Consider the following 57,671-nt stretch of genomic DNA (forward strand, 5'->3'; position numbering starts at 1 on the left):
CCAATAAAAAACAATCCTAAACTCATTCTGATCAAAATCATCATCAAAAGTGCACCACGATATTTGCGTTCTTCCCAAAGTAATTCTACTTCTTCATCGGCCACGCGTCTTAACGAAAGTGCCCATAAAAATGGAGCAATAACAACCAATGTTATCAATGCTGCCAATGTATTTCCAAATCTGGTGTCAGCAACCAAAGGCGCTACAAATTTGGATGATAACAAAATAACAGCTGCAATAATAGCCGTGTGCAGAACGATTTGTATAATGTAAGCATTTAGTACTTTTTGCCAAATACTAACTGACTTTATAGCTTGTGCATTGACACTATAACGGTTAATGTTTTTTACCCATTTTCGTGGTAATTTGCGTTCCAGAAAATTGGAGAAAGGAACCGCGTATTTTACCATAAACGGTGTAGTAAATGTTGTTATGGCCGAAACGGCAACTACGACCGGATATAAAAATGAACTTGTAACATTCAATGTCATTCCTAAAGTGGCAATGATAAAGGAGAACTCCCCAATTTGAGATAAACTCATCCCGGTTTGTACGGATTGTTTCAGCGGCTGTCCGGCAAGTAAAGCTCCAATTGTAGAACTTACAGATTGTCCCACAATAGTTACAAGCGTTAAAATAGCAACAGGAAGCGCATGGGTGTACAACATTTTAGGGTCGATTAACATTCCCACAGATACAAAGAAAATCGCTCCGAATAGATCTTTTACAGGTTTTATTAAATGTTCAATATGTTCTGCTTGTGTGGTTTCGGCAATAATTGATCCCATTATAAAAGCGCCTAACGCTGGTGAAAAACCAACATTCGAAGCAAAGCTAACCATCATTAAACATAAAGCTAACGAAATAATCAGCAGCATCTCATCTGTTAGTAAATGCTTTGTTTTTTTAAGCAGTGTAGGGATGAAAAATATACCTCCTAAGAACCAGACAGTCAAAAAGAAAATCAGTTTTAGAACCGACATCATCAATTCACTTCCTGAAAATTGCTGACTTACTGCAATGGTCGAAAGTAAAACCATCATCAAAATGGCTACAATATCCTGAACAATAAGTGAACCGATAACAATTCCGGCAAATTTTTGAGCTTTAACCCCTAATTCATCAAAGGTTTTTAGAATGATTGTAGTGGAGGAGATTGATAAAATTACGCCCAGAAAAATACTATCCATAGAAGCCCACCCCATCCATTGCCCGACCAGATAGCCAATAATAACCATGGTAATGATTTGGGTAATAGCGGTAATAGAAGCCGTGCCGCCAACTTTCATTAATTTCTTAAAACTAAATTCGAGTCCTAAACTAAACAATAAAATGATCACACCGATTTCGGCCCAAACTTCGACACTTTTCATTTCAGTAATCGATGGGAAAAAGTCAAAATGATTTCCTGCTAAAAACCCCGCAATCAAATAGCCCAAAACCAAAGGCTGTTTCATTTTTTTAAAAAGTAATACAGCAATTCCGGCAGTGATCAGGATCAATCCCAAATCACTAATTAAAGGTCTCAAATGGTGTGTAGTTTCTGCAGCAGCGTATAAGGCAATCATAAAGTGGTATTTTTGTTCAGGAGCTAATCCAGCTTTCCATTTCAAGCTTTTACTCAAAATGCCTATTTTTTAAGCAGTTCCAGGAGCTTCCGTTGGTCGCTCTGTACCTGCAAAAAAATATGGCTTTTTTCGCAAAAGGCTTTTCATTTCAATCTGGGCTAAAAACTTCCCGAGGTAAATAAAAAAAGCTATCTCGATAAAGATAGCTTTTTTTGGTAAAATATTTTGGGATTTCTTTAGATTCCTGTGAAATTGGCAGGTGTTATTTGCATTAATTCTGCTTTAATAGCATCAGAAACCTCTAAAGTCGCAATAAAATTATGAATGGCATTTTTATCAATTGCTTCATTAGTTCTTGTCAAACCTTTCAAGGCTTCGTATGGATTTGGATACGCTTCACGACGTAAAATCGTTTGAATCGCTTCAGCAACAACTGCCCAGTTTTTCTCTAAATCTTCAGCAAATTTAGCCTCGTTCAATAACAATTTGTTTAAACCTTTTAATGTCGCTTCAAAAGCTATAATTGTGTGACCAATTGGCACGCCAATATTACGTAAAACAGTACTGTCAGTTAAATCACGTTGTAATCTTGAAACTGGTAATTTAGCTGCTAAATGCTCAAAAATAGCATTGGCAATTCCTAAATTTCCTTCAGAATTTTCAAAATCAATTGGGTTAACTTTATGTGGCATTGCTGATGATCCGATTTCACCCGCTTTGATTTTTTGTTTGAAATATTCCATCGAAACGTACGTCCAGATGTCACGATCTAAATCGATAATGATATTGTTGATTCTTTTTAAAGCATCAAAAAATGCTGCAAAATGATCATAATGCTCAATTTGAGTTGTTGGAAAAGAGTGGTGTAAACCAAGACCTGTTTCAACAAATTTATTTCCGAATTGTTTCCAGTCGATTTGTGGATATGCAACGTGGTGTGCATTATAGTTTCCTGTTGCACCACCAAATTTAGCTGCAAAAGGAATATTGAATAATAGACGCATTTGCTCTTCTAAGCGCTCAACAAAAACCAAAATTTCTTTTCCCAAACGAGTAGGAGAAGCCGGTTGTCCGTGTGTGCGAGCCAACATTGGAATATCTTTCCATTCTACGCTTAATTCTTTTAATTTAGAAATTAAAGAAATTAATGATGGCATATAAACCTGCTCAAAAGCTTCTTTTGTAGAAAGCGGAATTGCAGTATTGTTAATATCCTGAGATGTTAATCCGAAGTGAATGAACTCTTTGTATTGAGATAAACCTAATTTTTCAAAAGCATCTTTAATAAAGTATTCAACCGCTTTTACGTCGTGGTTGGTTACTTTTTCTGTTTCTTTAATCCAAAGTGCGTCTTCAGTAGAAAAGTTTTTGTAGATGTCACGCAAACTGTCAAATAAATTTGAATTTACGTTTGCAAGTTGTGGCAAAGGCACTTCGCACAAAGCAATGAAATATTCAATTTCAACTAATACGCGATATTTTATTAAAGCTTCTTCAGAGAAAAAAGGTGCTAAATTTTGAGTTTTACTTCTATATCTTCCGTCAATTGGAGATATAGCATTCAATTCGTTTAAAGTAGTCATTGTTATGTTGTTTGTTCGAAAGGTGCAAATATAAACAGAATTTGGCGATTAGAGGGCATCAAAACTATCTAATTATGTCTTTAAATTGATTTTAAACGGTCTCTTAATTCGGCTACACCTTCAGAAGCGATTTTAGCGATAACTTCCACTTTATTTTGAATGTTCGGAATTGCAATTGGTTTTGGATCAATATAAAAGACTGGTGTAATGCTATACGTATACGAAATCAGTCCGGCCGCTGGATATACTTGTAATGAAGTTCCAATTACCGCAAAATAATCTGCAGTTTCTGTAATTTCAATTGCTTCTTCCAATGCCGGAACATCTTCGCCAAACCAAACAATATGTGGTCGTAATTGGTGTCCGTTTTCATCAAAATCTCCAGTATATAAATCTTCGGTCCAATCGAGAATAAGATTTCTATTTTGAACACTTCTTACTTTTAATAATTCTCCATGCAAATGTAAAACCTTTGTACTACCGGCGCGTTCGTGTAAATCATCGACATTTTGTGTAATAATATGAACATCAAAATCCTGTTCTAATTCGGCTAAAATTTTGTGACCTAAATTCGGTTCTACTTCCTTAAGCTGCTGACGTCTTTTGTTGTAAAAATCTAAAACCAATTCCTGATTTTTACGCCAACCTTCCGGAGTTGCAACTTCCATAACATCATGACCTTCCCATAAACCATCGCTGTCACGAAAAGTTTTGATACCGCTTTCTGCACTGATTCCGGCTCCGGTTAAAACGACTAATTTCTTTTTCATTTTTATTTTAAAGTTAATTTCATCAGTAAATCAGTTTGTTCGTCATCTCCTAAAACAAAAAGATGTTTGTCAAATTCGACAAAGCCATTCTTTTTATAGAAATTCAGCGCTTTGTGATTTTCTTCCCAAACACCTAACCAAATATAATGTAAGTCCGAATCTTTCGCTATTTGAAATGCCTTATTATATAAAAGCTGTCCGACTTTAAATCCGTGAAATTCTTTCAAAACATAAATACGTTCTATTTCTAAAGCATTTTTGTCTTTAAGTTCTGTTTGTGATTCTGCAAAATTTACTTTTAAATAACCAATAATTTTGTCATCAATATGAGCGAAATAAAATTCAGAATTAGAGTTTGATAATTCAGCTGTCAATTTTTCGATCGCAAATTTTTCATCTAAATAAGCGTTCATATTTTTTTCAGAATTCACATCGGCAAAAGTTTCAGAAAATGTTTGTCTTCCTATTTTTTGTAATTCTTGTATTTCTGAAAGACCAATTTTTTTAATTGCGGGCGTTTGCATGCGGGCGATATTTTTTTACGAATTTAATCAAAGTTTTCGTGATACTAAAGAATACCGTAGTTTGAAGAAATTAAAAAGAAAGATAAAAAATGTATTTTTGTGGCAAATTGAAATATAATGATTGATTTAGATTACCTCGCTTTCCTCGAAAATATATTAACAGATAATCGCAAAGAAAGATTTTTAAATGTTTTAGGAAATCGTACAAAACATTTTACAATTGCGGTCGAAGATGTTTTTCAAATGCACAATACAAGTGCCGTGATGCGTAGTTGTGAGGTATTTGGAATTCAGGAATTGAATGTTATCGAGCAGCGTTACGGAAAAAAAATCGATAAGGAAATTGCAATGGGCGCTCAAAAATGGGTTGATATCCATCAGTTTGATTCCATTACAACTTGTGTTTCCACTTTAAAAAATCAAGGTTATCAAATTATTGCAACAACGCCGCACGAAAATGATTGTTTGCTGGAAGATTTCGATATTACAAAACCTAGTGCCTTATTCTTCGGAACAGAAAGAGACGGGTTATCAGAAGAAATTCTGCAAAAAGCCGATGGATTCCTGAAAATCCCTATGGTTGGTTTTACCGAAAGTTTGAATATTTCGGTTTCGGCGGCAATTATCATTCAAAACTTAACCAATAGATTAAGAAATTCAGATATCAAGTGGCAATTATCAGAAGAAGAAATTTTAGAGAAACGTTTGGCTTGGGCCAGAAACTCCATCAAAGATATTAAGCGAATTGAAGCACGTTATTTTGAAGAAAATCCCAGATAATATTGTTTATGGGTTTCCTGCAAGGTTTTCAAAACCTTGTAGGTATTTTTGAAAGCCTATAATTTAAACCTACAAGGTTTTGGAAACCTTGCAGGTTATAAAAGTGATTTTTTCTATTTCTTCAAAAACAAAATAAACCCCAAAACACTAACAATCAAAATGGTCAAAGCTGCCAAAACCATTGTTAAATCGCGAATATTTTTTCCTGCCCAATCCATAAATAAAAATTTGTGGAGAATGGCAAACGAATAACCTTCAACCATATCAGCGCTTTTAATTTTAGCTGCCAATCTGGAAGTCGCAGTTTCTATAAAATAAGTTGTTTTCTCCGGAGTATCATAAGCTAATTTTACAACTGGCAATCTTTTGTTTACAAAGCCATATTCTCTGCTTTCAAAATCGGTTAAAACCTTAGATTCTAACAGTTTTGCATTTTCTAATGAAGCTTCTGGTTCGTCTGAACTTTCTACCATTTCGCAACAAGCGGCTTTTGGAGCTCCATCTGTAAAATAGTACGCCAAAAATTCGGCATATTTGAGATCAATATTTGGGACAACTTTATTCGTTGTCGCATTGATATAAAGTACTTCCGATTTTTTATCTTCTTTTTTGCTCCATTTAGTACGTGAATCAACTTTTGGTTTTTTGAATTTTTCTTTTTCCAATAACTGACAACGGAAATAGGTGGTATCATTTAAAGTAATGATACTCGCATTTTGAAAACGACTCCAGTCTAAATTCAAATTATTACTGGCTAAAGGAATTTCTTTGGTTTCAAAAGTCGGTTCGTAAACCATTTGTGATAAGGTATACGGAGTCCATTTTGTTGTAGCGTGATACGCACCGCTAAAAGCAAATGTTAAAGTGAAAAGTGAAACCCAAATCCCAATTTGGCGATGGTATTTTCGAAGTCCTTTTTTGGGTTGTAAACTATCTGTTTTTTTGAATTGTTTCCATAATAAACCATAAATTAAGATTCCGCTTAAGGCAGAAAACCCAATGATGGATAATAAGAAAATCATGGTAATAATTCGAATACTATTGTTTGTAATAGCATCTACAAAAGACCAATTATGAAAAGTATCGAAAAACCAAATAAACCATTGTCTTGAAGTTGGATTATAAGTTGCCAGTTTACTGGATGAGGTTTCTACATACACTTCCATGGTGTCAGGCCGATCAAAACTCAGTTTATAAACCGGTAGATAACGGTTAACATATTTGTATTGTGAGGTGAATTCAGTCACAACTTCACTCTTTTTCACAGCACTTTTTTGATCGTCTAAAAAATAACGTGAAAGCCATTCAGCATATTTTTGATCTCCATTTTCTAGTTTCTCGGCTGTTGAAGTATCATAATACCATAATTCGCCAATTATAGTTTTAAGCTGATAATAAGTTTTATTATTGAAGCTAACTATTCTGAAATTTTTGAATTGCGTTAGTCCGTTTTTCTGTAGAACTTCCTGTATCGAAAATTTTAATTCATTTTTATTAATAATTTGCTGCTCCAGTTTATCATGAGCAATTTCAGGTTTGAAAAAATGCGCCATAAACGGATGCATCAATCCTGATAGTGTCCAGAAAATTACTGGTATAATCGTAATCAAACCAATAGTACGATGCCATTTGTACATATGTTGTTTGATTTTCTTGACAATCTTAGAATCTTTCTTTTTAGATTTTTTCTCTTTTATTTCTTTACTCATATTTGTGTTCTTATGATTTGTCTACTTGATATTTTTGCCACAGATTAAAGGATTAAAATGATTTTAATCTGTGGCCAAATATTATTTTTTTAATGAAAAATTATACTGAATTCCGAAAACAAAAGTTCTTGGCGCCGCTGCCGTATAAGTTGGCTGAGCATTTGTTGTATTAGCTCTCGAAACATTATAAGCATATAGTTTATCCGTTAAATTGAGGACATTTCCATATACTTCAATTGCTTTCCATTGATAACCAATTCTCGCATTAAAAATATTGTAACCATCGTATTTCACCGTATTGATTTGATCCTGGTAATAACTTCCCACAAGCTGCCACTCAACAGAAGTTCTTAAATTTGGAAGCCAGTTTGGATAATAACTCAATTCTGAATTTCCAGACCATTTTGGTGCCGATGGCATTTCTTTTCCATTCAGATTCTGAACCGGATCAGACGGTTTGTCTGAAAGTTTAAAATCGATATAAGTATGTTGTGCGTAAGTTGCGCCAAGTCGAAAATTAATTTGTTTTGAAGGACGATAAGTAGCTCCAAATTCAATTCCTTTATGACGCGTTTCACCAGCCGAACGATAATCAGTTGAATTATCAGCAAGTTTGATGTTTAAAAGCTCATTTTTTCCTTCCATATAATAGAACGCATAATCAAAATTTAATTTATTTTGAAGGAAAGAAAGCCATCCGCCAATTTCATAATTGTTGAAAGTAGCAGGTTCTAAATTATAATAGAAATCAGCAGGAACGCCAGTTGTTCCGCCAGTTCCAGGTTTTGTTCTGAAAATAGAAGTAATTCCGGGAGGGGCAAAACCTTGTGAATAATTGCCGTAAAAACCCGCAAATTCAAACGGATTATAATTTGCACCGGCTTTAAAAGTTATTTTGTCATAAACTTTGCTTCCTGTAGAATTGTCTAATGCATTGTCGTAATTAACTTTCATGTTGTCATAACGACCGCCAATAGTAACAACTAATTTTTCTATCGGATTAAAACTTACCTGTGCATAACCTGCGGTGTTGAAAATATCAGCGGTATAATCTGCTAATTTAGAATCTGGATGTTCTGCGATAATTTCATAAGAATCTACAGTTTGTTTCCCAGCTTCGCCTGGATTTAAATTTGCTTTCAAATCAATAACATAAGACCAATACGTCACAGGCGAATAATCATATAGCGCGCCGGCAACAATTTTAGTATTTAAGAAATTAAATTTTTGAGTATGTTGCCCGATAGCACCATAACTTTTAAAATTATTTGAATTTATTTCGCCTTTTGCAGTTGTTGGATTTACAGTCGGGCTCCATTTGATTCCGTATGAAGGATTTTGTCCTAATTTGTTGTCACGCAAATAAGCCGTAATATAACTACTTGCATTACCGTTCCAATCGTGTTCTAATGTTAAACGGGTTCTTAAAGCATCAGATTTTCTATAAGTAAAATCAGAAGTGCTTTTATAAGTTCTATTGTTAAAAGCATCTTCATTTACAGTTCCACTCATGTCAGAATAATATTTTCCATACATGGTGTTACTAATCAATCGGGTAGAAGGTGAGATATTATAATCGATTCTTGCGTTTAAATTATCTTTGTTATAATCAGAATAGGTCATCCAGCCGTTTTCCTGTAAACTTGAAATTCCGGCAATATGAAAACCAACTTTTCCAATCGTTGCACCTCCGGCAGCCTGAAATCTTCTGTAACCGTAATTATCGGCCTGAACGCCAAATTTAAATTCAGGATCAACGGGCGGTTTTAGGGAAATTAAATTAATAGTTCCACCAACAGCTTCCGGTCCGTATAAAGAAGAAACCGGACCTTTTACCACTTCAATACTTTGTAAATTATATTGATTGATTTCCAGTAAAGCATTGTGATTAAAGATTCCCATTGGGCGAATTGGTAAGCCATCTTCTAAATACAAATAATAGGCATTGGTTGTCATTGGCTGACGAATCGACATCATGTGTTGTTCGTTTCCTAAATTGACCATTAAAACTCCAGGCGTTTTATTGATGATCTCGTAGACAGCAGTTGCCTTGGTTTCGTTAATAGTTTTTGCGGTTATTTTACTAATAGCAACAGGGGTTTCCTTACGTAAAGTTGCAGTACGATTGGCAGTTATAAAAACGTTTTCTAATTCCTGAGATTTTGTTGTGTCTTGCTTCACTTCATTTTGAGCAAAGACACATTGCCCTATGATGAGTAGGGTAAAGTATATTTTTTTCATTTTAAATTATATAAATTTTAAAAAGTAACAGGTGTTTTTTCCAGACTTAATACCAAGAAAAAATCTTTTCAATTTTGAAATTGAAAAGTGCAGCTAAAATTTATATAAAATAGGATGGAGGGTGGAAAGTACTGTTTGAAACCGAAATTGGTTTTTCATCAGATAAAGCAAAAAGTTTTGCTGTAGATTCGATAGGAGTTACTAATTTAAAATTAGCAGTTGCTGTGTTTTGAATGTAAACGACTTCTGCTTTTTCTTTCAGATTGTTTTGCATTCTTTTTTCATTGTCAGCGTATTTCTTTAAACTTTTTTGAAGTTCACATCGACCATTACAAGAATTAAAAACCATTTTTCGTTGTACACAGATGGTTTTTGAAATTTCTTCCTGATTCAACTTGAAGGAAGTATAAACAAAGAAACTGCCAAATGATGGCAGCAAAAGCATGCAGGAAAGAAATATAATTAAAATTCGCTTCAAAGCCTTATTATGTTGTTTACGATTGCAAAAGTACAGTTTATTCGATTTAGAAAGAATAAATATTAGATTTTTTGCAAAAAAAATCCCCAATTACACTTTTGTAATTGGGGATTGAAATGTATTTGTTTAAAATTTATTATTTAACAAGAACCCATTCGCCATTGGCAATTAAAGATTCTGCTTTTTTAAATTTCATTGTTTCTGTTTTACCAGTTGCCACTTCCTGAACTGTAACGGTATCATTACGGTTGATTTTTGGCATATCTCTCACAATCGTTTCAGTAACCTGACGTTGTTGTGTTTCTCCAGCTTCGCGGTTAATGTCTTCGCTGTTTGGAATTTCATCTTTGCTTAATTTGAAATTTTCTTTCTGGCGAACTTCTCTCGCTTCGTGAATTTCAGGAACGTTTTGAGCTGGTAAATCACCTTTGAATAAGAATGAAATTACTTCTTTATTAACGTTGTCTAGCATTCCTCTAAACAAGTTGAAAGCTTCTAATTTGTAGATAAGCAATGGATCTTTTTGTTCGTGAACAGCCAATTGAACTGATTGTTTCAATTCGTCCATTTTACGTAAATGTTTTTTCCAAGCCTCATCAACAATAGAAAGTGTGATGTTTTTCTCGAAATCAGCAATTAACTGAGCGCCTTCGCTGTCGTAAGCTTTTTTCAGGTCAGTTACCACATTCAAAGTTTTAATTCCGTCTGTAAATGGAACTACGATACGCTCAAAATGATTGTTTGGCTCTTCGTAAACCCCTTTAATGATTGGGAAAGCTTCTCTTGCGCTTCTTTCTGTTTTTTCAGTATAGAAAGCCAGAGTCTCTTTGTATATTTTTCCAGTGATTTCAATATCAGATAATTTCAAGAAATCAGCTTCAGAAATTGGAGAAGTGATAGAGAAATAACGGATTAAATCAAATTCAAAATTTTTGAAATCGTTAATTGGTTTAGTTTGACTCACGATTAATTCGCAAGTATCATAAAGCATGTTTGCGATATCCAGTTTCAAACGCTCACCAAACAAAGCGTGACGACGACGTTTGTACACTACTTCACGTTGCGAGTTCATAACGTCATCATATTCTAATAAACGTTTACGAACACCAAAGTTGTTTTCTTCTACTTTTTTCTGAGCACGCTCGATAGATTTAGTCATCATAGAATGCTGGATAACTTCACCTTCCTGAAGTCCCATTCTGTCCATAACTTTAGCTACTCTTTCAGAACCAAATAAACGCATTAAGTTATCTTCAAGAGAAACATAGAATTGAGAACTTCCCGGATCTCCCTGACGTCCTGCACGACCACGTAACTGTCTGTCGACACGACGAGAATCATGACGCTCTGTACCAACGATTGCTAAACCTCCGGCAGCCTTTACTTCTGGAGATAATTTAATATCGGTACCACGACCAGCCATGTTTGTTGCAATAGTTACAACTCCGGCTTTACCAGCTTCTTCTACAATTTGTGCCTCTTGTTTGTGCATTTTAGCATTCAAAACGTTATGGTTAACGCCTCTCATTTTTAGCATTCGGCTTAATAATTCTGAAATCTCTACAGAAGTTGTTCCAATCAAAACTGGTCTTCCTGCATTTGATAATTCTGTTACATCTTCAATTACAGCATTGAATTTTTCACGTGTTGTTTTGTAGATATAATCTTCTTTGTCTTGTCTTGAAATTGGACGGTTTGTTGGAATTTCAACAACATCCAATTTATAAATTTGCCATAACTCTCCAGCTTCTGTAACCGCTGTACCTGTCATACCACCTAATTTGCTGTACATTCTGAAATAATTTTGTAATGTAACAGTTGCAAATGTTTGAGTAGCAGCTTCGATTTTTACATTTTCTTTGGCTTCAATCGCTTGGTGTAATCCGTCAGAATAACGACGACCATCCATGATACGACCTGTTTGCTCATCGACAATCATGATTTTGTTGTCCATGATAACATATTCTACATCTTTTTCAAAAAGAGCATATGCTTTTAAAAGCTGAGTAAGAGTGTGAATACGTTCGCTTTTTACTCCAAAATCCTGGAATAATCTTTCTTTAGCTTCTGCTTCAGCATCTTTGTCTAATTTTTGCTTTTCGATTGCAGCAATTTCAGTTCCGATATCCGGAAGTACGAAAAAGTCAGCATCAGTATCTCCTGAAAGGTATTGAATACCATTGTCAGTCAATTCAACCTGATTGTTTTTTTCTTCAATTACAAAATATAAAGCTTCGTCCACTTTATGCATTTCGCGATTGTTATCCTGCATGTATTGATTTTCAGTTTTTTGAAGCAATTGTTTAATTCCTTCTTCACTCAAAAATTTAATTAATGCTTTATTTTTAGGTAAACTTCTGTAAGCTCTTAATAATAAGAATCCACCTTCTTTAGTATTTCCTTCTTTGATTAATTTTTTAGCTTCAGCTAAGAAACCATTTGCCAACTGACGTTGTTGAGAAACTAAGTTTTCAATTTTTGGTTTCAACTCATTAAATTCATGACGATCTCCTTGCGGAACTGGTCCAGAAATAATAAGTGGCGTTCTTGCATCATCAATTAATACAGAATCGACCTCATCGACAATTGCATAGTTGTGTTTTCTTTGTACTAAATCGCTAGGCGAGTGCGCCATGTTATCTCTTAAGTAGTCAAAACCAAACTCATTGTTAGTTCCATAAGTGATATCCGCGTCGTATGCTTTTTTTCTTTGTTCTGTACTTGGCTGGTGATTATCAATACAATCAACAGTTAAACCGTGGAATTCGAATAAAGGCGCTTTCCATGTGCTATCACGTTTTGCCAAGTAATCATTCACCGTTACTAAGTGAACTCCGTTTCCAGTTAAAGCGTTTAAGTAAAGAGGAAGTGTTGCTACCAAAGTTTTACCTTCACCTGTTTGCATTTCGGCAACTTTACCTTCGTGCAAAACCATACCACCAATTAACTGAACATCATAATGAATCATGTCCCAGGTAATGTCTTTTCCGGCAGCATTCCATTTGTTTGCCCAAACTGCTTTTTCACCATCAATAACGATATAAGGTTTTGTAGCAGAAAATTCACGATCTCTTGGAGTTGCAGTAACTTCAATATGAGAATTGTCTTTAAAACGACGAGCCGTTTCTTTAACAACAGAAAATGCTTCCGGAAGAATTTCCAATAAAGTTTTTTCTGAGATTTCGTAAGCTTCTTTTTCAAGAGCATCAATAGCATCATAAAGATCTTCTCTTTTATCGATGTCTTCGATGTTTTCTACTTCCGCTTTAAGCGAAGCAATTTTAGCATCTTTATCAGCTCTGGCTTCTTTAATTTTTTCTTTAAAATAGACGGTTCTGGCTCTCAATTCGTCGTGAGACAAACTCATTAAGCTGGTTTCGAATGTTTTAATTTTATTTAAATAAGGTTGTAAAGCTTTGACATCTTTTTGTGATTTATCACCTACAAAGACTTTAATAATACTGTTTATGAAACTCATGATTTGTTATATTTCTATTATATGTAAATGTTGTATTTTGAACCAAAAAAAAAGCCTCTGTGATGAGACTTTTTCCTTTGGTTTATTTTTTAATATTCATCCTCATTCCAAAGATAATCTTCGTCTGTTGGATAATCAGGCCAAATTTCTTCCATTGATTCATATATCTCCCCTTCGTCTTCGATAGACTGAAGGTTTTCTACTACTTCTAATGGAGCACCAGCTCTAATAGCGTAGTCAATAAGTTCGTCTTTGTTAGCAGGCCATGGCGCATCACTTAAATAAGATGCTAATTCTAATGTCCAATACATCTGTTATCTGTTTAGTTTGTGCAAAAATAAATTTTTTACTGAAAAAGACAAGTAAATTTTGATTTATTTTAAGAAAATTTAAGAACGTCTCTTTATATTGCGGATTTTAGATTGTTGATTTTAGATTGTTGAATACTAATAATCCAAAATCTGTCCCAAAACTTCGGGATTAAAATCTAAAATTTTACTTCCTCGGAATCCATTTCACTTCCTCCGCTTTTAAGTCTGACGACAACTTCCGTGCCAAGACAAAAAGGTAGTCAGAAAGTCGGTTTAAGTACATGATTGCAATTTCAGGAACGTGTTCATTATGACTTAAATGTACTGCCAAACGCTCTGCACGACGGCAAACACAACGCGCAATATGACAATATGACACAGTTTGATGTCCCCCCGGTAAAACAAAATGGGTCATTGGCGGAAGACTTTCTTCCATTTTATCAATTTCATTCTCTAATAACTCAATATCAGTATCGATTATTCCAAGATTTTTCAATCGTAATTCTCCATTTTTCAGAACTTCTTTTTCTTGTGGAGTTGCTAAAATAGCACCAACAGTAAAAAGACGATCCTGAATTTCGATTAAAATAGTTTTATAATGAGAATCCATTTCCTGATCACGAATGAGTCCTATATAAGAATTTAATTCATCGACAGTTCCGTAACTGTCAATTCTAATGTGATCTTTAGGAACGCGCGTGCCTCCGAAGAGAGCTGTTGTTCCTTTATCTCCGGTTTTTGTATATACTTTCATTTTTTATTTTAGATTGTAGATTTATGATTTTAGATTGAAATATTAGAACTTTAATTTTTCCAGATTTAAAAATAATCTAAAATCTAAAATCAGAAATCTAAAATTACTTTGTTGTGTCACTTTCAATTAATCCGTCTCTTAAACGAATTATGCGATGTGCATAAGCAGCTATATCTTCTTCGTGGGTTACCAAAATTACAGTATTTCCTTGAGCATGAATATCTCCAAAAAGCTTCATGATTTCTACAGAAGTTTTACTGTCTAAGTTTCCGGTTGGTTCATCGGCTAAAATAATAGAAGGTTTGTTAACCAAAGCTCTGGCAATAGCTACACGCTGACGTTGCCCTCCGGAAAGCTGATTGGGTTGGTGATCCATTCTGTCTGCCAGGTTTACTTGTGTCAAAACTTCTACAGCACGTGTATTTCGGTCAGATTTGGAATATCCTGCGTAAATCATAGGTAAGGCAACATTATCTAAGGCCGTTGTTCTTGGCAAAAGATTAAAAGTCTGAAATACAAAACCAATTTCCTTATTTCGAATTCCTGCTAATTCATCATCTTTCATTTGGCTGACATCTTTTCCATTTAAAACATAATTTCCGGAAGTTGGTGTATCCAGACAACCTAACAAATTCATTAGAGTCGATTTTCCAGATCCTGATGGCCCCATTAAAGCTACATATTCTCCTTTATTGATTTCTAAATCTATTCCTTTTAAAACATAAACAATTTCGTTACCTAGTACAAAATCTCGTTTAATGTTAGTTATTTTAATTAATGGATTTGCCATTCGATTTACAATTTTGGATTTAAAAGTACGAAACACTTTTCAATAAACGATGAGTAGCTGATAATTGGTTTTTGTTACAAAAACATCTTTAGTTTGCAATTACATCAAATTGTAAACAATATATTTTTTAAAATAGTTTATATCTTTTTTATTTTGTTTTATATAATTGTCATTATTTTATATTATTTATAGATTTAATATCTGATTAATCTTAAAAACATGGTAATAATGTAATTTTAAATAATAGGTTAGTAGGTACATTTGTTAATGTATTAATTAAACAATCATTATTATGAAGAACATACAACTATTATCGGGAATTGCATTAATTGCATTGAGTCTTACATCGTGTAAAGACGAAAAACAAGAAAAAGCACAAAAGACAATTGACGCTTATGTAACCTACGTTGACTCAGTAAAGAATGTCAAAGCTGATGATTTGAAAGCGGATTGGAAAGACGTTGAAGCTGAATATAACAGAAGAGCCGAAAACGCACAATTGGCCCTTGCTGATATCAAAGATAATACTGCTGAAACCGAAAGGATAAATGCGAGTAAAACTAAATATGAAGAATTTAAAAATGAAATGACCACAGTTTTAGCCCCACCTGCACCAGCTGCAAGTCCAAAACAACAATTGCGTAACGCTTTGTTTGGTGAAGGAAAAATTGGAGACGATATGAGTTTTTCATGGGTAAATGCTCAAAATATTCATAGTGTGTACCAACAATTTGTTCATACAGTTGAAGATAATAAAGATAATTACTCTCGTGAAGACTGGGATGAAATCAAATTATTGTATGAAGCACTTGATAGCCGAAAAAATACAGTTGAAAAAGAAGGTTTAACATCTGAAGACAACAGAAAAATTGCAGGTTTAAAAGTGAAATTTGCTCCAATGTATACTGTTAACAGAATGGGAGCTAAATCTGAAGAAAATAGAGACGCTAAAAAATAAGATTTTAAAAATTTTTTGAATTAGTAAAAAGACGATCAGAAATGATCGTCTTTTTTTATGCTCTAATTGTAAAATGTTCTTTTTCCTGTTCGTATCTAAAAAATACGAATCCCCATTGAAAAGTGTCGATCGTAACTTTTACTTTTGGATGCTTTTTGATAATTTCCCAGGCTTCTTCCATTTCCTTCGACCAGTGAATGTCATCAAAAATCCAAACCGAATCGTTGTTGATAGTTGGTAATAAAAGATCAAAATAGGCTAAAGTGGCTTTCTTAGAATGATTACCGTCAAAATATATTAAATTATAGATTGTAGATTGTAGATTGTTCGATTTTAAGAAAGTTTCAAATTCAGTTATAATTGAATCAACATTTTTACAATCAAATTGATTTAATTGGTTTGCAGCAATATTAGCAGTTTGTGGACAGCCTTCTAATGTGATTACATTTGTATTCAGATTTCCTAAAGCCAGGGCAGAAGTGGCTAAACCTAATGATGTTCCTATTTCCAGAATATTTTCAGGTTGAAAATAGCGTGTTATACGAAATAAAAGTTCTGCTCGTTTTGGAGAAATTCCGGCAGTTTTGGCGATTTTTGAAATCTGTCTTCTGTTTGATTTAAAAACCTTTGAACCCGCACCAAAATCTGTTACTTCAATAAAGTTTTTATTTTCAAGTAATGATTTACGATAGTTTTTCAGAATTAAATACTCAGGTTTAGACTTTTTGTCGTAAAAACATTTAGTAAGTAAACTAAAAACAAAGGGCGAATGTACGCCGTGTTCATTTTTGGAGTTCCAAAGAAATTTGAGGTAAGATGTAATTTGAAATAGCATAATCTTATTTGCAAGAGATTGCGAAGATACGAATCAGAACTTGAAATAATTTAATGAAAAAAGCCTAATCTATTATTTAGATTAGGCTTTTTATATAATAAAAATGGAGGGAATTATCTGTAGATATTCACGCCATTATTTGCTCTCCATTGTTGTTCAAGATATTCAGCATCTTCGCTATTACGCGGATGAACGCCTAAAACAACATGACCGTCTTTAATTCCATCTTCATAAATTTTTGCTCTGTCTTCAGGAATTCCAGATCCTACTAAGGCACCAATTATACCTCCGGCAATTCCTCCTGCACCAGCACCAGCTAATCCTGCTGCTAATGGACCGGCAACAATTAATCCTAAACCAGGAATAACAAGACTAGTTCCTAATGCAGCAACAACTCCTGCAATTGCTCCAATTGTACCTCCAATTGCAGACCCGGTTCCTGCGCCCTCAGCTGCTTTCGTTCCTAATTCAGAATGATCATCTTTGTCTGAATAATGTTTTTTTCTGGTTTCATCAGACATGATAAGATTGATTTCATCTTTTGTATAACCTCTTTCGCTTAAGTTATCATAAGCTCTTTCTATGCTGTCACGATCTGAAAACATTCCAGTTAATACTTCACGTTTAGTTCCATCGGGATTATGTAAATTTTCCATTTTTATATATGTTTAATTGTGAATTCATTTTCACTTAAACAAAGCTCGTAAAACAGTTTTATTATTATTTACATAATTTTTTATAATCATTACATAATGAAATTCAGATTTTTATAAAATAGATGGTGCTTTTATATTATTACTTTAATTTATTGAATTAAAAAAAAAGACCACAACGAAATATATTTTATTGTGGTCTTTTTTATGTTAAGAATGAGATTCTGTAGAATTAATTTACAGAAATTAATTTCACATCGAAAATTAGTACCGAACCTCCGGGAATGCTATTGTAATTATAACTCCCATATCCTAAATGAGATGGAATTAATAATATTCCACTTCCTCCAACTTTAAAATAAGGAATTCCTTCTGTCCAGCCTTTAATTACCTGATTCAATCCAAAAGATATTCCTGCAGCTTTACTTTGGTCAAAAACACTTCCGTTAGAAAAATAACCTTTATAAGCTACAGTTACATTAGAACTTGCAGTTGGTTGAGCTCCGGTTCCAGGCTCGTTGATAACATAGTATAAACCAGAATCGGTTCTTTGAGCTGTTAATTTATTTTTGGCAATATAATCAACGATTTCTTTTTCGTTTTCAGCAGTGTAATCTTTAGCTATTTGTGGTTCTGCATTCTCTGGGTTGCAAGAAATGAAAAGGGTTAATGCTAATAATGAAGTTAAAATGTATTTCATGGTATTGTTTTTATAATGGGCTAATATAATAAAATTGATTTTTTTCTTCCACAGAGATTCACAAAGAAAAAGTACAAAGATTCACAAAAAAACTTAGTGTAACTCTGTACTTTTTCTTTGCGAATTTCTGTAAAATAACTTTATCCTTCTATTTTTGCAGAAAGCTCAAACCAACGTTCTTCTTTCTGATCTATTTTATTAATGATATTTTGTAATTCGTTTGCTTTTTTCTCGATATCAGCATCAGCAACTTTTCCGTCAGAGAATAATTGCTCGATTTTAGTTTTATCGATTTCCAGATCTTTGATCTCTCTTTCTAGTTTTTGATATTCTTTTTGCTCATTGAAAGTTAGATTTCCAGTCGGATTATTTTGTTTCCAATCTTTCTTTTCAGCTTTGTTTTCTTCTTTTTGGGCAACATCGGCACTATCTTCATAAGCACGGAAATCAGAATAATTTCCTGGGAAGTTTTCGATTTCACCTTTTCCTCTAAAGATAAACAAATGATCTACAATTTTGTCCATGAAATAACGGTCGTGCGAAACAACAAGTAAACATCCCGGATAATCTAAAAGGAAACTTTCTAAAACATTAAGCGTTACAATATCCAAATCATTTGTTGGCTCATCGAGAATCAAAAAGTTTGGATTTTGAATCAAAACCGTACATAAATACAAACGTTTTAATTCTCCACCACTTAATTTTTCGACAAAATCGTATTGTTTTTTAGCATCAAAAAGAAAACGTTCCAACAATTGAGAAGCTGAAATCATTCTACCTTTTGCAAGCGGAATAAACTCTCCGTATTCTTTAATAATATCAATTACACGCTGATTTGGTTTCGGGTTGATTCCGCTTTGCGTATAATAACCAATTTTGATGGTATCACCTTTTACCACACGTCCGCTATCAAGTGGGAGCGTTCCGGTAAGAAGATTTAAAAAAGTCGATTTTCCAGTTCCATTTTTCCCAATAATTCCGATACGCGCGCCACGCTGGAAATCGAAACTGAAATTATCAAGAATAACGTGATCTTTAAATTTTTTAGAAATTTTGTGAAGCTCAATAATCTTGCTTCCCATACGTTCCATGTTGATTTCAAGTTCCACTTTATTTTCCTGGCGACGACTTTGCGCTTTTTCCTTAATTACGTAAAAATCATCCTGACGCGATTTCGATTTTGTCGTTCTCGCTTTTGGCTGACGGCGCATCCATTCTAATTCTTTTACGAATAAGTTTTTAGCTTTGTCAACACTTGCATTTTCAGAGGTAATTCGCTCTTCTTTTTTCTCTAAATAATAAGAGTAATTTCCTTTGTATTGGTATAATTTTCCGTTGTCTAATTCAATGATTTCATTACAAACACGTTCTAAAAAGAAACGGTCGTGCGTTACCATAAACAATGTAATATTTTCTTTAGCAAAATAACTTTCTAACCATTCGATCATTTCAAGATCCAGATGATTGGTTGGCTCATCCAAAATCAATAAATCAGGACGATTAATTAAGATTATGGCTAGTGAAAGACGCTTTTTTTGTCCACCCGAAAGATTTTTCACTTTAAGTTTAAAATCTTCTAGTTTTAATTTGAATAAAATCTGTTTGTATTGCGTTTCAAAATCCCACGCATTGTGCTGGTCCATTCCGTCAAAAGCTTTTTGATAAGCTTCTTCATCGTCTGGGTTTTCAAGTGCTTTTTCGTATGCCTCGATTATTTTTAAAGTTTCATTGTCAGAAGCAAAAATACTTTCTTCAATAGTTAACTCTTCCTGTAAATTATTATCCTGAGAAAGAAATGCCATACGTATTCCTTTTCTCAAAACTACCTGTCCTGTATCTGGCTCATCTAAACCATTGATAATGCTCATAATGGTGGTTTTTCCAGAACCATTTTTAGCGATAAAAGCGATTTTTTGGTCTTTATTGATTCCGAATGAAATGTTGTCAAAAAGCGTTCTTTCGCCAAAAGACTTCGATATGTTTTCTACAGATAAGTAATTCACTTTGTAAATTATGAGTTATAAATTATAAGTTATGAAGGTTTTACAAAACACAACTTTTTTGCAAAAGTAAACTATTATATTGCGATTTGCGAATTATTTATCAAGGTAGGATTTCAGAATCGGACTTAAATCAAAATAATGAATTTGTTGGCGAACATTCAAAACAGGTTTCCGTATTAAAGCTTCATTTGTGAGATAATAGTGCAAACCATCATTTGTAGCAATACCTTCTATTTGGTGAAAAGAAAGTTGAAGATCAATTTTTCGTTTATTTCCCGAGAAAAACTCATGATTTTTAAAATCATACAATAAATATAAGAACGGTTTTCCAAGTTTAGAATACCCACAAAGAACGATAAGTTTTTTCTCTTCTAAATAAGTGGCACCAGTAATCAAACCTTTTGTGTCAAATGATTCTTTAAACTGAGCGATATGATTACCGGATTGATTCGGTAAAACATAAATACTTGTTTTGGATGATTGCCACTGTTTGGTAAACAGATAAATACTGTCTTTAGAAACAATGAAAGCTTCACAATCAAAATTAGTTGAATTTTGTTTTTGTGAAGAGAAATTAGTTTGATCAGAATACATAAAAGAAATAGTTTCTATAATTGGATTTCCTTCTAAAAATGATTTTTTCTCGATTTTTAAAATTTGCAGATTTGTTCGGTTTCCTGATGCATTATTTCCAAAATCTCCAATGTACAAATGCAAACTATCTTGCGAAATTTCTTCCCAGTCATAATTGATAGCTTTTTCAAGAAAGATTTTCTTTCGAATTATTCCTAATGAATCTAATCCATAAATCATTTTATCATGATCGTCGTTGTGTGTCCATAGTAAGTTGTTAAAAAAAAGTAATCCCGAGGTTTCTTTGATGGAGTCGCTTATTCTTTTTGAATACAACGGCTTAATTTTTTTGACTTCATAAAAACAACTCCCATCATTTGTAGTTGCTTTCGAATTGTAGTTTTTCGCTATTGGATCTGTACAATTATAAGTTTGTGCGTTAGTATGAGAGAAGGAGATAAAGAAAAGGAACAATACTTTTTTCATAATTATTTTATAGATACTGCTGATCCTGAATTGTTTAAGATAAAAGTTTTTTTATTAAACAATTTGGCGATTAAAGATACGTTAAGTTTCTAAAATGTTTTATAATTCCTCAGGTTATTTCTGTTTAATTAAGTCATAAGTTTTTAAAGTATTATAATAAGGTATTTCTGAGTTTATGTGTTTTTCATGATATTCCTAAAAATTATTTTTGCAAAAATATAAATGAATTCTTTCAAAGAAAAAACGTATCTGTTTGATATTGAGTTTTATACTGTATGTTGTTAATTTTGAAATAATTAGTGCATTTTTTTGTCTTAAAAGTCTAAAAATTGTCAATATATTTGCAGCCGAACTGAATTTTTCTGATTTCTAATAATGGGAGTTGGAAAAGCGAAGCTGTGCTTTTAAATTAGATGTTAAATTGAACTGATAAAGAAAATGAATAAGAAAAGCAAAATATACATAGCAGGACATAACGGAATGGTAGGTAGTGCTATCTGGAGAACATTGTTCGCTCAGGGTTTTACTAATTTACTAGGAGTTACCAGTAAAGAATTAGATTTAAGAGATCAAAAAGCAGTTCGTGAATTTATTGCTACAGAAAAACCAGAAGTCATTATTGATGCTGCTGCGAGAGTTGGTGGTATTTTGGCTAATAATGATTATCCCTATCAGTTTATCATGGAAAATATGCAAATTCAGAATAATCTAATAGATTCTGCTTTGCAAAACGACGTTGAAAAATTTATTTTTTTGGGAAGTTCTTGCATCTATCCAAAATTAGCACCACAGCCTTTAAAAGAGGATTACTTACTTACAGATACTCTTGAGCCAACAAATGAATGGTATGCTATTGCAAAAATTACAGGTGTAAAAACATGTCAGGCTATCAGAAAACAATTCGGTAAAGACTATGTAAGTTTAATGCCAACCAATTTATACGGTACATTTGATAATTTCGATTTAAATACGTCACATGTTTTGCCAGCTATGATCAGAAAGTTTCATGAAGCAAAAGAAAGCAATAATGCTCCGGTAACACTTTGGGGAAGTGGAACACCGATGCGCGAATTTTTGTTTGTTGATGATATGGCAAAAGCAGTGGTTTTTGCATTAGAAAATAAATTGCCTGATTATTTATATAATGTAGGTACAGGTGAAGATTTGACAATAAAAGAACTTGCAGAGACTATTCAAAAAATCACGGGACATAAAGGTGAAATTATTTGGGATTCAACCAAACCAGATGGAACACCAAGAAAATTAATGGATGTTTCGAAAATGCATGAATTAGGATGGAAACATCAGGTAGAATTACAAGATGGAATTCAAAAAACATACGACTGGTTTTTGCAAAACATAGAAAAATTCAAACAAGTTAAAATGTAGAGAAATGAGAATTTAATGAGATTGATAGCCTTTAATTTGCTTTTCACCTCGATTAAAAACTCAAAACTTACTAACTCAAAACTCAAAAGATGAGCATACAAAAAATAGCACTTGTTACAGGAATAACAGGTCAAGACGGATCGTACTTAGCTGAATTGTTATTAGAAAAAGGATATCAGGTACACGGAGTTAAAAGACGTGCATCTTCTTTTAATACACAAAGAATTGATCATATTTATCAAGACCAACATGAAGCGCATGTTAATTTTAAATTGCATTATGGCGATTTAACTGATTCAACCAATATTATTAGAATAATTCAGGAAGTACAACCTGATGAAATTTACAACTTAGGAGCTATGTCTCATGTAAAGGTCTCTTTTGATTCTCCGGAATATGTAGCAAATGTAGATGGATTAGGAACGTTGAGAATTTTAGAAGCAGTTAGAATACTAGGTTTAGAGAAAAAAACGAGAATTTATCAGGCTTCAACTTCAGAGTTATATGGAGGTTTGGCAGAAAATAAAAATGAAAAAGGTTTTTATGATGAAAATTCCCCATTTTACCCGCGTTCGCCATATGGTGCTGCGAAAATTTATGGTTTTTGGATAACAAAAAATTATCGTGAAGCTTACAATATGTTTGCTTGTAATGGTATTTTATTCAATCATGAATCACCAAGACGTGGAGAGACTTTTGTAACTCGTAAAATTACCATGGCAACGGCTGCTATTGCAAAAGGAAAACAAGATTGTTTATATCTTGGAAACCTAAATTCACAAAGAGATTGGGGGCACGCCAAAGATTATGTTGAAGCTATGTGGAGAATTTTACAGCAAGATATACCAGAAGATTATGTGATTGCAACTGGTGTGACTACTTATATTAGAGATTTCGTAACTATGGCTTTTGCAGAAGTAGGCATTGAATTAACTTTTGAAGGAGAAAATGAAAGTGAAGTAGCTAAAATTGCAACATGTAACAATCCATTATATCAATTAGAAAAAGGAAAGGTAGTAGTACGAGTAGATCCTGAATATTATCGTCCTACAGAAGTAGATCTTTTAATTGGAGATCCTACAAAATCTAAAACACAACTAGGATGGGAGCCTCAATACGACTTGGCTGCTTTGGTAAAAGAGATGGTGGCAAGTGATTTGAGATTGTTTTAAGAATATGAAGTTAAAAACGGATGGGTATATAAGACACTAAATATTTTGAATAGAAAAGGCTAATCGTTTAGAAAAAGTTTAATGGATAGGAAAGATTTAATTGGTTAGAAAAGTTTAAACGATTTAGTGATTAATTGTTTCTCATTTTACAGAACTTATAATTTATATAGCTCACCCCAATACTTGAATGAATGAGGTTATTGTACATTGAGTTAATTTGAGTAAAACTCTATACAGCTGACAATTTTAAAAACTTAAAGTTATTTTATGATTATCTATGAAAAAAACACTATTTATTATTTCATTATTGTTCTGTTTCCAAATATCTAAAGCACAAACTTATGATATTTGTATATATGGTGGAACATCTGCTGGTGTTATAGCCGCACATACCGCTGCAAAAATGGGACATTCTGTTCTTTTAATTGAACCTTCGATCTTCTTAGGAGGCTTGACATCTGGTGGACTAGGCAATACTGATTTAGGAAAAGGACAGATTCTTTTAGGACTTGCAAACGATTTTTATCAAAGGATTGGAGATTATTATGGGACATCAATAAAGTATACATTTGAACCACATGTAGCTGAAGCGATTTTCAATGATTATATCAATGAGGCAAATGTCGCTGTTTTGTTTAAACACCGAATTATAAAGGCAAACCTGGTAAATAATAATATAAAAAGTATTGATTTAGAATCTGTTGATGGCAATGTTAATATAAAAAACATAAAAGCAAAGTATTTTATTGATTGCAGCTATGAAGGCGATTTAATGGCAATGGCTGGTGTTTCTTATACTATAGGTCGAGAAAGCAATAATATTTATAATGAAACTCTTAATGGTGTAGAATACAAATTTTCTTGGAGTCATCAATTCCCGGATGGTGTAGATCCATATAAGATTAAAGGTGACCCAAGTAGTGGATTATTATGGGGTATTTCAAGCGATGTTTTAAGTAGCGACGGAACTGGTGATAAAAAAATACAAGCGTATAACTTTCGGATTTGTTTGACTAATGTTGCTAAGAATAAAATAGACATAACTAGACCCGAGAATTATGATCCTCTAAAATACGAGCTTTTAATTAGACTGATTGAAGCTCAACCCGATAAAAATGATATTTATGGATATTTTAGTTGGGCTTCAATGCCTAACAACAAAACAGACATTAACAACAAAGGTGGATTTTCAACCGACATGATTGGTATGAACTATAATTATCCTGAAGCAACTTATAATGATAGAGCACAAATTTATAACAATCACAAAGAGTATATTATAGGGTTATTATATTTTTTAAGCCATGACAATCGAGTACCTGCTTCTATAAGATCTGAATTAATTAAATGGGGATATCCCAAAGATGAATACATAAACAACAATTATTGGTCACCACAGCTTTACATTAGAGAATCAAGGAGAATGTTGGGGTCATATATTATGACAGAGGCAAATTGTTTATCTAAAGTAGTTGTTGAAGATGGTATTATATCAGCAGGATACACCATTGACTCACATAATTGTCAAAGAACAGTTGTATTTAAAAACGGCTCAGCGATGGTAAAAAATGAAGGTGATATTCAATATCCAATCCCACATCCTTTTCCAATTGCTTATAGCTCAATGCTTCCGAAAGAAACGCAATGCAATAACCTAATAGTTCCTGTTTGTCTATCAGCAAGTCATATTGCTTATGGCTCAATTCGTATGGAACCAGTATTTATGCAATTGGGGCAAGTGGCTGCCATGGCAGCAGTATTTGCTATTGATAAAAATTTACCATTAAAAGAAGTACCAACCAATGAAATTTCTACAAAGTTAATTGAAAATTCATGGCAAAAATCACTTAATACAAATACAAAAAAAAGTGATATATTAGTACATATAGTTTCAAATATATTGACAGTGAAAACTAATATTATACCAATACAAATTAACATTTATAGTTTAGACGGTAAATTAGTTATCAAAAGAAATTTAGATACAGAAACAACCAATTTAGATATGAATGGATTGACTACAGGTATGTATATAGTTAAAGTCAAAAACGACACCATTAATTATTCCACTAAATTTATCAAACAGTAACAAGTTCGTAACAAAAAAATTAAAGCGTCATTCATTGCTTAAAGTTAAGAACACAAAATTCATCAAGAAAATATCACCTTATTAATTATTTAATTTTTTTACGAAAAGTTAAACCTCTTAATCGAATAAAGAATCAATTTTTTACAGTATTTAGTTACAGTATTTAAATGTGTAAATATTGTTTTTTTCTTCTTTATTAAAATAATTATTAAAAATGCTGTTTTTTTCAAGTAACTATGTATAACTATGGAACTGAATTATTTTGAGTAGAAAAGATGAATCATTTAGGAAATGTTTAATAGATTAAATATTTAAAATAAATAGCTAAAAATAAAAAGATATTGAATGTCCAATACTATAAATAACAAACGGATAGCAAAAAACACACTTTTTCTTTATGTAAGAATGTTCTTCACAATGGGCGTAAGTTTATATACATCAAGAGTGGTATTAAATACGCTTGGGATTGAAGATTATGGAGTTTATAGTATAGTTGGCGGAATTGTAACATTATTTAGCTTCTTCAACAGCGCAATGACCTCTGCGACACAACGTTTTTTGGCCTTTGATATAGGTAAAAATGATTTGCAACAATTGAAAAAAACTTTTAATGCCACACTTAATATTCATATTGGTATATGTATTTTGGTTTTCGTGTTATCTGAAACTATTGGGTTGTGGTTTGTAAATTATAAATTGAATTTGCCCTTCGACAGAATGACAGCTGTTAATTGGGTCTATCAGTTTTCTGTCTTTACTTTTCTCTTAGGAATAATACAAGTTCCTTATGATGCACTGATTGTAGCTCGGGAAAAAATGGATATCTATGCCTATATGAGCTTTGTAGAAGTTGTTTTGAAATTAATAATTGTTTACTTATTAGTTGTTTTTACCTTTGATAAATTGATTCTATACGCAGCTTTACTATTTTTTGTATCTTTTATTGTAAGAATGGGCCACAAATATTATTGCAAGAGATACTATGAAGAAAGTAAATACCAATTCTATTTTGACAAATCATTTTATAAAGTTTTATTGTCCTACTCAGGATGGAATTTATTTGGAAATATAGCAGCAGTAGCACGATCACAAGGTTCTAATATTTTATTAAATCTTTTTTTCGGTACCGTTTTGAATGCTGCTTATGGCATTAGTATGCAAATACAAGGAACTGTTCAGACTTTTGTAGTTAATTTTCAGATGGCTGTCAATCCTCAAATTATTAAATTGTATGCAGCTGGGAATAAGGAAGAATGCTTAAATCTTATTTTTCAGAGTGCAAAATTTTCATATTTTTTAATGTTTATAATAGCCTGTCCCATTATTTATAATATTGATTTTATTTTAGAATTTTGGTTGAAAAACCCGCCAAAATACACCTCTGTTTTTGTAACTCTTTGTTTGATTATTTTATTAATAGACTGTATTTCAGGTCCACTAATGATTGGCGCCCAAGCTACAGGTAATATAAAATGGTATCAAATTATTATAGGAACTTTAATTTTTCTCAATCTGCCTATAGCGTATGTTTTATTAAAAATATATAAAAATCCAGAACTTATTTATTACTCAACTGCAGTAATTTCATTATTAAGTTTAGTCTTTAGATTGTTTTTTTTAAGAGTTATTATAGGGATTTCTATTTTTGATTTTTGCAAGTCTGTACTTTTAAGAATAATTATAGTTACATTAGTTACAATTGGAGTTTTTACGCTTTTTGAATCTAATATATCTTTAACAAATGGATGGCAGTTCTTCATTCTAAAATTATTTGTTTTGTTTTTTACAATGATTTTCGCAATACTTTTTTTAGGAATTTCTAAAAAAGAATACAGATTTGTTAAAAATATGATAGCAAAAAAGATAATGAAATAATTATGATGATAAAACAATATATCTCAGAATGTAGTTTTTAAGTAATAGAGAAAACACAATTAAACATTATGCAATATATATATTACAAAGATCCTATTGGGAATTTTGGCGACGATTTAAATGGATGGTTATGGCCACAACTTTTTGGCAAAGAAAGTTTTGAAAATGACGATGCTTTCTTGGGAATTGGTTCGATCCTTTACAATGACAATAAACTAATCACTGATTTACAAAACAGAAAAAAAATTGTATTTGGTACTGGTATTAGACCTTCTTATCATTCCTTTAAATATGACAATACATGGGACATTAAATTTTTACGAGGACCTTTGTCTTCATACTCTTTTAATAACGAACATGAATATATAACTGATGCTGCTTATGCCTTACGTCATATTAAAAATTTCGAGTCACTTAAAAACTCAGAAAAAAAATATGAAATTAGTGTGATGCCATATTTCAGATCAATTAAATATTTTGATTGGAAATTGATTTGCGATCGTTTAGGCTATCATTATATATCTCCACTAAGTGAAAATGGAGTTGAATTTACATTGACGGAAATAGCCTCATCAAAATATTTAATTACAGAAGCTATGCATGGTGCCATTCTCGCTGATGTTTTAAGAGTGCCCTGGAATAGATATGTTTTATCAACTCCTGTTACTGAAGGCTCTATGGTTTCTGAATTTAAGTGGATGGATTGGTTAAGCTCAGTTGATCTTGCAAATATCAATACTACTTTTATAAAGTTTAACAGAAAAACTTTTTTGAATTCTTGGCTAAAAAAAATTAGTGGAAATATTCTGGATGCCGAATTTTTTATCAAGAAAATTGTTATTGATGATATTCTCTACAAACTGGCCTCAGTTGATCAGTATTATCTTTCGAAAGACAATACTATAGTAGATCTTGATACAAAAATAAATCAGAAAATTTTAGATTTTCAAAGAGAGTTAAAATAAAAAATGGTTTATACAAATAATGCTAATCTCTTCCAGACTAACATATTTTAAATTTGCCTATACTGCTTTTGATATTAAGCCCGAAACTTATTTAACTGATTATAAAGACATGGCTAATTCGAACTGATATCATAAAACTGTTTCGTTCCAACTTAGAAAAAACTAATGAAAAGTTGAAAGAAACTTTCAGGAAGTCAAGAGATATAAGTTTTAAACTCAGAATACTAAAGTTTAAGTATTCATGAGCATAACGTGTGGGTATGCTAAAATTTTAAAAAAACTTCAAAAATAATGCAAGAAAAGACAACAGAGTAAAACTTACATTTAAAATATGAAATATCTAATAAGTCAAGATTATACTAATACTTCAAATAATCATGCAGGCATGAAGCATATGTGTAATATGCTTAAAAGGCATTATCCTAATGAATATGAAATAATTATATTTCCAGATTTATATAAAAATATAAGTCAAAATAAATTTCTAAAAAAAATTCACGGCTTCTTGATAAAGAAACTTATCGTTCCTTATAAATATTTTAAAATTGGAAAAGGTTTAAATGGTATACTTAAAAAAGGGGACTCAGTATATTTGTTAGAATACTGTGAATTGTTGTTTCCGCAATTGGTTTTAGCACAATACCTAAAAAAACACACAAATGGAATTAACATATATGGATTGGTACATCTTATCCCTCAAAGTTTAAATGATTCATTCACAACTGCCCAAATTCAAAAATGGCTTAATCCATTGGATTGTATTTTGACTTTCGGGAGTTCTTTATCAAACTATTTTACTAGCAAATTAAATGTCCAAGAAAATAAAGTAAAAACCCTTTTCCACTATGCAGATTTAGATTATTACCAACCGTCCAAAATTTCCAATACAACACAAAAGAATAAATATGTTCCAAAAGTATTGGCAATGGGTAATCAAAAAAGAAATTTTGAATTATTATTGAGCATTGTAAAAAATAATCCAGACACACAATTCACAATTTGTCAGGGAGTAATGGATTTAAGTGATAAATTCCAAGGATGTAATAATATAGAATTAATTGGATTTGTTGAAGAATCGGAATTATTAGTCCTTATGCAAAATTCTGACATTTCACTGAATATAATTGATGACACTATTGGAAGCAATGTTATAACAACTTCAATGGCTGCTGGATTAGCAATTATTGTAAGTGATGTTGGCTCTATTAGAGATTATTGCAAAAATGATGGTGCCATTTATTGTCATAATAGTAATCCCGAATCTTTTTCGCATGCCATTATGAAATTGTTTCAGAATCATGAAAAATTAGATGAATTAAAAGCAAAATCAATTGAGTATAGTAAAAATTTTTCGATTCACTATTTTAATGATTTGTTAAATGGCTTATAGAAATATAAAATAAGAAAATCAACAATGTCCATAATTGAACATATACTGTTATTTACGTTACTTTTTTGGTTTTACTCCTTTTGGGGTAAAAAGAATTATAATATTATGCATAATTATGATTTCTGGATAATGGCTTTACTCCCTATAATAATGTACTCGATGATTATCGGATCGAGATATGGTTGGGGACCTGACTATATGTCGTATAAATATAGATTAGAAAATGCACTTAAAATTCCTGAAGAGCAAATAGGCTTTAAATGGCTAAATCAAGGTATTTATTTGCTTGGATTAAATTTTGTTGGAGGATTTATTGTTTATAGTTTTATATTTGTTTCTAGCGCCTTTGTTTTAATTCGAAGCTTCAAAAATGAATCAAAGTACATGTATGCCTTTTTTATACCCGCTACCTTAATATTTGTGAGTAGTGCAATTAGACAAGGTTTAGCTTTGAGTTTTCTATTATTAGCAATTTATTTCCTTAATAAAAAAAAATGGATTTATATAGTTATTTCTATATTAATTGGTGCTTCCATACATACAGCAACATTTATTCCTGTTTTTATCATTGGTTTTTTTTATTTGTTTACAACAAAACCACTAAACATGAAATTTACTATACCATTGTATCTGTTTTTTACATTTCTTTTTGATTCAAAAAAAATTGGATTCATTTCTAATTATTTGCAATATTTGTCATTTGCTAATAAATTTCAATCTTATATAGATTCTTCAGATGATTGGTTTGGTAGTGAGGCAGCAAATGTTATTTATGAACAAGGAATCTTTGCTTTAATAATGTCTTCTTTTTTTTACATCAGCATTATATATTTAGGGTATCGCGCAATTAAAATGAGGCCAATTGCAAATATTATTTATTTGTATAATAGTATGGTTTTTGGAATTATTTTTTATAGAATCGTTTTCTTATTTGAAATATTACGACGATTTGCAGAGCCGTTGATTATTTTATATTTCATAGTTTTAGGCTATTCGGTATATGTTTTTGAAGACAGGTTAAAAATGTCAAAAAAAGTTAAATTAGGTAAGTTGAAGACTAATTTAATGTCAAAAAAATATAAACTCGGACTGGCCTGTATTTTTTTATATCTTATTTTGTTTTGGGGTCGTTTTGTATTTTTAAATCCGACGGCATTATTTTTTTGGAATAAATAATTATAAATATGATTGAATCAAAAAAAATATTAAAATCATTTTTGGAATATGAAAAAAAAATATATTCTGAATATTCGTTTCAAACTAATAGTAGATACATTATATCTCGTTTTAAAAGAGAGCCTTCAAGAATGATATATTTATTTGTTACCTTATCTCGTAAAACAGATTATTATCATTTTCATGCAAAGAAAAACAGGTCTATTCTGGATAAATTTCTATATTTTATCTATGTATCTAGACGAAATCGTTTAGGAGAGAAATTAAGTCTGGAGATTGAAACAAAAAACATTAGCAAAGGATTAATGATTTATCATTATAACAATGTAATTAATGGAAGAAGTATTATAGGAGAGAATTGCCATCTACATGGAAATAACTGTATTGGTAATGATGGAAAATCTAATGATTGTCCTATTTTAGGAAACAACGTTATGCTTGGGGTAGGTGCAAAAGTCATTGGAGGTGTTACTATTGCTGATGATATAAAGATTGCTGCTGGTGCTGTTGTTGTGCATTCGTTTACGGAAAAAGGAATAACAATAGCTGGTGTTCCGGCAAAAAAGATAAATTAATGAATAAACTTATATTTGTTTCAGGCCCACAACGAAATATGTTGCCAGGTTATTGGTTATATGATTTTCTCGTGGAGGATGGTTATAATATCACTTCATTTTACATGCGTAAAGACAATAATGAGAAACAAAATAAGATTATTAATTATTATCGAATTTGGAAGGTAATTTTATATGTTCTTTTCAATGCAAGTAATAATGATTTAATTGTGGTTTATGATAATGATTCAATAGGTATTTATATTGCTTTGGCTATTTCGTTTTTTAGACCCAGTCTGATTGTTCATAAAATTAATTGTATGGCAAATAATAGAGAACGATTATATTCACCTATTAAGAAACCTTTAGTTAGGAGAGCTTACAAATATATCTATACAACTGTCAACAATGAAACAATATCATCGCTCTACTCCAATTACTTTAAACTCAATAAAAATCACTTTATTCCCGTACCTGACTCATTGTCAGATTTTGGTGAAGATATTGTAAAAATAAGTAACAGAGAAGATCAAGGATACATTTTTATGGGAGGTGCCACACATCGAGATTTTTCTTTATTTATTGAAATTGCTAAATTACTACCACACTATAAATTTGTGGCTGTAACGTTCGAGAAGTTTAAAAAAATATTTGCAAATGCTCCTGCAAATATGGATGTTAAATATTCGTTACCTGAAAAAGAATTCTATGAAGTGATTGCTCATTGCAGTATTGTTTTTATTCCATTAGTCAATAACTTACAAGGAGGCCAAATGGTACTCTTTCAAGGCGCACTATTAGAAAAACCCATAGTTACAACAGAAAATACAGCTATCCATACATATTTTAATGAATCAAGTGTTAAGTTGATGCAGATAGGAGATGTTAATGCTGCAATAAGTATTCTTTCAGAAATGATGGAAAATATTGGAATTCGTGAGCAAAGAGGTAAAGCTGCGTTTAATGATATTATAAAGTTTACACCAGAGAAGATTTACGAACAATATAAATTGAAATTATTTTCTATTCATCCGATTTAATATTTTGTGGTTTTTGAGTAAGATTTATTCGTTTTTTCTTGAAATTTTATTTTAATTATGAATCAACCGAAGTTAAGTATTATTGTCCCTATCTACAATGTAGAAAAGTATCTTTCTCGTTGTATGGATTCTTTGCTAAATCAAACATTAAAAGATATTGAAATTATTTTAGTTGATGATGGCTCGCCTGATTCTTCTCCTGGTAAATGTGATGAATATGCATTACAAGATTATCGTATTAAAGTAATTCATAAAAAGAATGGTGGACTTGGTTTTGCTCGTAATAGTGGCCTAGAAATAGCAACTGGAGAATTTGTTGCGTTTGTTGACTCTGATGATTATGTTGATTTAAAAATTTATGAAACCTTATATGGTCAAGCAAAAGAAATGAATTTAGATACCATTTTTTGCGGTTATAATAATGTAGATTCAAAGCAAAATATCAATGCCATTGCTGAGGTTGAATCACTAACAATTTTAGATTCCCAAAAAGAAATAGAAGGCTTTGTATTAGATATGATCGGCACCGAACCAAGTTATGCAGTCGATAGAAAATATCAAATGTCTGTTTGGCGTGCGATTTATTCTAGAAATATTCTAGAAAAAAATAATATTAAATTTTGTTCTGAAAAAGAATTTATTTCTGAAGATATTATTTTTCACATCGATTATTTACAACGAGTTGCAAAAATTGGTTTGATTACTGATTCAATGTATTATTATTGTGACAATGTGAGTTCTTCTTCCTTGTCAAAAAGTTTTCGAAAAGATAGATTTGAAAAATACGTCGTTTTATATAACGAAATTTGTTCACGCCTGCCTGTAAATAGAGTTAATGATAGAGCAAAAAGATTACTTATAGGTTATACAAGGTCTCTAATATTTATTCTAAATGATTATGATATTACAGTTAAGGAGAAAATAGAAATTGTTAAAGCAATATGTCATAATAATATTTGGAACGAAATATGCCTTGATTATAATTATACTCAATTACCTTCTTATCAAAGAACGATATTTTATCTTATAATCAAAAAGCAAGTATATTTACTAATTCTTCTTTCTTATTTGAAGAAAATGATATTAAAATAAAATTACAAAGCGGAAATTTTTAGTATTAAATTTTCAATTACAATACAGATTAAATTTAATTAGATGATTAATGAGTTTAGTTAAGGAAATAAAAAAAATAAGAGGAAACAGTAAGGGAATATTTTTCATTATTGCTTTTAGAACGAGTAGTTTTTTTACGAGATCGAGTGTCTTAAAAATTCTAGGATTTCCAATTAGATTAGGTTATAAATTTTTTTTTCAGTGGATGCTTGGGATTGATATTGATGACAGTACACAAATAGGCTTTGGATTTAATGTATTTCACGGTCAGTCTCTAATTATAAATAGAGATGTAATTATTGGTGATAATGTTACTATAAGGCATAATACAACAATTGGTGTAGCAAAGGAAGGGGGGAAATGTCCAGTTATTGGAAATAATGTCAATATTGGGTCAAATACAGTTGTTATTGGGGATATTATTATTGGAGATTATTCTGTTATAGCTGCTGGATCGGTTGTTGTTAAAGATGTACCAGAATATTCAGTAGTAGCAGGTAATCCGGCAAAAATTATTAAAAAAAATAGATGAAAGTTAAAAAAAAAAAAGTTTTAGTAGTTGGTACTTCATCTAAAACAAGAGGAGGTATTACTGCTGTTATAAAAGCTTACGAAACAACAGGTTTTTGGAAAGAATGGAATTGTGTTTGGATTGAGACTCATATAGATAAGTCTAGTTTAATTAAGCTTTGGTTTTTTTTTAAGAGTATTTTAAAGTATATTTTATTACTGCCAAGCGCAGGATTGATTCATGTCCATCTTAGTGCTCCTATGTCAGTTAAAAGAAAATATGCATTTTTATTTTTAGCGAAAAAATTTAAAACTCCTGTTATTATACATTTTCATGCTTTCAGTTCTGATTCAACTATTGATAAAAACCACCTGAAGCTATATTACAATATATTTAATATGGCTGATATTATAATTGTTTTATCAGAGAGTTGGAAACAAGGCCTTATAAAAGATTTAAATATTAGTCCTAATAAAATTGTTGTTCTTTATAATCCTTGCCCTGTTGTAATAAAAGATCAAGAAGTAAAAAAAACAAATACAATTTTATACGCAGGAACTTTAGACAGTAGAAAAGGGTATAAAGATCTAATTCAATCTTTTTCAAATATAGCATCAATATATCCTGATTGGAAACTTTGTTTTGCAGGGAATGGTGAAATAGCTGAAGGGATAAAATTTGCAGAAAAACTAAATATTAGTAATAAAGTGACTTTTGAGGGATGGGTTTCAGGTGCTAGAAAGGAAAAACTATTTAATGAAGCTACTGTATTTTGTCTTCCAAGTTATGCGGAGGGCTTTCCTATGGCGGTTCTTGACGCGTGGGCCTACGGATTGCCTGTAATAACAACACCAGTAGGAGGTATTCCTGACGTTGCTATTGATGGTGTCAATATGATGCTATTTCAGCCGGGCAATATAAATGAATTGAGTGAAAAATTAATGATTATGATATCTGATGAAGTTCTAAGAAACAAAATTAGTGAAGCTTCTTTAGACTTTTCAAGCCATAAGTTTTCTTTAGGTTCCATTATTAATAATTTAGCAAATATTTACAAAAAAACACAAAATTGAAAATTACAACTGACTTCTTAGATTATCACGTATATAAAAATAATTTAAGTGAATATAAATTAAGTAAGAAAACGGTAATAAACACTATTAATCAATACTCATTTTGTATCGCGGAAAATGATAGTGATTTTAAAAAAGCATTACAAAATTCTGACATTCTCTTACCTGATGGTATTGGAGTTGTTGTTGCTGTTAAAATGCTGAATGGTGACAGTATAAAAAAAATTGCAGGTGCAGATTTACATAATTTTCTTTTAAAAGATTTAGATAAAAAAGGCGGTTCTTGTTTTTATTTGGGATCTTCTCAAAATACACTGGACAAGATTGTTCAAAGAGTATCAAGGGAATTCCCTAACATTAAATTGGCAACATTCTCGCCACCTTATAAAGTTGAATTTTCTGAAGATGAAAATGCACACATGTTAAATGAGGTAAATGCATTTAAACCTGATGTTTTGTTTGTTGGAATGACAGCTCCAAAGCAAGAAAAATGGGTTGAAAAGCATAAAGATCATTTGGATGCAAGAATAATCTGTTCGATTGGTGCCGTATTTGATTTTTATGCCGGTACAATTGTTCGTCCAAATAATTTTTGGATAAATTTAGGATTGGAATGGTTGATAAGATTGTTAAAAGAGCCAAAAAGAATGTGGAGACGATATTTATACTATGGTCCTGTTTTTGTCAAATTTATTGTTAAAGAAAAAGCTAAGCGAATTTTAAATTATGATTCTTAGGGTATGAAAATTTTAAAAGAATTATCTCAATTTCACTTTTCGCGTTATTTTAAATTGTTGTTTGTAATTTGGGATGTTATATTGCTTAATGTATCCATTATTTGTTCAGCTTTCTTAAGATTTGGAAGCCTAGATAAACTTTTTTTAAAAGAAGTGCAAACTATTTCTTTGCTTGCTAATTTATTGTGGATAGGTTTGTTACTTTATAGAGATTCTTATAGAATTATAAGAATAGAGCCAATTGAATCTATATTGGCACGAACTATAAAAAAAATACTTATTCATGCAGCAATTTCAGCAATTTTTGTTGTTTTTTTAAAGTATTCAGATATCTCAAGATTACGATTAGTTTATTTTTATTTTTGTTTCTTCGGATTATTGATGATTTCCCGTTATTTATCAATGAAACTTTTAAAGTATATTAGAGCGAAAGGATATAATTTCAGAAGTTTTATTATTATTGGAGCTAATGATGCAGGAGAACGTATTAGGAAAACGTTAGCAAAAGACTTAACCTATGGTTATCGTTTTTTGGGTTTTTTTGATGAGAAGGTAGATCCATTTGCTTTTATCTCTTCTCCTCTAGTAGGTGGGTTTGAAGATATTGAGGCATTTATTATAAATGAGGAAGTAAATGAAATGTATGTTGCACTACATATTGACAATATTGAGGTAATCAATAAATTAACACACATCTGTGAACATAACATGGTACGTATTAAGTTTATTCCTGATTTTCAATTATACACCAAATCCAATAAAGTAGAGCTTTCCTTTTATGAGAATACACCTGTGTTGATGTTTCGTCCGGAGCCGCTTGAATTTACGGTTAATCGATTATTAAAAAAAGCCTTTGATGTCATCTTTTCTTTCTTGGTTATCGTATTGATTTTTCCATGGTTGTTTCCAATAATTATGATAATCATAAAGTTGGAATCTCCAGGTCCGATTCTCTTTAAACAAGAACGTTCTGGGAGGGATAATCGCTCCTTTACCTGTTGGAAATTTAGAAGCATGCGCCTTAATACTACAGCTGATAAAAAACAGGCAAAAAAAGGAGATAGCCGTGTGACTAAATTTGGAAGTTTTATTCGTAAAACAAGTATTGATGAACTACCACAGTTTTTTAATGTTTTTTTTGGTGATATGTCTGTAGTGGGCCCAAGGCCACATATGGTAAATCATACTAAACAATATAGCGAATTAATCAATAACTATTTAGTACGTCAGTATGCAAAGCCAGGTATTACAGGCTGGGCGCAGGTAAATGGTTACCGCGGAGAAACTAGAGAATTAATTGATATGGAAAACAGAGTAGAATATGATATTTGGTATATCGAAAATTGGAGTTTACTTCTAGATATAAAGATAATAATAAAAACCGTTATCAATGTTGTTACAGGAGAAGAAAATGCGTATTGATAATTTAGTAACTTACTTAAAATAAAAATAGCAAAATTCAATATGTTAATTCTTATATTTGCCGTCTTAAAATTATACACTTAATGAAATCTAAAACTTCCTTTATAAAAATAAGTTCTATTGTGTTGCTTTTATCTTTATGCTTTTCTTGTGGTTCAAAACAAGACGTTGTATATTATCAAAATATCGATAGTATATCTACGCAGCAAACTAATAATACTTCATATGAAATTAAAATCCAACCAGACGATTTATTAATGATTATTGTGTCAGCTGATGATCCTGAAGTGGCTCTTCCTTTTAATTTAAAAACATTTAGTGTGTCTACCAACAACAGATTAGATGCTGCTCGTGGTCAGGAAGCTATTCAATTATATTTAGTAGATCAAAGTGGTAATATTGAGTTTCCCGTTTTAGGGAAATTAAAACTAGGAGGGCTAACACGTACTGATGCACTTCAATTATTGCAGAGCAAAGTAGGTGTTTATATAAAAAATCCTATTGTCAATCTTCGTATTATGAATTTTAAAGTTTCTTTACAAGGTGAAGTAAATTTGCCAGGAACTTATCCAATAGCATCAGAAAGAATTACATTAATAGAGGCATTAAGTATGGCAAAAGATTTGACGATTTATGGAAAAAGGAATAATATCTTAGTGATTAGAGAAATTAATGGTGTCAAATCTTATAATAGAGTAGATATTACAAAATCAGATTTTATTAATTCTCCATTTTATTATCTGGCGCAAAATGATGTAGTATACGTTGAACCTAATAAAACAAGAATAAACTCTTCTGCTGTTGGTCCTAATACTTCAGTAATAATCTCTGCGATTTCTATTCTAGTATCGCTTTCCGTCCTAATCTTTAAATAAAATTGAAATAGAAAATGCAAAAGCAAGATTTTTATAATGATATAATTGATGATGAAATCGAGGATGTTAATTTAAGGGCGCAATTTGATAAATATTTAATTCAATGGCGCTGGTTTTTAGTAAGTGTAGTAATTGGCTTAATTTTAGTGTTTATATATTTGCGTTATACTGAACCAAGTTATCAAGCTACAACTTCAATTTTAGTAAAAGATGAGAAAAAAGGAGGGATGCTTTCAGAATTATCTGCTTTTTCTGATTTAGGTTTAGCTGGAGGTATGAAAAATAATGTTGACAATGAAATTGAAATTTTAAAGTCTCGAACATTAGTTGAAAGTACAATTAAAAAATTAAACCTTAATATTGCTTTTTTTGTAGAAGGAAAAGTAATAGATCGTGATATATATGAAGAAACTCCGATTCGTACTTATTTTTTTAAGAGAACGATTTTATTTGATAAGACTAATGCTGTTTTAAATTGCAAACTTTTAACTTCCAATACTTTTTCTCTTGAAAATGAAGCAGAAGACAAGGAGGGATTAATTTTGTCTGCAAAAAATGAATTTAAATTTGGGGAAAAAATAACTACTAAAATAGGTGTTTTAGTCATCCAAAAAACAGCATTCTATGCTAAAAATCATACCGGAAGATTTGAACTTATTCGGATAGTTATTAATCCTTTGGATGAATTAACAGAAAGTTTCAGAGCAAGACTCAAAGTTGAACCTATTAGTAAGACCAGCAGTGTTGTGAATGTTTCAATTTCTGATCCTGTTGCTAAAAAAGCTGAGGGGTTTTTAGATACTATGATTCAGATTTATAATGAAAATGCTGCTGAAGATAAAAACTACATTTCTGAAAATACTTCTAAATTTATTGCAAGTAGGTTGGCTTTAATCGCACAGGAATTAGATGGTGTAGAACAAGATGTAGAAAGCTTTAAAAAAGCCAATAAATTAACAGATATCGAATCTGAGGCAAAACTTTTCATTGAGGGTTCCAGTGAATATGATAAAAAAGGAGTAGAGACTGAAATTCAGCTGAGTGTAGTTTCTTCTATGTTGGATTTTATGAAAAAGAGTACCAACTCTGATTTGTTGCCATCCAATATGATTACGGATAATGGTGATGCGTCAGGATTAATTAGCTCATACAATCAGCTAGTTTTAGACCGAAATAGAATTTTAAAATCGGCTACAGTTGAGAATCCTTCTGTAGTGAAACTAGATCAACAGATCTCCTCTTTGAAATCTAATGTAGCTGCAAGTTTGAGACGTATGCAATCTAATTTACAAATTCAAAATCGCGATATAAAAGGTCAGGAAGGAATTTTAAACAGCAAAATTGGTAAAATTCCGGTTCAGGAACGTCAATTTAGGGTAATTGCAAGGCAACAAAAGGTAAAGGAAGAATTATATTTATATTTACTTCAAAAGCGTGAGGAAACTGCTATTTCATTAGCAGCGACAGAACCAAATGCTCGTGTTATTGATGTAGCTAAAGCAGAAAAAGATCCAATTAGTCCGAAGAAGAAAATTATTTATCTTGCTGGGATGTTACTTGGTTTACTAGTCCCTTTTGGAATTATTTATGCTAATGATTTATTGGATACGAAAATCAAGAGTAAATTAGATTTGGAAGGTAAAACACAAATTCCGTTTATTGGCGATGTACCTACTTCTGATGATATAGCCGAGTTAATAAAATCGGAAAGTAGAACCAGCTCCGCTGAAGCTATACGTATAGTGAGAACCAATTTGGAATTCATGCTTAATAAAGTTTCTGAAGGGCTCGCTAAAACTGTATTTGTTACATCTACTTTTCCTTCAGAAGGAAAAACATTTATATCTGTAAATCTAGCGGCAACTTTTGCTTTATCAGGGCGACGCGTTTTATTGATTGGTGCAGATATTAGAAATCCAAAATTTGGTGAATATATTGATGTTCCTAGTTTAGGTTTGACGAATTATTTATCTTCAAATGATAAAAATGTTCAGGATTATATTATTAAACATAAAGGTTATGAGAATTTCTTTATCTTGCCTTCTGGTGTAATTCCACCAAATCCGGCTGAATTATTGATGGGTAAAAAAGTGGATCAACTTTTTGCGGAACTTAAAAAAGAATATGATTATATTATTGTAGATACGGCGCCAGTTAGTTTGGTGACTGATACACTATTAATAGCTAAAAATGCAGATACCTTTGTATATGTAATGCGTGCAAATGTATTAGAAAAACGTATGCTAAATATAGCAAACACTTTCTATAAAGAAAAGAAATTACCAAATATGTGTATTGTGCTTAATGATACCGATTCGACAAAAGGTTATGGTTATGGATATGGATATGGAGTGAGAGAAGACAAAAAACCTTGGTACAAAAAATTGTTTTCTTAATAAAAGAATATAATAAATACAAAAAAGGGATCAATTAACAATTGATCCCTTTTTTTATGTTTTGAATAAAAAATTAGAATTTAAAAAATTGATTATTCGATATGATTTCTTTTAAGCCAGAAACGTTAGCATTATCAATTTTTATTTTTTGATTAAAAGATGCTATATGGTTATTGTGATGTACATCAGTACCGACAAAATCGTACATTCCTTTTTTTAGAAGCTCTTCGGCTACTTTAGTAATTTCGCCTCCATAATAGCCAACTACAGCTAATAGGTTTAATTGAAACATACAACCTGCTTTTTTTAATTTATTATATTCATTAAAATTTTTATGATAGAATAAATATCTTTCAGGATGCGCTAATACTGGAATATATCCTGCAACCTGCAAATCGAACAGAATTTTGTATAATTGAACAGGGGCATTCATATAAGACATTTCCACCAATACATAATTATCTTTTAATGTCAGAAGTTTTTCGTTTTGAAAATGGTTTTCAAACCAATCATCCATGAAATATTCTGCAGCAGCCTGAAATGGAATTTTAATATTTTCACCCTCTAATAAAAGCTTTGTTTCTTCGTGTTTAGCAATAATAACTTCTGGAGAATTATTCCAAATATAATGGCTAATATGGGGAGTAGTAATAAATTGAGAAACACCCATCTCCTGAAAGGATTTGGTAAGTTTAAAAGTATCTGTTATTGTTTTGGCACCATCATCGATTCCTGGGAGTAAATGAGAATGAATATCAACATAATTCCCAGCCAGAAGGTCCTTTAAGTACGGTTTTGATTTTAAGAATGATAACATGGCGCAAAAATAAAGAATTAGATAGTATTTTTAAAGGATAATTGTAAAGATTTTATGTCAAAATCACAGGCTTGTATTTATTACCTAAATGGAATCTTATATTTAGCCTATTATTCTATATTTGTTATTATTAATAATATAACATTTTATGAGAATTAAAGAGAACTTGTATAATAAGAGGATTATTTCTATTGACGCTTTACGCGGAATTACCATTTTTGTAATGATTTTTGTAAATGAGCTTGCCAGCGTAAAAAATGTACCACAATGGATGAAGCATATGCCAGCAGATGCCGATGCTATGACTTTTGTTGATCTTGTTTTCCCTTCTTTCTTATTTATTGTCGGAATGTCTATTCCGTTTGCTTTTAATGCTAGATTACTCAAAGGTGATAGTGCCAAAACGATTTGGACTCACACTTTAAAACGAGCAGTGGCATTAATCATTATTGGCGTTTTCATGGTCAATGCTGAGTATGGTTATGATGCTTCAAAAATGCTAATTGCACCTGCTTTTTGGGGACTTTTGGCTTATGCAATGCCTATTCCGATCTGGAATAAATATTCGAAATATTTTCCGGTTTGGCTAAAAAACACTTTGCAATATGGCGGAATGTTGGTTTTGATAATTCTTTACTTCTTATATGTGCAGGATACTGGAGCTATCGGAATGACACCAAAATGGTGGGGAATTCTGGGGTTGATTGGTTGGGCATACCTTTTTACAGTAGTTTATTATTGGCTGGTTTTTGGAAGATTGTGGGCAATGATTGTTTTTTTAATAATTTGTATAACAGCAAATTCTATGAATTTAATCGACGGATCTGTGATACAGCAATCTTCATGGCTTAGTTTTATAGCAGGACATTTAACACATGCTTCAGTAGTAACAGCCGGAGTAATTATTTCATTATTATTTTTTGATAGAAAAATTGCGGCTAAAATAAATTGGGCAGTAATTGGTTTTGCTGTTTTCTTTTTTGTTGTAGGTTGTTTTCTTCGTCCTTATTTTGGAATTTCAAAAATAAAGGGAACACCTTCATGGACCATGTTTTCGGGAGCAATTTGTACCATTTTGTTTTATTTTTTATATTGGTTGATGGAAATTAAAAAACAAACAAAATGGAGTGACTTCTTCATGCCTGCCGCAGCAAATCCATTATTGATTTATATTTTGCCGGGCGTAATTTATTATTTCAATTTAGCTTTCAAAATAGAAATTATACCCGAATATTTCAGAGAAGGAATTGCAGGAATTATTTGGAGTTTAGTCTTTTCAACGATTATGTTATTCGTGATGAAAATCTGCAATAAATATAAAATTCAACTGCATCTGTAAAATTTGTTTCAGGTTTCGCATTCAGCAAAACTTGAAACCTGAAACGTGAAACAAATTTTACCTAACGCGTTTAAACGCAATTGGGCCTTCTCTTTTTTTATTGTCTATAAAAGTGCCTTCCATAGTATTTCCGTCTTGTGATAATACTAAAGTATGCGTGCCTTTTGTTGCCCACCCTTCAATCGGAAGTGTGACATCAACTGTATAATTAATTATATTTCCGTTTCTTGTTCCTGTACCGCTTTCAACGAATTTTTGTCCTCTCCATTCTAAATAATGAGAAAAGATCACTTTTCCATTTTGTTCAGATATAATGGCAACCGCATTTTGAACGCCCGGATTTATATCTTCCCAGACGCCATTAATGTCTATTTTGGAATCGTTTTTTTTGTTTTGGCTGTAGCCGAAATTTGAGAATAATAATGTAAATAAAAATAAAAGATAAAGTATTGTTTTCATATTTTTAAATTTGAACGATAACTGATTTTATTTCTAAAAATGCTCCCGAAACCGGATTGTAATTTACAAAATTGAATTTGCACAGATTATGAATATTTAAGCGCTTTCCATTTGGAAATCCATCTTGTTTAAAATCAGACCATGGGATTTTAATGGTTGTGAACCTTTTTGGCGAAGCAATTAAATCAGTTCTTGGATGCGAACCGCCATGTACGCAACCTGTTCCTTCGTCATTTCCTTCTCGCGCCTGAATTTTTATTAAATGTGATGATTTATATGTAATACTTACATATCTGGAGTTGTCAGATAGATTTTTCGGAATACCATCATTCGATTCAGATGGCGTAATTGCTACATTCAATTCAATCTCTCCAATAGGATTATCTTTGGCAGTAATCTTAACAATACCCTTTTTTAAACGAACGCTATTTATAATTTCCTGACTTTCTCTAACTGGTCCGGCAATATACCAAGTATTCGATTTTACAAGATCGATCTCTTTTTGTGAGACACTTTTTTCCTCAAAATCAGAAATGAAAATGGTAATTACCGATAATAAGAAATACAAACGAATCATGATTAAAGCTATCTTTAAATAGTTATTCTATTTATCAAATATACCTTTTCTAAACGATTTTGTTTTCTTTCTTTAATTCTTTTCAAAATCATGAATTTGTCTTAATAAAATTTTAAATTTGTAAGAATGCATTCTTAAAAGCTTTTTAATGAATAGTTTAAAAATCAAATTCATCTGGTTTGTTTTTTTTATTTCACCATTTTGTTTCTCGCAAAATGACAGTACAGCTGTGGAAAGCAAAGATATTTTAGATGTCATTCGGAAGATATTCAAAAAGAATGATTCTATAAGCAGTCAAAAAGATAGAAAACTGGCTTTTTCATTATTACCTGTTCCTATTGGGGCTAATAATTCAAATGGGTTAGTGGTTTCTTTTTTAACCACTTTTTATTTAGGCGAAGATCATGAAACAACCAATATGTCACAGGTTTCTTTTTCGCCTTATTTTAGTTTTAGTAATCAATACGTCTTTCCAATTCAGTCTTATGTTTATACAAAAGATAATAAATGGAATTTTATAGGTGATTACCGTTATATGATTTATCCACAACTTACTTATGGATTAGGTGATCATAATTCAAAAGAAGAAATGTCAACTTTAGATTATCAACAATGGCGTTTTTATCAATTTGTTACCCGAAAAGTAGTAGGCAATTATCGATTGGGAATAGGATTTCTGTATGATAATTATCAAAACATATCTGAGAAATCCTATATTGATGAAGAAACAGATTATGTAAAATATATGAATGGAGATTTTTCAGATGAAACTTCTTTTGGTTTTGCTTTTCAGGGTTTGTATGATTCCAGAAAAAATATCGTTAATCCGGAAGAAGGGTTGTATGTTGAGGCTGATTTGAGAATAAACACAAACGGTGTTGACGGAAATAAATGGCAATCCTTGTATTTTGATGCCCGAAAATATCATTCTTTTAGTAAAACGAAACACCGCGTTTGGGCATCGCGTACTTTTTATTGGTCAACTTTTGGAGGAAAACCTCATTATCTTGATTTACCAAGTATTGGCTGGGATCGTGATGGAAAAACAGGTCGTGGTTTTACCAAAAACAGATATCGGAGTAATGCATTGATTTATTTAGAAACCGAATACAGAACGGATATCACCAGAAATGGTTTTTTTGGAGCGGTATTTTTTGCTAACATTTCTTCAGTGTCAAAATTAGATACGTATCAATTCGATAAATGGCATCCGGCTATCGGAACCGGAATCCGAATTAAATGGAACAAAAAAAATAACAGCAATTTGGCTTTAGATTATGGAGTTAGCAAAAACGATTGGTCTTTACGGTTGGGATTAACAGAAAATTTCTAACTTTCCAAAAAATCAGCAGCCCAATTTTTCATGCAATTATCAGTAATTATCCTTAATTATAATGTACGTTACTTTCTGGAACAATGCGTTTTAAGCGTTCAGGAAGCACTTCGCACGCTTGATGCCGAAATTATTGTGATCGATAATAATTCAACAGATAATTCTGGTTTGATGATGCAGGAACGGTTTCCATCTGTAAAATTCATTCAAAACAAAGAAAATTACGGATTTCCAAAAGGGAATAACATTGGAGTTTCTGAGGCAAAAGGAAAATACATTTGTATTCTAAATCCGGATACAGTTGTCGCGGAAGATACTTTTACTAAAATTTTGGCTTTCGCCGAAGAACAAAAAAATATTGGCATTATTGGTTGTAAATTAATTGATGGAACAGGAAATTTTCTACCAGAAAGCAAACGCGGAATTCCAACGCCGTGGGTTGCTTTCACAAAAGTTTTTGGTTTGTATAAAGTTTTTCCAAAATTCAAACTTTTCAATCAATATTATGCTCAGCATATAGGTCAGAATAAAACTGGAAAAGTAGAAATTTTGGTTGGAGCCTTTATGTTTTTGCAGCGCCGTTTGTATCTTGAACTTGGTGGTTTTGATGAAAATTGTTTTATGTATGCAGATGATATCGATTTATCATATCGTGTTTTGCAAAGGCAAAAGTCAAATTATTATTTTCATGAAACAACAATAATACATTATAAAGGAGAAAGTACAGTTAAAGACGAAAAATATATGAATCGTTTTCAGGAAGCAATGAATTTCTTTTATCACAAACATTTTAAGAAATCATGGTTTTTTACATTTTTTATTCAAATTGGAATCGTAGTTTTTTCGTTTATCAAAATGTTTCAGGGAAAACCAAAAGCAAAAGCTACACCTGAAACGTATATTATTTACTCTTCAAATGAAATTTTGTCTGAAAAATTGTCTTTAATTTTGAAAAATAAAGTGCAGTTTTTCGATTTCAAAAAAGAAAAAATGGTAAATTCGTGCCTGATTTTAAGGGCTGGTAAGACTGAGATAATTTTGGATAATCAGTATGTTTCATTCAAAAAATGTATCAAAATCATAGAAACTCTTAAAGATAAGAACATTACTTTTAAGATTTTCCCCAAAAATGCAAATTTTATTATTGGAAGCGATTCGCGAAATGATAGAGGGCAAATTATAAAAATCGAGTAAAAAATTATATTAAATGTAATTTATATTTAAAAATTTCAGTAATTTCGCAATCTGAAAATCAAAATCACCCTTGAGGTTAACAATATGGCAAGATTTGAATTAAAGCTTCCTAAAATGGGAGAGAGTGTCGCTGAAGCAACTATTACCAACTGGTTAAAAGAAGTAGGAGACAAAATTGAAGCTGATGAAGCTGTACTGGAAATTGCAACTGATAAAGTTGACAGTGAAGTGCCAAGCGAAGTGTCAGGAATCTTAGTTGAGCAATTATTTGGTAAAGATGATTTGGTTCAGGTAGGGCAAACCATTGCAATTATTGAAACTGAAGGTGATGCTCCGGCTGTAAATACAGTTGAAGAAGTAGTTGTTCCTGCAGAAGCGTTAGAGATTGAAAATACAATTGAAACCGTTAAAGAAACGGTTAGCGCCCCGCAAGATTTCACAACATCTGATAAATTCTTTTCTCCATTAGTGAAAAATATTGCAAAAGAAGAAGGTATTTCTGTTGCTGAATTAGAAAGTATTGGTGGTTCAGGAAAGGATGGCCGTGTTACAAAAGAAGATATTTTAAAATATATTGAAGATCGTAAATCTGGTGTAGTAACTCCAAAAGTTGCTGAACCTGCAAAAACGGTTGAACCAATAAAAGTAGCAGAACCAGTAGCTCAAAAAAGCCAACAAGCTGTTCCGGTTTCTGTAAATGGTGGTGATGAAATCATCGAAATGGACAGAATGCGTAAACTGATTTCAGGATACATGGTGGCTTCTGTGCAGACTTCGGCTCATGTACAATCCTTTATTGAAGTTGATGTAACGAACATCGTAAAATGGAGAGATAAAGTTAAGGCAGCTTTCGAAAAAAGAGAAGGCGAGAAGTTAACATTTACTCCAATTATGATGGAAGCGGTTGCAAAAGCATTGAAAGATTTTCCAGGAATGAATATTTCTGTTGATGGTGATTATATCATTAAAAAGAAAAATATAAATTTAGGAATGGCAGCAGCTTTACCAAACGGAAATTTAATTGTACCTGTAATTAAAAATGCAGATCAGTTAAATCTTGTTGGAATGGCAAAAGCGGTTAACGATTTAGGAAACCGTGCAAAAGCAGGAAAATTAAAACCAGACGATACACAAGGCGGAACTTATACAGTAACGAATGTAGGGACGTTTGGTAGTGTTTTTGGAACGCCAATTATCAATCAGCCTCAGGTTGGAATTTTAGCTCTTGGTGCAATTCGTAAAGTGCCTGCGGTTATTGAAACGCCAGAAGGAGATTTTATCGGAATTCGTCAAAAAATGTTCTTGTCGCACTCTTACGATCACAGAGTTGTAGATGGTGCTTTAGGAGGAAGTTTTGTAAAAAGAGTAGCTGAATATTTAGAAGCTTTTGATGTAGACAGAGATTTCTAAATCATTTAATAAATAAAATGAAACCCGGAAAAATTTTAAATTTTCCGGGTTTTTTGTTTTCTATCAAAAAAAGGTTTTACTGAGATTTGTTTTTATTCAAGAATGATTTTTAAAGTTATAATCACAAATGAATGTCCATTTTAATTAAAAAAAATCCAGAATAAGGGGGAGAAATTCGGCTTTAAAAATTACATTTGTAATCTTATAAAAACTAAAAATGGAACTCAAACTCAACAAACCAATCTGCTTTTTTGATCTTGAAACAACCGGAATTGACATCGGAAAAGATCGAATCGTAGAGATTTCAATATTCAAAGTTTTTCCAAACGGAAATAAAGAAAGTAAAACTTGGTTGGTGAATCCGACAATTCCAATTCCACCTCAAACAACAGCTGTTCATGGTATTACAGATGAAAAAGTAGCTAATGAGCCTACTTTTAATGAATTGGCGCCACAAATCCATAATATGATCAAGGATAGTGATTTGGGTGGTTTTAATTCAGATCGTTTTGATATTCCGTTATTAGCGGAAGAATTATTACGTGCCGGAGTTGATTTTGATATGAAAAACAAAGTTTCTGTAGATGTACAGACTATTTTTCATAAAATGGAAGAACGTACTTTGAGTGCTGCTTTGAAATTTTATTGCGGAAAAAGTCTGGAAAATGCACATTCTGCAGAAGCAGATACTATGGCGACTTACGAAATTCTAAAAGCACAATTAGATCGCTATCCGGATTTAGAAAATGATATGAAATCACTATCTGAATTCACTACCCGAAAAAAAATCGCTGATTTTGCCGGAATGATTGCTTTTGATGCGGAAAATGAAGAGGTTTTTACCTTCGGAAAACATAAAGGAGCAAAAGTTGAGAAAGTCTTAGAATCAGAGCCTGGATATTTCAGCTGGATTCAAAATGCTGATTTTCCTTTATACACTAAAAAAGTTCTGACAGCAATTAAATTAAGAAAGTTAAATACAAAATAAGGTTCTAAGATACTAAGTTTCTAAGGTTCTGAGTTTTTAAAGCTTGATTTCTTAGAGTCTTAGAATCTTAGAGCCTCAGTACCTTAAAGAAATGAAGATTATCTGTATCGGTAGAAATTATACCAACCATATCGAAGAATTAAAAAACGAACGTCCAACAGAGCCGGTGATTTTTATGAAACCGGATTCGGCGGTTTTATTAAAACAACATCCATTTGTAATACCTGAATTTTCTGAAGAAATTCATCACGAAATAGAGATAATTGTTAAAATTAATAAGGTAGGAAAGTACATTGAACCTAAGTTTGCTCATAAGTATTATGACGAAATTAGCGTTGGTATCGATTTTACTGCCAGAGATTTGCAGGATAAATTAAAAGCAAAAGGATTGCCTTGGGAAAAAGCAAAAGCATTTGACGGTTCTGCGGTCATTGGAGATTTTTTACCAAAAACCGATTTTGTTTCAATGGAAAGCCTTAGTTTTGAGTTAACAAATAATTCTCAAACCGTTCAAAAAGGTAATACATCTCTTATGCTCTGGAAAATTGATGAGCTAATTGCATATGTGTCGCAATATTTTACGCTTAAAATTGGAGATATTATTTTTACGGGAACACCTGCGGGAGTTGCGTCAGTCAAGCCAAACGATGTTTTGGAAGGCTTTTTAGAAGATAAAAAATTATTTAGAATACAGGTAAAGTAATGGCTTTAAAATACAACCTTTCGAAAGTATATGCGCTTTCAGACAATGATCCTGAATTTGTAAACGAAATTCTTAAATTGTTTGTTACTGAAGTTCCTGAGGATTTAAAACAAATCAAAGAAGGAATTAAAAAGAAGGACCATAAATATGCATATGCCTATGCGCACAAAATAAAACCTACCTTAGACTTAATTGGTTTAAATGTTGCTTTTGAAGAAATTCTGCAAGTTGAAGCATGGACAAAGGCAGAAGGAAAAAAGAAAGAAATTATCGAAACTTTCAAAAGCATAAAAATACAGGTTAAAGAAGCGATCAAAGAAATTAAAAAAGATTTTGACGTATAATAATTTGAATGTGATTCTATTTTTGACCTAAAATTAGGTTGAAAATAGGTTGCTCTCAAGTTTCGGAATACCTTTATCTTTTGTTCCGGAAAATTTCATTTAACGTGTTCTTATTGTTTTTTACAAAAGAATACTGTTTCTGTTCCTCATATAAATCGTTCCAACAACAACCTACTTTCTAATAATGACTTACAATCTGGTAAGTAAAAAATATACATTTACATGAAAGCAACTATAATTACAATTGGAGACGAAATCCTAATTGGTCAAATTGTTGATACTAATTCTGGCTTTATTGCTAAATCATTGGATAGAATTGGAGTCGAAATACATGAAATGATTTCGATAAGCGATGATAAAAAACATATTTTAGACACATTTGCGCAACTACAAAACAAAGTTGATGTTGTTATTGTAACTGGTGGTTTAGGGCCGACAAAAGACGATGTAACAAAAAAAACTTTCTGCGAATATTTTGATGATGAACTGGTTGTGAATCCTGAAGTTTTGGCACATGTTACCCAATTGATTGAAGGCTTTTATAAGCGACCAATTTCGCAACTCAATAAAGATCAGGCGTTAGTGCCTTCGACTTGTACAGTATTGCATAATCAGGTGGGAACAGCACCCGGCATGTGGATGAAGAAAGAAAATACTGTTTTTATTTCGCTTCCCGGAGTTCCTTATGAAATGAAATATTTGGTTGAAGAAGAAATAATTCCGAAGATTGTTCGCGAATACAAACGCCCGTATATTATCCATAAAACCATTTTAACGTACGGACAAGGCGAGAGTATGGTGGCAGAGCGTATCGAAGATTGGGAGAATAATTTGCCGGATTTTATCAAATTAGCTTATTTACCAAATCCGGGAAGAGTGCGTTTGCGATTAACCGGAAGAGGAACTAATAAAGAAGAATTAGAAGCGGCAATTGAAGAAAAAGTAAAATCTTTAGATGCAATAATTCACGATATTATAGTGGGTTATGAAGAAAATGAAACAATTGAAACTGTAATCGGAAAAATATTAACGAAACAAAATAAGACGATTTCAACTGCTGAAAGTTTTACAGGCGGAAAAATAGCATCGCTTTTAGCAGCTGTTCCCGGAGCTTCAAATTATTTTAAAGGTAGTGTCGTTTCGTATGCGACAGAGGCGAAGGTTAATGTTCTCGGTGTCTCACAAGATTTGGTAGATCAATTTTCGGTGGTTAGTGCTGAAGTTGCATCTGCTATGGCTTTGAATGTGAAAGAGATACTCAAAACAGACTATGCAATCGCGACAACCGGGAACGCCGGACCATCAAAAGGTGATTCAGATGCTGAAATTGGAGCTGTTTTTATCGCTTTGGCTACCCCAACTGATATAATTGTAGAAGAATTTAACTTTGGTCAACCACGTGAAAAAGTGATAGATAGAGCGACGATTAAGAGTTTAGAAATATTACAGAAAGAAATTTTAAAAAATGTGCACTAATTTTTTGCTACAATGGTTTATTTTTCTTTTCTTTGCACCCTGATTTTGAATAACGATAAAAGATAAGTATAATGTCAAGAGTTTGTGACCTTACAGGTAAAAGAGCGATGGTAGGAAATAACGTTTCTCACGCTATGAACAAAACTAAGAGAAAGTTTTCTGTAAACTTAGTTAAAAAGCGTTTTTATCTTCCAGAAGAAGATAGATGGATTACTCTTAGAGTAGCAGCATCTACGATAAAAACAATTAATAAAAATGGAATTTCTGCAGTTTTGAAAAAAGCGCAGTCAGAAGGATTTATCAAATAATCTTTTCCTAAATAAATATATAGCAAGATGGCAAAGAAAGGTAATAGAATCCAGGTAATTTTAGAATGTACTGAGCACAAGACTTCTGGTGTTCCAGGAACTTCTAGATACATTACAACTAAGAACAAAAAAAATACTCCGGATAGATTAGAGATTAAAAAATTTAATCCAATCTTGAAACGTGTAACTGTTCACAAAGAAATTAAGTAATAATTAGAGATTTATAAGTCTCAGTGGTTTGGCCATTTGAGTTTTATAAAACTTCAAATAACATTTGAATCATGGCAAAGAAAACCGTAGCATCGTTACAAACATCTTCTAAGAGATTATCAAAAGCCATCAAAATGGTAAAATCTCCTAAAACTGGTGCATATACATTCGTAGAATCTATTATGGCTCCTGAAGAAGTTGATGAATTCTTGAAAAAGAAATAATTACATTCACATTATATAGAAAAGCTACTTTCATTCGGAAGTAGCTTTTTTATTTTTTATATTTGTGTAAAATTTAAAGAAGCATACCTAATTTTAGCTTTCTTTAAATATTAAGGATTATTTAGATAGTAAAATCATATAATCTAAAAAACTAACAACCTATAAAAAATGAGTTTTTTTAAAAAATTATTCTCTACTGATAAAAAAGAGACTTTAGACAAAGGTCTTGAAAAATCAAAAACTACTTTTTTTTCAAAGTTAAGTAAAGCCGTTGCTGGAAAATCAAAAGTCGATGACGACGTTTTAGATAATCTGGAAGAAATTCTGGTAGCTTCAGATGTTGGTGTAAATACAACTTTGAAAATTATTTCAAGAATCGAAAAACGCGTCGCTGAAGATAAATATTTAGGAACTGAAGAGTTAAACCAAATTCTTCGTGACGAAATAGGTGGTTTGTTATCTGAAACTAATAGAGGCGAAGCAACCGAATTTGAAATCCCAAAAGATAAAAAACCATATGTTCTAATGGTAGTTGGTGTTAATGGAGTTGGTAAAACGACTACCATTGGTAAACTAGCTTATCAGTTTAAAAAAGCAGGGTATAAAGTGGTTTTAGGTGCTGCAGATACCTTTCGTGCTGCTGCAATCGATCAATTACAAGTTTGGGCAGATCGTGTTGATGTGCCAATCGTAAGACAAAATATGGGAAGCGATCCGGCTTCTGTAGCTTTTGATACGTTACAATCTGCTGTTGCGCAAAATGCTGATGTGGTTATTATTGATACTGCAGGACGTCTTCATAATAAAATTAATTTGATGAATGAGCTTACAAAAGTAAAACGTGTAATGCAGAAAGTTGTTGCTGATGCTCCTCATGATGTACTTTTGGTTTTAGATGGTTCTACGGGGCAAAATGCTTTTGAGCAGGCTAAACAATTTACAGCGGCAACTGAAGTAACATCATTGGCTGTAACTAAATTAGACGGAACAGCAAAAGGTGGTGTTGTTATTGGTATTTCAGATCAGTTTCAGATTCCGGTTAAATATATTGGAATTGGTGAAGGAATTGAAGACTTGCAAGTTTTTAATAAATACGAATTCGTAGATAGTTTTTTTAAATAAATTTTAGATAATTCAATGAGTTTTTCTTCTTTAAAAAACATAACGCCTGTTACTTTTTATTTCGCAAGTGTTGTATGTTTTGTTTTAGCAAATGTTCTAAAAGATAAGAGTTTATCTTTTTATTATGTTTTATTGGTTTTGGGATTAGGACTTTTTTTTGCAGGTATGCTTAAAAGAATCCGTACTAAGAAATAATCAATTACCTATGAAATACTGTTTTCTTATCTTGCTTTTTAGCTTAATTTCTTGTACAAACAGGAATAATGAAAATAGTATAAAAGAAATGAATCCTCAAAAAGTTATTGTGATTCAGCCTTTGGGTAATTTTGAGTTGGAAGAGTCTAACAAAGTTCTTTCTGAGATCAAGACTATAAATTCAAATGTGGTTCTGAGAAAAAATATTTCTTTTCCTGAAAATTCCTATTACAAACCCAGAAGCAGATATCGTGCTGACAGTATTATTAAAAGTCTTAAAAATACAATTGGTCAAGATTCAGTAATTGTTGGGTTATCAAATTGTGATATCAGTACTACTAAAAACGGAATCAAAGATTGGGGTGTAATGGGATTAGGTTATCGTCCTGGTAAAGCTTGTGTTGTTTCTGATTTTAGATTATCTGACAAAAATAAAAATCAACAATTCTATAAATTAGTTTTGCATGAACTAGGTCATACAGCAGGTTTGCCTCATTGTAAAATCAAAACATGTTTAATGCGAGATGCTGAAGGAGGAAACCCACTGGATGAAGAAAAAGATTTTTGCAAAGATTGTACTGGCTTTTTAAAAAGTAAAGGTTGGCAATTAATCTAATAAAGATCTTTTAAGTATTATTATTTATATAAAGCACTAATTTTCTCCCACAAAGTTTCATCAAAATCGGATAAGGCTAAGTTGGCAGCGTCAGCAGCGTCTCCCATTCTAATGATGACCATGTTTTTGCTCGGTACGACATATATTTTTTGATCATTTTTACCCAAAGCCATAAACATATCATTTGGCGCAGTTGGAATTATGCTTCCAGTAAAAGTAAGTTGTGATTGCGGTAAGTGATAAGAAGTTTTTCCGTTAAGCCACCATAAATAGCCATATCCTAAATTGATATTCTGTGAAGTTGTTGTTGCTTCGTTAAAATAGGCTTCGTTTAAAATCTGGTTATTTTCCCATTTCCCTTTGTTGAGCATTAAAAGTCCAAAACGAGCCATACTTCTGGAGTTGCTGGTATAAACACTGTTTACGCCAAGTTGTACCCAATTGCCGTTCATTCCAATTTTGTCTCTTAATTTGGTGTTGAAATAATTTTCCCAGGTTTGTCCGCTTGCTTTTGCAACAACGTCCTGTAATTTTACATATACATTATGATACGCCCAACGTGTGCCTGCATCGGCTTTGTAAATAAGGTTGGCCGGTTCTACATCGTCAGTGCTATCGTCCAATCCGGATGTCATGGTTAATAAGTGTTTGCACGTTATCAGGTTTTCTTTTGCAAGTGTTTCGCTTGTCCAGCCTGTTCCTATATATTGTGAAACTTTGTTATTGATATTTAGCAGGCCTTCTTGTTGAGCAATTCCCGCCATAGTTGAAGTTAATGTTTTTCCTGCGCTTGCCCAATACCAGTCTGCAGTGGCATTATGTCTGTTGAAATAGTTTTCCAAAACGATTCGGCCATTAACTAAAATGATAAAAGATTTAGAATTTTTGAGTTCTAAATAATCTAAAAGTGGCTGAACGGCAGCTTGATTCCATTTTAAATCTGAAATTGATGTAGTTTCCCAATTATTTCCTGTTAAAGGTGGGAAATACATATTTTGAGTTGGAGTAGGTATGGAGTTTTCGTTTTCTTTACTGCAACTCACGCATAATATGAGAATCAGTATTTTACAAATGTTTTTGATCATGGTTTTTTGGTATTGGTTTGGGGTTTGATCAAAAATATATAAAATAGTTTAATGGGTTTTGTATTTTTTTATTTCTTTTGAATGATATAAGGTTAACTTTGTAGTTCACAAAATTTCTTTTGAAAACTGGAGCCCTAGCCCTGATGGGAGCGGCATCCTTTTGTGGCGGGGTTCGCCACAAAAGATATAACGGACAGCAGGAAACAGCTCCTTATTAATATTATATTTATTATGAAAAACACTTTTATGATTTTGGTTCTGTCGCTTTTGTTTGTAAGTTGCAAACAAGAAATTAAACCGGCAGATATTGCGAAATTGAATGGCTATTGGGAAATTGAAAAAGTAGTTTTTGATAAAGGTGAAGAGAAGGCGTACGGAATGAATGAGAATTTTGATTATTTTCAAATTAAAGGAAATAAAGGAACGCGAACGAAAGTTATGGCACAGCTTGACGGAACTTTCTTGACGACAAATACATTTGAAAATGTTTCGGTTCGTTTTACAGATAAAGGAACGTTTTTAGATTATAAAACAAATTATGCGAAATGGAGCGAGGAATTAATTTCAGTTTCAGACAAAGAGTTTGTTGTTAAAAACGAACAGGAAAAAGAATATCATTATAAAAAAGCTGCACCACTAAATATTTTAAATGATGGCAAAAAGACTAAATAATCAGAGTACGATTGGCGATGTTTTGCACCAGATTATTCAGGTAAATAAATTACAGCCCGGAATGGATCAGATTGATGTAAAAGAGGCATGGAGACAATTGATGGGAAATGGTGTAAACACGTATACTAAAAACGTTGTTTTGAAAGGAAGTACGCTTTATGTTGAACTTGGATCTGCTGTTTTGAGAGAAGAATTAAGTCACGGAAAATCTAAAATCGTTAAGATGATTAATGAGGAATTAGGTCGTGAAGTGGTGAAGGATGTCGTTTTGCGATAGTGATCAGTGTTCAGATTTTTAGTGTTCACTCTTAAAATAAAAAATCCCAATTCATTTGAATTGGGATTTTTTTTAGTATTATTTAGTGTCACTGCCAACTAAAAGCTGAACACTGCCAACTAATTATTAGAATTGCTCTCTACCTGCAAAGTGGAATGCACCCTCGATAGCAGCATTTTCGTCGCTATCAGAACCGTGAACTGCATTTTCTCCGATAGAAGTTGCGTATGCTTTACGAATAGTTCCTTCAGCAGCTTCAGCTGGATTTGTAGCTCCAATTAAAGTTCTGAAATCTTCTACTGCGTTATCTTTTTCTAAAATAGCAGCAACAATTGGTCCGCGTGACATAAATTCAACTAATTCTCCGTAGAAAGGTCTTGCGGCGTGAACAGCATAAAATGCTTGAGCGTCAGCTACAGTTAATTGAGTTAATTTTAATGAAACGATTTTGAAACCTCCGTTAGTAATCATTGCTAAGATGTTCCCGATGTGTCCGTTTGCAACAGCATCTGGTTTAATCATTGTAAAAGTTCTATTTGTTGCCATTTTATTGCTTATTTTTAATTTTGTGCAAAAGTATACTTTTTTTATGAATTGATTTTAATAAATTCATAATTAAAACATCATGAAATGATGTTATGATAAAGAAAATTGCGAATTGTGAGTTGTAAATTGAAAATGGCGATATTTTAAATATATTTTGAATGTAAAGACGCACTGATGTGCGTCTTAACTATGGGAAAAATTATACTTTAAATATTAATTTGTTTTTGTAGAAGATCCATAATATAAATGTCCAGATTCCAACATATACCAATGCTCCTGCCAAAGAAGCTGCCATTGGATTACTGAAAAATGGTGCAATACCGAAATTGTATAAATAATTTAAAAGATTGATCTTTTCTTCAGGATTGTGTGGATTTTGGAATTCAATCATTACTAATGCCTGCGGAATAATTTGAGAGGTGAAAAACACAATCATTGGGTTTACTCCCCAAATTAAAAAGAGTTTGAATCCTTTTTTATAATCAGCGATGTCAATTACATAATATAGTATTGCCAGAAATGTTGTTGCCAATCCTGTAGTGTATAAAACATAACTACTTGTCCAAAGTGATTTGTTAATTGGGAAAACGGTATCCCATAATAATCCTCCAATAATAAGGGCTACACCAATTAAGGCCATTTTTTGCGCTTTTTCTTTTTTGCCTATTTCGCGCAATACTATTTGACCAATTAATAAACCGATAATTCCGTTTACAATTGACGGAAGAGTGCTTAAAATTCCTTCCGGATCCCAGGTAATTGTTCCGCGATACATATGACCTTTTAGTAAAATGCTATCTACCCA

55 protein-coding genes (2 of these 55 cut by a window edge) are annotated in these 57,671 nt (G+C 31.9%); 33 read left to right on the plus strand and 22 right to left on the minus strand.

The window, feature by feature from the left end:
* From AC1RRN_RS04075 to AC1RRN_RS04090, 4 genes are all read right to left on the minus strand, one after another.
* Positions 1 to 1,568, minus strand: partial view of a cation:proton antiporter gene (locus tag AC1RRN_RS04075; RefSeq protein ID WP_492966626.1) — the 5' portion only. It extends 670 nt beyond the left edge of the window; the window shows 1,568 of its 2,238 coding nt (coding positions 1-1,568); it begins with the start codon at positions 1,566 to 1,568; its stop codon lies beyond the left edge, outside the window.
* A 236-nt stretch (positions 1,569 to 1,804) separates the two neighbouring features.
* Positions 1,805 to 3,151 (minus strand): adenylosuccinate lyase, encoded by a 1,347-nt coding sequence (gene purB / locus AC1RRN_RS04080; protein ID WP_492966083.1) that lies wholly within the window; start codon positions 3,149 to 3,151, stop codon positions 1,805 to 1,807.
* Between the two features lie 80 nt (positions 3,152 to 3,231).
* Complete coding sequence (locus AC1RRN_RS04085; RefSeq protein ID WP_492966084.1) at positions 3,232 to 3,921, minus strand: SIR2 family NAD-dependent protein deacylase; 690 nt, start codon at positions 3,919 to 3,921, stop codon at positions 3,232 to 3,234.
* Between the two features lie 2 nt (positions 3,922 to 3,923).
* Positions 3,924 to 4,445: a GNAT family N-acetyltransferase gene (locus tag AC1RRN_RS04090; RefSeq protein WP_492966085.1), complete on the minus strand. Its 522-nt coding sequence runs from the start codon at positions 4,443 to 4,445 to the stop codon at positions 3,924 to 3,926.
* Between the two features lie 117 nt (positions 4,446 to 4,562).
* Here AC1RRN_RS04090 and AC1RRN_RS04095 point away from each other — a divergent pair, with 117 nt between their 5' ends.
* Positions 4,563 to 5,225, plus strand: a complete 663-nt coding sequence (locus AC1RRN_RS04095; RefSeq protein WP_492966086.1) for a TrmH family RNA methyltransferase — start codon at positions 4,563 to 4,565, stop codon at positions 5,223 to 5,225.
* A 113-nt stretch (positions 5,226 to 5,338) separates the two neighbouring features.
* Here the strand turns inward: AC1RRN_RS04095 and AC1RRN_RS04100 are convergent, their stop codons facing one another.
* From AC1RRN_RS04100 to AC1RRN_RS04130, 7 genes are all read right to left on the minus strand, one after another.
* Entirely contained in the window at positions 5,339 to 6,934 is a 1,596-nt protein-coding gene (locus tag AC1RRN_RS04100; protein WP_492966087.1) for a PepSY domain-containing protein, read from the minus strand.
* A gap of 81 nt (positions 6,935 to 7,015) precedes the next feature.
* Positions 7,016 to 9,175 (minus strand): TonB-dependent receptor, encoded by a 2,160-nt coding sequence (locus AC1RRN_RS04105; protein ID WP_492966088.1) that lies wholly within the window; start codon positions 9,173 to 9,175, stop codon positions 7,016 to 7,018.
* A 100-nt stretch (positions 9,176 to 9,275) separates the two neighbouring features.
* Positions 9,276 to 9,653, minus strand: coding sequence for a hypothetical protein (locus tag AC1RRN_RS04110; protein ID WP_492966089.1), 378 nt, complete (start codon positions 9,651 to 9,653; stop codon positions 9,276 to 9,278).
* A 136-nt stretch (positions 9,654 to 9,789) separates the two neighbouring features.
* Entirely contained in the window at positions 9,790 to 13,131 is a 3,342-nt protein-coding gene (gene secA, locus AC1RRN_RS04115) for a preprotein translocase subunit SecA (protein WP_492966090.1), read from the minus strand.
* 89 nt (positions 13,132 to 13,220) lie between these two features.
* On the minus strand, positions 13,221 to 13,442 hold the full coding sequence (locus tag AC1RRN_RS04120) for a DUF2795 domain-containing protein (protein WP_007138072.1): 222 nt from the start codon (positions 13,440 to 13,442) through the stop codon (positions 13,221 to 13,223).
* A gap of 184 nt (positions 13,443 to 13,626) precedes the next feature.
* On the minus strand, positions 13,627 to 14,196 hold the full coding sequence (locus tag AC1RRN_RS04125; RefSeq protein ID WP_492966091.1) for a cob(I)yrinic acid a,c-diamide adenosyltransferase: 570 nt from the start codon (positions 14,194 to 14,196) through the stop codon (positions 13,627 to 13,629).
* Between the two features lie 103 nt (positions 14,197 to 14,299).
* Complete coding sequence (locus AC1RRN_RS04130; protein WP_492966092.1) at positions 14,300 to 14,986, minus strand: ABC transporter ATP-binding protein; 687 nt, start codon at positions 14,984 to 14,986, stop codon at positions 14,300 to 14,302.
* A 292-nt stretch (positions 14,987 to 15,278) separates the two neighbouring features.
* On the opposite strand from AC1RRN_RS04130, the gene AC1RRN_RS04135 reads away from it, so the two are divergent.
* Positions 15,279 to 15,944, plus strand: a complete 666-nt coding sequence (locus tag AC1RRN_RS04135; RefSeq protein WP_492966093.1) for a DUF6565 domain-containing protein — start codon at positions 15,279 to 15,281, stop codon at positions 15,942 to 15,944.
* A 55-nt stretch (positions 15,945 to 15,999) separates the two neighbouring features.
* On the opposite strand, the gene AC1RRN_RS04140 is transcribed toward AC1RRN_RS04135, so the two are convergent.
* The 5 genes from AC1RRN_RS04140 to AC1RRN_RS04160 form a co-directional block, all read right to left on the minus strand.
* Complete coding sequence (locus AC1RRN_RS04140) at positions 16,000 to 16,779, minus strand: O-methyltransferase (protein ID WP_492966094.1); 780 nt, start codon at positions 16,777 to 16,779, stop codon at positions 16,000 to 16,002.
* A 113-nt stretch (positions 16,780 to 16,892) separates the two neighbouring features.
* On the minus strand, positions 16,893 to 17,435 hold the full coding sequence (locus AC1RRN_RS04145) for a hypothetical protein (RefSeq protein ID WP_492966095.1): 543 nt from the start codon (positions 17,433 to 17,435) through the stop codon (positions 16,893 to 16,895).
* Between the two features lie 229 nt (positions 17,436 to 17,664).
* Entirely contained in the window at positions 17,665 to 18,132 is a 468-nt protein-coding gene (locus tag AC1RRN_RS04150; RefSeq protein WP_492966096.1) for an FKBP-type peptidyl-prolyl cis-trans isomerase, read from the minus strand.
* A gap of 140 nt (positions 18,133 to 18,272) precedes the next feature.
* The gene (locus AC1RRN_RS04155) at positions 18,273 to 20,135 is read right to left on the minus strand and encodes an ABC-F family ATP-binding cassette domain-containing protein (RefSeq protein ID WP_492966097.1); all 1,863 of its coding nucleotides are present in this window, start codon (positions 20,133 to 20,135) and stop codon (positions 18,273 to 18,275) included.
* A gap of 93 nt (positions 20,136 to 20,228) precedes the next feature.
* Positions 20,229 to 21,194: a T9SS C-terminal target domain-containing protein gene (locus tag AC1RRN_RS04160; protein WP_492966098.1), complete on the minus strand. Its 966-nt coding sequence runs from the start codon at positions 21,192 to 21,194 to the stop codon at positions 20,229 to 20,231.
* A gap of 438 nt (positions 21,195 to 21,632) precedes the next feature.
* Between AC1RRN_RS04160 and AC1RRN_RS04165 the strand changes: the two genes are divergently transcribed.
* The 16 genes from AC1RRN_RS04165 (at position 21,633) to AC1RRN_RS04240 (ending at position 40,971) form a co-directional block, all read left to right on the plus strand.
* Positions 21,633 to 22,583, plus strand: coding sequence for a GDP-L-fucose synthase family protein (locus AC1RRN_RS04165; RefSeq protein ID WP_492966099.1), 951 nt, complete (start codon positions 21,633 to 21,635; stop codon positions 22,581 to 22,583).
* A gap of 89 nt (positions 22,584 to 22,672) precedes the next feature.
* Positions 22,673 to 23,755 (plus strand): GDP-mannose 4,6-dehydratase, encoded by a 1,083-nt coding sequence (gene gmd, locus AC1RRN_RS04170; RefSeq protein ID WP_492966100.1) that lies wholly within the window; start codon positions 22,673 to 22,675, stop codon positions 23,753 to 23,755.
* Positions 23,756 to 24,032: 277 nt separating this feature from the next.
* On the plus strand, positions 24,033 to 25,844 hold the full coding sequence (locus AC1RRN_RS04175; protein ID WP_492966101.1) for an FAD-dependent oxidoreductase: 1,812 nt from the start codon (positions 24,033 to 24,035) through the stop codon (positions 25,842 to 25,844).
* Between the two features lie 345 nt (positions 25,845 to 26,189).
* On the plus strand, positions 26,190 to 27,719 hold the full coding sequence (locus AC1RRN_RS04180; protein WP_492966102.1) for a lipopolysaccharide biosynthesis protein: 1,530 nt from the start codon (positions 26,190 to 26,192) through the stop codon (positions 27,717 to 27,719).
* A 68-nt stretch (positions 27,720 to 27,787) separates the two neighbouring features.
* Entirely contained in the window at positions 27,788 to 28,684 is an 897-nt protein-coding gene (locus AC1RRN_RS04185) for a polysaccharide pyruvyl transferase family protein (RefSeq protein WP_492966103.1), read from the plus strand.
* Between the two features lie 331 nt (positions 28,685 to 29,015).
* Positions 29,016 to 30,074 carry a glycosyltransferase gene (locus tag AC1RRN_RS04190; protein ID WP_492966104.1) on the plus strand — a complete coding sequence of 353 codons (1,059 nt, stop codon included), beginning with the start codon at positions 29,016 to 29,018 and terminating at the stop codon, positions 30,072 to 30,074.
* 129 nt (positions 30,075 to 30,203) lie between these two features.
* Positions 30,204 to 31,250: an EpsG family protein gene (locus AC1RRN_RS04195; RefSeq protein WP_492966627.1), complete on the plus strand. Its 1,047-nt coding sequence runs from the start codon at positions 30,204 to 30,206 to the stop codon at positions 31,248 to 31,250.
* 131 nt (positions 31,251 to 31,381) lie between these two features.
* The gene (locus tag AC1RRN_RS04200) at positions 31,382 to 31,825 is read left to right on the plus strand and encodes a serine O-acetyltransferase (protein WP_492966105.1); all 444 of its coding nucleotides are present in this window, start codon (positions 31,382 to 31,384) and stop codon (positions 31,823 to 31,825) included.
* A complete protein-coding gene (locus tag AC1RRN_RS04205; protein ID WP_492966106.1) occupies positions 31,825 to 32,844 on the plus strand; it encodes a glycosyltransferase family protein in 1,020 nt (339 codons plus the stop codon). Before AC1RRN_RS04200 ends, AC1RRN_RS04205 begins: the two co-directional genes overlap by 1 nt.
* A gap of 57 nt (positions 32,845 to 32,901) precedes the next feature.
* Positions 32,902 to 33,936 (plus strand): glycosyltransferase, encoded by a 1,035-nt coding sequence (locus AC1RRN_RS04210; protein ID WP_492966107.1) that lies wholly within the window; start codon positions 32,902 to 32,904, stop codon positions 33,934 to 33,936.
* A gap of 70 nt (positions 33,937 to 34,006) precedes the next feature.
* A complete protein-coding gene (locus tag AC1RRN_RS04215) occupies positions 34,007 to 34,489 on the plus strand; it encodes a serine O-acetyltransferase (RefSeq protein ID WP_492966108.1) in 483 nt (160 codons plus the stop codon).
* A complete protein-coding gene (locus AC1RRN_RS04220; RefSeq protein WP_492966109.1) occupies positions 34,486 to 35,541 on the plus strand; it encodes a glycosyltransferase family 4 protein in 1,056 nt (351 codons plus the stop codon). The genes AC1RRN_RS04215 and AC1RRN_RS04220 overlap by 4 nt, the downstream gene beginning before the upstream one ends.
* Positions 35,538 to 36,278 carry a WecB/TagA/CpsF family glycosyltransferase gene (locus AC1RRN_RS04225; RefSeq protein ID WP_492966110.1) on the plus strand — a complete coding sequence of 247 codons (741 nt, stop codon included), beginning with the start codon at positions 35,538 to 35,540 and terminating at the stop codon, positions 36,276 to 36,278. The genes AC1RRN_RS04220 and AC1RRN_RS04225 overlap by 4 nt, the downstream gene beginning before the upstream one ends.
* A gap of 3 nt (positions 36,279 to 36,281) precedes the next feature.
* Positions 36,282 to 37,700 (plus strand): undecaprenyl-phosphate glucose phosphotransferase, encoded by a 1,419-nt coding sequence (locus tag AC1RRN_RS04230; protein WP_492966111.1) that lies wholly within the window; start codon positions 36,282 to 36,284, stop codon positions 37,698 to 37,700.
* Positions 37,701 to 37,783: 83 nt separating this feature from the next.
* Entirely contained in the window at positions 37,784 to 38,575 is a 792-nt protein-coding gene (locus tag AC1RRN_RS04235; protein ID WP_492966112.1) for a polysaccharide biosynthesis/export family protein, read from the plus strand.
* 14 nt (positions 38,576 to 38,589) lie between these two features.
* Positions 38,590 to 40,971: a GumC family protein gene (locus AC1RRN_RS04240; RefSeq protein WP_492966113.1), complete on the plus strand. Its 2,382-nt coding sequence runs from the start codon at positions 38,590 to 38,592 to the stop codon at positions 40,969 to 40,971.
* Positions 40,972 to 41,044: 73 nt separating this feature from the next.
* Here the strand turns inward: AC1RRN_RS04240 and AC1RRN_RS04245 are convergent, their stop codons facing one another.
* Positions 41,045 to 41,788 carry a tyrosine-protein phosphatase gene (locus AC1RRN_RS04245; RefSeq protein WP_492966114.1) on the minus strand — a complete coding sequence of 248 codons (744 nt, stop codon included), beginning with the start codon at positions 41,786 to 41,788 and terminating at the stop codon, positions 41,045 to 41,047.
* A gap of 148 nt (positions 41,789 to 41,936) precedes the next feature.
* Here AC1RRN_RS04245 and AC1RRN_RS04250 point away from each other — a divergent pair, with 148 nt between their 5' ends.
* Positions 41,937 to 43,127, plus strand: coding sequence for a DUF5009 domain-containing protein (locus AC1RRN_RS04250; protein WP_492966115.1), 1,191 nt, complete (start codon positions 41,937 to 41,939; stop codon positions 43,125 to 43,127).
* A gap of 57 nt (positions 43,128 to 43,184) precedes the next feature.
* On the opposite strand, the gene AC1RRN_RS04255 is transcribed toward AC1RRN_RS04250, so the two are convergent.
* Positions 43,185 to 43,586: a hypothetical protein gene (locus tag AC1RRN_RS04255; RefSeq protein ID WP_492966116.1), complete on the minus strand. Its 402-nt coding sequence runs from the start codon at positions 43,584 to 43,586 to the stop codon at positions 43,185 to 43,187.
* A 4-nt stretch (positions 43,587 to 43,590) separates the two neighbouring features.
* Positions 43,591 to 44,163, minus strand: a complete 573-nt coding sequence (locus AC1RRN_RS04260) for a hypothetical protein (RefSeq protein WP_492966117.1) — start codon at positions 44,161 to 44,163, stop codon at positions 43,591 to 43,593.
* A gap of 148 nt (positions 44,164 to 44,311) precedes the next feature.
* On the opposite strand from AC1RRN_RS04260, the gene AC1RRN_RS04265 reads away from it, so the two are divergent.
* The 12 genes from AC1RRN_RS04265 to AC1RRN_RS04320 all read left to right on the plus strand — a co-directional run bounded on the left by AC1RRN_RS04265 (position 44,312) and on the right by AC1RRN_RS04320 (position 54,286).
* Positions 44,312 to 45,496 (plus strand): hypothetical protein, encoded by a 1,185-nt coding sequence (locus AC1RRN_RS04265; RefSeq protein ID WP_492966118.1) that lies wholly within the window; start codon positions 44,312 to 44,314, stop codon positions 45,494 to 45,496.
* A gap of 30 nt (positions 45,497 to 45,526) precedes the next feature.
* Positions 45,527 to 46,690 (plus strand): glycosyltransferase family 2 protein, encoded by a 1,164-nt coding sequence (locus tag AC1RRN_RS04270; protein ID WP_492966119.1) that lies wholly within the window; start codon positions 45,527 to 45,529, stop codon positions 46,688 to 46,690.
* Positions 46,691 to 46,774: 84 nt separating this feature from the next.
* The gene (locus tag AC1RRN_RS04275) at positions 46,775 to 48,100 is read left to right on the plus strand and encodes a dihydrolipoamide acetyltransferase family protein (RefSeq protein ID WP_492966120.1); all 1,326 of its coding nucleotides are present in this window, start codon (positions 46,775 to 46,777) and stop codon (positions 48,098 to 48,100) included.
* Between the two features lie 217 nt (positions 48,101 to 48,317).
* On the plus strand, positions 48,318 to 49,088 hold the full coding sequence (locus tag AC1RRN_RS04280) for an exonuclease domain-containing protein (protein ID WP_492966121.1): 771 nt from the start codon (positions 48,318 to 48,320) through the stop codon (positions 49,086 to 49,088).
* A gap of 91 nt (positions 49,089 to 49,179) precedes the next feature.
* Complete coding sequence (locus AC1RRN_RS04285) at positions 49,180 to 49,791, plus strand: fumarylacetoacetate hydrolase family protein (RefSeq protein ID WP_492966122.1); 612 nt, start codon at positions 49,180 to 49,182, stop codon at positions 49,789 to 49,791.
* Positions 49,791 to 50,135, plus strand: coding sequence for an Hpt domain-containing protein (locus AC1RRN_RS04290; RefSeq protein WP_026984878.1), 345 nt, complete (start codon positions 49,791 to 49,793; stop codon positions 50,133 to 50,135). Before AC1RRN_RS04285 ends, AC1RRN_RS04290 begins: the two co-directional genes overlap by 1 nt.
* A gap of 222 nt (positions 50,136 to 50,357) precedes the next feature.
* A complete protein-coding gene (locus AC1RRN_RS04295; RefSeq protein WP_492966123.1) occupies positions 50,358 to 51,611 on the plus strand; it encodes a CinA family nicotinamide mononucleotide deamidase-related protein in 1,254 nt (417 codons plus the stop codon).
* A 71-nt stretch (positions 51,612 to 51,682) separates the two neighbouring features.
* Positions 51,683 to 51,919, plus strand: a complete 237-nt coding sequence (rpmB, locus tag AC1RRN_RS04300) for a 50S ribosomal protein L28 (RefSeq protein ID WP_007805815.1) — start codon at positions 51,683 to 51,685, stop codon at positions 51,917 to 51,919.
* Positions 51,920 to 51,946: 27 nt separating this feature from the next.
* Positions 51,947 to 52,129, plus strand: coding sequence for a 50S ribosomal protein L33 (rpmG, locus tag AC1RRN_RS04305; protein ID WP_008253902.1), 183 nt, complete (start codon positions 51,947 to 51,949; stop codon positions 52,127 to 52,129).
* A 71-nt stretch (positions 52,130 to 52,200) separates the two neighbouring features.
* A complete protein-coding gene (locus AC1RRN_RS04310; RefSeq protein WP_008468081.1) occupies positions 52,201 to 52,353 on the plus strand; it encodes a DUF4295 domain-containing protein in 153 nt (50 codons plus the stop codon).
* Positions 52,354 to 52,521: 168 nt separating this feature from the next.
* Positions 52,522 to 53,475 (plus strand): signal recognition particle-docking protein FtsY, encoded by a 954-nt coding sequence (ftsY, locus tag AC1RRN_RS04315; RefSeq protein ID WP_492966124.1) that lies wholly within the window; start codon positions 52,522 to 52,524, stop codon positions 53,473 to 53,475.
* Between the two features lie 283 nt (positions 53,476 to 53,758).
* A complete protein-coding gene (locus AC1RRN_RS04320) occupies positions 53,759 to 54,286 on the plus strand; it encodes a Zn-dependent protease (protein ID WP_492966125.1) in 528 nt (175 codons plus the stop codon).
* Between the two features lie 20 nt (positions 54,287 to 54,306).
* On the opposite strand, the gene AC1RRN_RS04325 is transcribed toward AC1RRN_RS04320, so the two are convergent.
* Positions 54,307 to 55,371, minus strand: a complete 1,065-nt coding sequence (locus tag AC1RRN_RS04325; protein WP_492966126.1) for a serine hydrolase domain-containing protein — start codon at positions 55,369 to 55,371, stop codon at positions 54,307 to 54,309.
* Between the two features lie 231 nt (positions 55,372 to 55,602).
* Here AC1RRN_RS04325 and AC1RRN_RS04330 point away from each other — a divergent pair, with 231 nt between their 5' ends.
* Positions 55,603 to 56,043 (plus strand): hypothetical protein, encoded by a 441-nt coding sequence (locus tag AC1RRN_RS04330; protein ID WP_492966127.1) that lies wholly within the window; start codon positions 55,603 to 55,605, stop codon positions 56,041 to 56,043.
* Complete coding sequence (locus AC1RRN_RS04335; RefSeq protein ID WP_154784474.1) at positions 56,024 to 56,320, plus strand: DciA family protein; 297 nt, start codon at positions 56,024 to 56,026, stop codon at positions 56,318 to 56,320. The genes AC1RRN_RS04330 and AC1RRN_RS04335 overlap by 20 nt, the downstream gene beginning before the upstream one ends.
* Positions 56,321 to 56,446: 126 nt before the next feature.
* On the opposite strand, the gene AC1RRN_RS04340 is transcribed toward AC1RRN_RS04335, so the two are convergent.
* Both AC1RRN_RS04340 and AC1RRN_RS04345 read right to left on the minus strand, forming a co-directional pair.
* On the minus strand, positions 56,447 to 56,866 hold the full coding sequence (locus tag AC1RRN_RS04340) for a nucleoside-diphosphate kinase (RefSeq protein WP_026984871.1): 420 nt from the start codon (positions 56,864 to 56,866) through the stop codon (positions 56,447 to 56,449).
* Positions 56,867 to 57,065: 199 nt separating this feature from the next.
* Positions 57,066 to 57,671 carry the 3' end of an acyltransferase family protein gene (locus AC1RRN_RS04345; RefSeq protein ID WP_492966128.1) on the minus strand. It continues 666 nt past the right edge of the window, so 606 of the gene's 1,272 nt are visible here — the last part of the coding sequence; the start codon falls outside the window, past its right edge; the stop codon is at positions 57,066 to 57,068.

The organism is Flavobacterium sp. GW821-FHT11G01, from assembly GCF_058808175.1.

Coding starts and splice junctions, on each gene's coding strand:
- purB (WP_492966083.1), bottom strand. CDS start 3,151: ATGACTACTTTAAACGAATTGAATGCTATATCTCCAATTGACGGAAGA.
- AC1RRN_RS04085 (WP_492966084.1), bottom strand. CDS start 3,921: ATGAAAAAGAAATTAGTCGTTTTAACCGGAGCCGGAATCAGTGCAGAA.
- AC1RRN_RS04090 (WP_492966085.1), bottom strand. CDS start 4,445: ATGCAAACGCCCGCAATTAAAAAAATTGGTCTTTCAGAAATACAAGAA.
- AC1RRN_RS04095 (WP_492966086.1), top strand. CDS start 4,563: ATGATTGATTTAGATTACCTCGCTTTCCTCGAAAATATATTAACAGAT.
- AC1RRN_RS04100 (WP_492966087.1), bottom strand. CDS start 6,934: ATGAGTAAAGAAATAAAAGAGAAAAAATCTAAAAAGAAAGATTCTAAG.
- AC1RRN_RS04105 (WP_492966088.1), bottom strand. CDS start 9,175: ATGAAAAAAATATACTTTACCCTACTCATCATAGGGCAATGTGTCTTT.
- secA (WP_492966090.1), bottom strand. CDS start 13,131: ATGAGTTTCATAAACAGTATTATTAAAGTCTTTGTAGGTGATAAATCA.
- AC1RRN_RS04120 (WP_007138072.1), bottom strand. CDS start 13,442: ATGTATTGGACATTAGAATTAGCATCTTATTTAAGTGATGCGCCATGG.
- AC1RRN_RS04125 (WP_492966091.1), bottom strand. CDS start 14,196: ATGAAAGTATATACAAAAACCGGAGATAAAGGAACAACAGCTCTCTTC.
- AC1RRN_RS04130 (WP_492966092.1), bottom strand. CDS start 14,986: ATGGCAAATCCATTAATTAAAATAACTAACATTAAACGAGATTTTGTA.
- AC1RRN_RS04135 (WP_492966093.1), top strand. CDS start 15,279: ATGAAGAACATACAACTATTATCGGGAATTGCATTAATTGCATTGAGT.
- AC1RRN_RS04140 (WP_492966094.1), bottom strand. CDS start 16,779: ATGCTATTTCAAATTACATCTTACCTCAAATTTCTTTGGAACTCCAAA.
- AC1RRN_RS04145 (WP_492966095.1), bottom strand. CDS start 17,435: ATGGAAAATTTACATAATCCCGATGGAACTAAACGTGAAGTATTAACT.
- AC1RRN_RS04150 (WP_492966096.1), bottom strand. CDS start 18,132: ATGAAATACATTTTAACTTCATTATTAGCATTAACCCTTTTCATTTCT.
- AC1RRN_RS04160 (WP_492966098.1), bottom strand. CDS start 21,194: ATGAAAAAAGTATTGTTCCTTTTCTTTATCTCCTTCTCTCATACTAAC.
- AC1RRN_RS04165 (WP_492966099.1), top strand. CDS start 21,633: ATGAATAAGAAAAGCAAAATATACATAGCAGGACATAACGGAATGGTA.
- gmd (WP_492966100.1), top strand. CDS start 22,673: ATGAGCATACAAAAAATAGCACTTGTTACAGGAATAACAGGTCAAGAC.
- AC1RRN_RS04175 (WP_492966101.1), top strand. CDS start 24,033: ATGAAAAAAACACTATTTATTATTTCATTATTGTTCTGTTTCCAAATA.
- AC1RRN_RS04180 (WP_492966102.1), top strand. CDS start 26,190: ATGTCCAATACTATAAATAACAAACGGATAGCAAAAAACACACTTTTT.
- AC1RRN_RS04185 (WP_492966103.1), top strand. CDS start 27,788: ATGCAATATATATATTACAAAGATCCTATTGGGAATTTTGGCGACGAT.
- AC1RRN_RS04190 (WP_492966104.1), top strand. CDS start 29,016: ATGAAATATCTAATAAGTCAAGATTATACTAATACTTCAAATAATCAT.
- AC1RRN_RS04195 (WP_492966627.1), top strand. CDS start 30,204: ATGGCTTTACTCCCTATAATAATGTACTCGATGATTATCGGATCGAGA.
- AC1RRN_RS04200 (WP_492966105.1), top strand. CDS start 31,382: ATGATATATTTATTTGTTACCTTATCTCGTAAAACAGATTATTATCAT.
- AC1RRN_RS04205 (WP_492966106.1), top strand. CDS start 31,825: ATGAATAAACTTATATTTGTTTCAGGCCCACAACGAAATATGTTGCCA.
- AC1RRN_RS04210 (WP_492966107.1), top strand. CDS start 32,902: ATGAATCAACCGAAGTTAAGTATTATTGTCCCTATCTACAATGTAGAA.
- AC1RRN_RS04215 (WP_492966108.1), top strand. CDS start 34,007: ATGAGTTTAGTTAAGGAAATAAAAAAAATAAGAGGAAACAGTAAGGGA.
- AC1RRN_RS04220 (WP_492966109.1), top strand. CDS start 34,486: ATGAAAGTTAAAAAAAAAAAAGTTTTAGTAGTTGGTACTTCATCTAAA.
- AC1RRN_RS04230 (WP_492966111.1), top strand. CDS start 36,282: ATGAAAATTTTAAAAGAATTATCTCAATTTCACTTTTCGCGTTATTTT.
- AC1RRN_RS04235 (WP_492966112.1), top strand. CDS start 37,784: ATGAAATCTAAAACTTCCTTTATAAAAATAAGTTCTATTGTGTTGCTT.
- AC1RRN_RS04240 (WP_492966113.1), top strand. CDS start 38,590: ATGCAAAAGCAAGATTTTTATAATGATATAATTGATGATGAAATCGAG.
- AC1RRN_RS04245 (WP_492966114.1), bottom strand. CDS start 41,788: ATGTTATCATTCTTAAAATCAAAACCGTACTTAAAGGACCTTCTGGCT.
- AC1RRN_RS04250 (WP_492966115.1), top strand. CDS start 41,937: ATGAGAATTAAAGAGAACTTGTATAATAAGAGGATTATTTCTATTGAC.
- AC1RRN_RS04255 (WP_492966116.1), bottom strand. CDS start 43,586: ATGAAAACAATACTTTATCTTTTATTTTTATTTACATTATTATTCTCA.
- AC1RRN_RS04260 (WP_492966117.1), bottom strand. CDS start 44,163: ATGATTCGTTTGTATTTCTTATTATCGGTAATTACCATTTTCATTTCT.
- AC1RRN_RS04265 (WP_492966118.1), top strand. CDS start 44,312: ATGAATAGTTTAAAAATCAAATTCATCTGGTTTGTTTTTTTTATTTCA.
- AC1RRN_RS04270 (WP_492966119.1), top strand. CDS start 45,527: ATGCAATTATCAGTAATTATCCTTAATTATAATGTACGTTACTTTCTG.
- AC1RRN_RS04275 (WP_492966120.1), top strand. CDS start 46,775: ATGGCAAGATTTGAATTAAAGCTTCCTAAAATGGGAGAGAGTGTCGCT.
- AC1RRN_RS04280 (WP_492966121.1), top strand. CDS start 48,318: ATGGAACTCAAACTCAACAAACCAATCTGCTTTTTTGATCTTGAAACA.
- AC1RRN_RS04285 (WP_492966122.1), top strand. CDS start 49,180: ATGAAGATTATCTGTATCGGTAGAAATTATACCAACCATATCGAAGAA.
- AC1RRN_RS04290 (WP_026984878.1), top strand. CDS start 49,791: ATGGCTTTAAAATACAACCTTTCGAAAGTATATGCGCTTTCAGACAAT.
- AC1RRN_RS04295 (WP_492966123.1), top strand. CDS start 50,358: ATGAAAGCAACTATAATTACAATTGGAGACGAAATCCTAATTGGTCAA.
- rpmB (WP_007805815.1), top strand. CDS start 51,683: ATGTCAAGAGTTTGTGACCTTACAGGTAAAAGAGCGATGGTAGGAAAT.
- rpmG (WP_008253902.1), top strand. CDS start 51,947: ATGGCAAAGAAAGGTAATAGAATCCAGGTAATTTTAGAATGTACTGAG.
- AC1RRN_RS04310 (WP_008468081.1), top strand. CDS start 52,201: ATGGCAAAGAAAACCGTAGCATCGTTACAAACATCTTCTAAGAGATTA.
- ftsY (WP_492966124.1), top strand. CDS start 52,522: ATGAGTTTTTTTAAAAAATTATTCTCTACTGATAAAAAAGAGACTTTA.
- AC1RRN_RS04320 (WP_492966125.1), top strand. CDS start 53,759: ATGAATCCTCAAAAAGTTATTGTGATTCAGCCTTTGGGTAATTTTGAG.
- AC1RRN_RS04325 (WP_492966126.1), bottom strand. CDS start 55,371: ATGATCAAAAACATTTGTAAAATACTGATTCTCATATTATGCGTGAGT.
- AC1RRN_RS04330 (WP_492966127.1), top strand. CDS start 55,603: ATGAAAAACACTTTTATGATTTTGGTTCTGTCGCTTTTGTTTGTAAGT.
- AC1RRN_RS04335 (WP_154784474.1), top strand. CDS start 56,024: ATGGCAAAAAGACTAAATAATCAGAGTACGATTGGCGATGTTTTGCAC.
- AC1RRN_RS04340 (WP_026984871.1), bottom strand. CDS start 56,866: ATGGCAACAAATAGAACTTTTACAATGATTAAACCAGATGCTGTTGCA.